Below are 57,671 nucleotides of genomic sequence, written 5' to 3'. Positions count from 1 at the left end.
GCGCTGTCCGGCAAATCCGTGTAAATTTCGATCCGTGCGGGTGAAATCGACAAGAGCGGCGCAATGGTTGTTGAATCAATATACACCGGATGATTGGAAAGCAGCCTGCGGTCTATCAGTTCATCGATTTCGACTTTGCTGATTTCCTCGAACCGCTCATTGTAAAATTTGCTGTACTCCCCGAAACACAGCTTGATCGTTTCTTTTTTCGGTACTTTTTGTTTCAAGTAATCGCGCAAATTTTGAATGAAAACCTGATAATCCTGCTCCATTTTATACTCATCAATCGCAGTGCCGATAAAACGTTCTAAACGGTCAAAATACGATTTTAAGCGGAATGTCATAAACGAGTCGAGCGACAATGCGCCGGGCTTACGGAACAGAGGCCGGACAGCTGAAGAGATGACTTCTGGTTCATTCATTTCCCCAACCAGATCTGTCAATTCCCGTCTTTCCCCGTTCAGCATCTCAATGACAATTTCGAGGATACGGTTTTGTTCTTCTTCCTCTTTAAAATAATATAAATTCTCCAGTTTGTCGCGGATCCACTCGTTTCTTTTTTTCTTCACAATAAAATCAATGACGGCCTGCTGCAGTTCCAATTTACCGTAAGCTGCACCCAGACAGAAATTTTTCTGGTTTTGCAGCCAGACATCCTGAATGTGCAACGATTCCCCTTGTTTTTTTTCTAAGTATTTTTTTACCCAAAAAGCGTCTTCCATATCTTTAAAAATCAATTCCAAATTCCAGCCCCCCTTAATGCGGAAAATACCTCTTTCTGGAAAACAAAATAGAATATAATGTCCGGGAATGCTTTTATCCTATTTATATGGGGGACTTGGACCATTTAGACTAAAAAAAGAGAAGGCACGGCCCCTCTTTTTTTACTGCAGGCGCGGTTTTCAGGCTCTCTGGTTCGGCCCTTCAATCTGAACAGGCGCCGTCAGGTATTTAATGCGTTCCATAATTCTTGCGGCCTTTAATTTTTCCTCTTCACCGCGCTGGGTGTAAGAAAGATGGTATTGCAGTTCATCATAATTAAAATTCGAAGTGAAGAAGGTGGGGAGGTCTTCCTGCATTCTATATTGGAGGATTGGGCCAAGCACTTCATCCCTCGTCCAGCTTGACATCGTTTCAGCGCCAATGTCATCCAGCATCAAAACCGGAACAGATTTAACAGCCTCAAGTTTTTGGCCTGTTGAGTGGTCACTCAGAGACTCCTTCATTTCCCGGAAAAACTCGGGTATATACACGATCATGGATGAAACCTGCTTCATATCGGCAAGCTGATTGGCAATCGCCCCAAGCAGATAGGATTTCCCGACGCCAAATTTTCCGTACAAATATAAACCCTTCATCTTTTTACCGGGCTCGTATTCGCGGACAAACCGGTCAGCCAGCTCAAAGGCAATCATACGGCCGCTATGTTCCAGCGAAAAATCACCGAAAGAGGCCTGCAGAATGCTTTTTGGCATATGCATGCTTTGAATGAATTTGCTTGTTTTGTTTCTTTCATCTTCAAGGATTTTTTTGCGGCATCTTTTATAACGGACTTCAATATTTCCCTGGTGCAGCACCAGTTCCGGCACATATCCTTTCATCATGTTTACGCACTGGGACAAGCTTTCACAGTGGTCGCAATTTTTCTCCTGTGAAAGATATTCATAAAGTTTCATCCAGCTTTTCTCAATCATGTCTTTTGTGATTTCTCCGCGGTGATTGTCAAGAAAGCGCTGAATATCGGGATGCGCGATAATTTCCTGCTTCATCTCTTCGTACCGATGCCGGAACGAAGGGTTGGATGAAAGCTTTCTTAATGTCTCGTTTATATTTTCCATTGCCTTCACCCTTTCTTATATTGCTCACGGATCTGTTCGAGCCGTTTTCTTTTCTCTTCCAGCGATTCCCCGTTTTCTAATGTTGCGGCCGCTGCTTCTGTACCCTTATTTTTTTGTTCTTCCTGTTCAAACCATTCCGGCAGTTTTTCAGTACGAATCGGTTTCCGCCTCGTGTTGCGGCTGTTTTCTTTATTATTCACCCATTGCTTGTACTGGTGGTCTTCCTGAATGGCAAAATCCATGGCTTCTTTTACTGTTTTCAACTTTTTTCTTGCCCAGTGGGAAGCCACTTTTTCCAAATACTTTTTGGATAATTTCATATCTGTTTTAATCAGCACATACTGGATCAGTACATTGGTGACTCCCGGCGTCAACTTTTGGGCAAACATAACGTCTTCAATCGCCTGCAGATCACCCTTGGCCGGTTCACTGCCGCCGGAAATATCCACCAGCACCTGTCTTGGGGATGTATTTTCCAAATACTGGATCAGCTGTTCTTCCTGTGTCTTGCCTTCTGGCTGAGGCCCGGATTTGTAAATGGCAGGCTGAAGGCGGTCAACCAGTTGTGGAAGTTCTTCATGGTGTTCAATCTGGTACCAGTCACGCGCAATTTTTCGCAGCTCGTCCACCGGTATTTCCTGGTCAGGCGTTAGCGCGCTCAGTACAATCTTTTTCATTTCCAATTCATCAATATCGTAAAGAAACGACAATTTCACGATTGCTTCCTTCACTTCAGTCGTGATGGCGCGCTGCGGGATAATAAATTCGCGCAGTCCCGCATAAAGAATGTCAAAATTAAAATGGGGATTCTCTATTTTAATGAGCGGAGCAGAGTCTTTTCCAATATAACGGCTGCCCTCATCCAGCTGGCTGAGCTGCTGCGCTTCCTGATCGTCCAGAACCTCCTGGCTGACTTTTGCGGCATACACATCCTGAAAAGAACGGGTAATCTCATGATACTCGCTCAATTCAACCGCTTTATCTGAAAAGAAATTTTTCAGTCTTAGAAAATGGGTTCTGCCCAATTGGCGGTACAAAAAGACGTTTAATAAGCCGTCTTTAAAAAATACTTCCGGTGCTAAAGGCGGCTGCAGTTCATATATAAACGTCCGGACATCTTCATTGTTTTTTTTCATATAGGTTTTCAAAAGCCCGATGCCTTCCAGCTTTAAACGGGCTTCATAAATATCCGGCAAATTCATCGATAAAAAGTTCATTAAGTGATAATGGTTCCAGTCATCCGACCACAGCCGGTTCACTTCCACTTCATTCCACAGTGTCATGTACAAACTGTAACACTGCGGGCCGATAAGCGGCTGGTACAAAAGCGAGATGACTTTCTGGTCATAGTCCTGCAGCATGCCGTTTATCGACACCTGATAACGATCGGCCGGCTGTACTTCATTCCATATCCGTTTCATAGCGGCACTCCGTTTATGAATTCTTGTTGAGTAATTCCTTTAATTCGTCTAAAAAAACATTTAAATCCTTGAATTGGCGGTAGACAGACGCAAAGCGGACATATGCCACTTCATCGACTTTGGAAAGCCTGTCCATGACCATTTCCCCGATCAAGCTTGATTTTACTTCCGAATATCCCTGGCTGCGGATCTCTTTTTCAATATTCATGGAGATCTTCTCCAGTTCATCCAGGGAAACCGGGCGTTTTTCGCAGGCTTTAATCAGCCCGCGCAAAATTTTATCGCGGTTGAATTCTTCTCTGATTCCTTCTTTTTTCACAACAATCAGCGGCGTTTCTTCCACTTTTTCAAACGTTGTAAAGCGGAATGAGCAGGCTTCGCATTCCCGCCTTCTTCTTATGGAACGCCCCTCATCAACGGGCCGGGAATCAATGACACGTGTATTATTGTTTTGGCACGACGGACATTTCATAATGATAACACTCCGTTCACAAATACATTCTTACCTACATCATATAAAAAAGCGCGGAAATAAACAACTGTAAGCTATTAGCAAATGAATCCACATGAAAAGACGATATGTATTCAAACAAAAGACATTCGCCTAAAGGCTGTGTGGGAATTCATCACGGTTTGAAAACCCTTGTTTCCTTCCCTCGAATCAAAAAAACCCCTGTTTACCCAAACCGTTGAGGCTGCACCAGGCAACCTGTTTCACGGTTTAAATAGACAGGGGTTTTAAGATACAAGCGTTAGGCAATATTCATTTTCTCGGATTGTTGCGCAATTTTGCCAGCTACCAGCCTGGCAAGATCGACAACACGGCAGGAGTAGCCCCATTCATTATCGTACCATGCCAATACCTTCACTTTATTCCCATTCATTACAATCGTCGATAAGCCGTCGACAATCGCGGAATGCGGATTGGTGTTAAAGTCGGATGAGACGAGCGGTTCTGTCGTATAATCTACTATTCCGTGCATTGATCCTTTTGCTGCGGACTGGAATGCCTGATTCACTTCTTCAGCCGTTACGTCCTTCTTTAAATCGGCAACCAAGTCGACCAGTGAGACGTTCGGTGTCGGGACCCGGAGCGCCATGCCGTGCAGCCTGCCTTTCAGCTGCGGCAGCACAAGGCCAAGCGCTTTGGCTGCACCGGTTGTTGTTGGAATAATGGACTGCCCGCATGCGCGTGCACGGCGCAAGTCTTTATGCGGATTGTCAATATTTTTCTGGTCGTTCGTATACGAGTGCACCGTCGTCATCAGCCCGTTCAGGATGCCGAATTGTTCGTCCAGTACTTTGGCAACCGGCGCCAGGCAGTTGGTCGTACAGGATGCATTGGAAATGATGTCATGCCTTTCAATGTCTAAAACGTTTTCATTTACACCCATGACAATCGTAACATCTTCATTTTTCCCGGGCGCTGTCAGCAACACTTTTTTTGCACCGGCCTGCAGATGGAGCGCCGCTTTTTCACGGGCATTAAATTTTCCGGTGGCTTCGATGACCAAATCAATCCCCATTTCCTTCCATGGCAGCTTGAGCGGATCCCGTTCAGCAACCAGCCGGATGCGCTTTTTGTTTACAAATAATGTATCGCCTTCGCCGCGGATCTCCCCGCTAAATGCCCCGTGAATCGTATCATATTTGATTAAATGTGCCAATGTTTCTGCCGGATAGCACGCATTCACCGCCACAATATTCAAACTGTCATCCATCATTGCCTTTCGAAAAACCATCCTGCCAATCCGACCGAATCCGTTAATCGCAATCTTCGTTTTCACCTTCGCACAACTCCTTCAAGTAATAAGTGACATACTTGCCAGCTGTTATTCTAGAAATAGTATATCATATTTCAATGTTTATGTAGTGTTTATTCAACTAATTTCTTTGATTTTTTCATACTAAAAAACCATGATGCAAAGATCATGGTTTAAGGGATCAATTTCCACTGTTCAATGATGTTTTCGAGCTGGCGTTTTGTCATGGCAAGGCTGCCGTTGTTGTCAATGACAGCATCCGCGAGCGCAAGTTTTTCTTTTAACGGCATTTGTGAAGCGATCCGCATAGAGGCTTCGCTTTCATTAAAACCGCTGCGGTTCATTAACCTTTCTAATTGCAATTTTTCATCTGCATACACTAAGATCGTCCGTTCAACCATATAGGTGAGACCGCCCTCGAATAAAAGCGGGATGTCCAAAATGACAGTGTTTTTTCCAGCGGCAACAGCCCGCTCTATTTCGCGCGCCATCCATACCCTTACTTCCGGATGGACAATCCCGTTTAATTGCAGGCGCAGCTTTTGATTACTAAAAATAAGTGCTCCCAGTTTCTTGCGGTCAATGGACCCACTTGCAAGCAAAATCCCCGTACCGAACGTTTCGACTATTTGTTTATAGGCTTGTTCGCCGGGTTCTACCACTTTGCGGGACGCGACATCCGCGTCTACAATGGTGAACCCTTTTTCCTTCAGCATATTGGAAACGGTGCTTTTCCCGCTTGCGATTCCGCCTGTTAATCCAATTCGTTGTGCCATACAAAATTTCCCCGTTTTATGAAATTTTTTCCTGCCGCTTTTGCCGATGTGCTTCTTAATGTGATTTCTTCTGTTTCTGGCAGTGCGGACAGTAATGGGTGCCCCTGCCCGCTGTCACGTTTTTTTCAATGATCGTTCCGCATTTGCGGCAGGGCTCGCCATTTCTGCCGTAGACATAAAGCTCAAGCTGGAACATCCCGGCCTGCCCCTGTGAATTCACATAGGACCGGATCGTGCTGCCACCTTTTTCAACAGCTTCGCGCAGCGTTCCGGCAATTTCTCCGTGGAGAAGGTGTACCTCTTTTTTTGTTAACGAGTTTGCTTTTCTTGCCGGATAGATGCCTGACCTGAAAAGCGCCTCATCCACATAAATATTGCCAAGCCCGGTAACAACCGTTTGATCGAGCAAAACAGCTTTTATATTCCGCTGCGTTTTTTTCAGTTTTGCGGATAAATAGGTTTCGTTAAAAGCTTTAGAGAATGGCTCGGGCCCGAGATGTGAAAGCGGGAGGGAATGCATTTCCTCCCCTTTGGAAAATAAATGCATCGTTCCGAATTTGCGGACATCCTTATATCTTAAGTCTGTTCCATCCGTAAAATGGAAAATGACATGGGTATGCTTCTCAACCGGTTCATCCTGCCCGTAAACCCGGTAACGGCCCTCCATGCGCAAATGCGACACGAGGGCATAACTGTCTGTGTAAAAAATGAGAAACTTGCCGCGCCTTGCAATCGACCGGATTGTCTGGCCGGTCAAAGCGTCCTGGAATTGTTCCGTAATCTCAGGTTTTTTTATGATTTTCGGCCAAAAGACATCCACCTTTGCAATCGTTTTGGATATTACAAGCTGTTCCAGTGTTCTGCGGACGGTTTCTACTTCCGGCAATTCCGGCATGTTTCATTCCTCTTTCCTCATGCTGTTTCCTGTATGTCCCTTTACTTTGCATCAAACCAAGTCGGCCCGTAAGAAGAATCGACTTTAAGCGGGACGTTCAGTTCCAGAGCGTGCTCCATTACGTCTGGAACGATTTCTTGCAATACATCAATTTCTTCCGGCGGCGCTTCAAAAATCAGCTCATCATGGACCTGCAGCAGCATCCGGGTACGCAGGTTTTCCTTTTTCAGCCGTTTTGCCATATCGATCATTGCTTTTTTGATAATATCGGCGGCGCTGCCCTGGATCGGTGTATTCATCGCCGTTCTTTCCGCAAAGCTGCGCAAGTTGAAATTCCGGCTTGAGATTTCCGGAATATAACGCCGCCTTTTTAACAGCGTTGACACATAGCCTTTCTGCTTTGCTTCGCGGACAATTTCATCCATATATTCCTTTACGCGCGGATAGCTCTCGAAATAGCGGTCAATAAATTTGCCGGCTTCTTTGCGGGTGATCCCAAGGTTCTGGGACAGGCCGTAATCGCTGATGCCGTATACAATTCCGAAGTTGACCGCTTTGGCCTGCCTGCGCATATTTGAAGTGACTTCCTCCGCCTTGACATGAAAAACTTCCATTGCGGTTTTTGTATGGATATCCATATCTCCCTGAAACGCTTCAATTAGTTTTTCATCACCGGAAATATGGGCCAAAACCCGCAGTTCTACCTGGGAATAGTCAGATGAAAAAATCACCCAGTCTTTTTCGGACGGAATAAACGCCTGCCGGATTTTGCGGCCTTCTTCCAGGCGGATCGGAATATTTTGCAGGTTCGGATCGGTAGAACTGAGGCGCCCGGTCTGGGTCAATGCCTGATTGAACCGCGTATGCACTTTCCCGTCTGCCTGCACGACCTTCAACAGTCCTTCAATATAAGTCGATTGCAGTTTCCCCAATTGACGGTAGTGGAGGATTTCTTTTACGATGTCATGGGCAGGTTCCAGTTTTTCCAATACATCCGCCGACGTGGAATAACCCGTTTTCGTTTTTTTGATCACCGGAAGCCCGAGTTTTTCGAAAAGAATGACCCCCAGCTGTTTCGGTGAATTGATGTTAAACGTCTCTCCCGCAAGCTCGAATATCTTTTCTTCAATTACATGGAGCTGCTGTTTGAATTCTTCCCCCATTTGTTTTAAGCGGTCAATGTCAACCTTAATGCCGGTTGACTCCATTTCGGCTAAAATCAGAGCCAGCGGCAGTTCCAGGTCGTTGAATAAAGCAAGCTGTTCATTCTCCTTCAATGCTTTTGTGCAAGTTTCTTCGAGGATGTCAATTCCTTCTGCCTTGCGGGTGATATGCTCCGCGTATACGGTTTCCTCCGGCAGTTTCCGTTTTACCCCTTTGCCGTACACCGTTTCATCGGACGGCACATTTTGATAACCGTGCTTGTTGGCAACTGAAGCAAAATCCTCCACTGTATCGGACGGGTTTAACAGGTAGGAGACAAGCAGCAGGTCAAAATCCACGCCCCGCAGTTCAAGCCCGTGCCGCTTTAATGCGACAATGGAACGTTTCGCGTCATACACATGTTTTATTTTTTCTTCGTCTTCCAGCCATTGTTTAAAAGCTTCCGAACCCAGTGCCGCTTCAGCCTTCAGAAAGAAGAGCCCGTTTTTGTTTTTCAGCCCAAAGCCGACAATATTGCCGGTATGGTAATTTTCTTCCAGCATTTCAATGTAGAATGAGGAAACATTTGCAAAGATGTCCGGCGTGATTTTTTCCACAACCGTAAACGGAATGGATTCCATTTCGGCCTGCACTTCTGTTTTTTCCGCACCCATTTTTTCAAGCATGGATTTAAATCCTAATTCTTTAAAAAGCGCCTTTTGCTGATCAGGATGGGGGGCACCGTATACCGCATCTTGCAACGAGACCGTCAGCGGGATGTCGCGGTTGATCGTCGCCAGTTTTTTGCTCATCAGCGCCTGGTCTTTATATGTTTCAAGCTTTTCCTGTAACTTTTGGCCGCTGATCTCATCAATATGGCCCAGCAGCTCCTCTAATACCGGAAACTGCTTCAAAAGCTTGATGGCGGTTTTTTCGCCAATGCCCGGCACGCCCGGGATATTGTCGGATTTATCGCCCATCAGCCCTTTCATATCAATGATCTGCTTCGGCTCAAGCCCGTATTTTTCCTGGAGGTGTTCCGGTGTGTAAGCTTCCATATCGGTGATGCCTTTGCGTGTAATCATCACAGTCGTGTTTGGCGAAACAAGCTGGGTCATATCTTTATCACCCGAGATAATCTTCACGTTATAACCCTCTACTTCCGCCATTTTCGACATCGTCCCGATAATATCGTCCGCTTCATAGTTTTCCAGTTCATAACGTTTGATCCCGTACGCATCGAGCAATTCGCGGAGAAGTGGGAATTGTTCGGAAAGCTCAGGCGGCGTTTTTTGCCGGGTTCCTTTGTATTCTTTAAACGTTTCATGGCGGAATGTCGTTTTGCCTGCATCAAAGGCAACCAGAATATGGGTCGGCTTTTCTTCCTCCAATATTTTTGAAAGCATCATCGTAAAGCCGTACACCGCATTCGTATGGATGCCCTTGTCGTTATTTAAAAGCGGCAAAGCAAAAAATGCCCTGTACGCAATACTGTTTCCATCAATTAAAATGAGTTTTTTCAAAGCAAAAACCTCCTGAAAGAATGGCGCATATCCGTTGATATCCTTTTTCCATTTTAGCATGTTCAGGTGGAAAGGGAAAACAGCAGCGTTCTTCTGCCTGCTGCTTGATCATGAAACGATTATATGTATTCAAACAAAAGACGTTCGCCTAAAGGCGATGCGGGAATTCATCACGGGTTTGAAAACCCGTGTTTCCTTCCCAGAATCAAAAACCCCCAGGCAGCCGCACAGGTTGCCTGGGGGTTCGCTTTCATAAAATTAAACCAATACCTTCATGACATTGCGGACAGAATCCGCGGATTTATCCAAAGCAGCTTTTTCATCAGCGGTAAGGTCAAGCTGGATGACTTTTTCAAGGCCATTGCCGCCTAAAATCGCAGGGACGCCGAGATAGATGCCGTGATAGCCGTATTCGCCTTCAAGATAGGCAACTGCCGGTAAAACACGGCGCTGGTCTTTGACAACAGCTTCGGCCATTTTAACAAGCGCTGCTGCCGGCGCATAATAGGCGCTGCCATTTCCTAACAGGTTGACAATTTCGCCGCCGCCTTTTCTTGTCCGTTCTACGATTGCATCAAGGCGTTCCTTTGGCATTAAATTTTCCAAAGGAATGCCGCCTGCATAGGAATAGCGGACAAGCGGAACCATATCATCCCCATGGCCGCCAAGCACAAAGCCTGTGATGTCTTTTACGGATAAATTCAGTTCCTGCGCGGCAAACGCACGGAATCTTGCGGTATCAAGCACGCCTGATTGGCCGATGACACGGTTTTTCGGAAGTCCCGATTCTTTATAAACCGTGTATGTCATCGCGTCAACCGGGTTTGTCAGAACGATGATCAAGGGGTTTGGCGAGTATTTTACCACTTCATGTGTGACATGCTTCATCACCTTTTGGTTCGTTTGCACAAGGTCATCGCGGCTCATCCCCGGTTTACGGGCAATGCCGGCTGTGATTACAACCACATCGGAATCTTTCGTGTCTTCATAATTGGAGGTGCCAGTGATATTTGCATCAAAACCCTGAACCGGTGAAGCTTCCAGCATATCCAAAGCTTTTCCTTTCACCGGTTTTTCCATCGGCGGAATGTCAACAAGCACAACATCGCCAAGTTCTTTTTGGGCCAGTAAAAAAGCAGTCGTTGCACCTGTGAATCCGCCGCCGATGACTGATATTTTTTTTCGCTTCATCATAAGACCCCCCTTGTCTATTCAGTATGCAAACCGGCTGTCCTTTATCACTGCCGATTTTCAACTAAATATATATCCCATCCGCCGTTTCGTGCCGGGCGCTTATTACTCCGCCATATTTTTAATCAATTCATCCCCGAATTGCGAGCATTTCACTTCTGTAGCCCCATCCATTAAACGTGCAAAGTCATAAGTGACGACTTTTGAAGCAATCGTTTTTTCCATCGACTGGACAATTAATTTAGCCGCTTCATTCCAGCCCAGATGTTCCAGCATCAATACGCCTGACAAAATGACGGATGAAGGGTTGACCTTATCCAGGCCCGCATATTTCGGAGCAGTGCCGTGGGTGGCTTCAAAAATCGCATGGCCGGTTTCATAGTTGATGTTGGCTCCCGGCGCAATGCCGATTCCGCCGACCTGTGCGGCCAAAGCATCGGAAATATAGTCGCCGTTTAAGTTCATGGTCGCAACCACATCAAATTCGCGCGGGCGCGTTAAAATCTGCTGCAGGAAGATATCGGCAATGGAGTCTTTCACAATGATCTTTCCGGCTGCTTCCGCTTCTTTTTGAGCCTGATTTGCCGCTTGGACCCCTTGGGATTCCTTAATGCGGTCGTATTCGGCCCATGTAAATACTTTATCTCCAAATTCTTTTTCCGCCAGTTCATAGCCCCAGTTTTTGAACGCGCCTTCCGTATATTTCATAATGTTACCTTTATGTACAAGCGTAACAGATTTGCGCCCTTCTTTCAGGCAATAGTTAATCGCGGCGCGCACCAGGCGTTTTGTACCTTCTTCCGATACCGGCTTGATGCCAATCCCGGACGTTTCCGGAAAACGGATTTTTTTAACGCCCAATTCATTTTGCAGAAAATCAATGACTTTCTTCACTTCTGGTGTGCCTTCCTGATACTCAATGCCGGCATAAATATCTTCCGTATTCTCGCGGAAAATCACCATATTTGTGTCCTGTGGGCGTTTCACAGGTGAAGGGACACCGTCAAAATAGCGGACCGGGCGCAGGCATACAAATAAGTCCAATTCCTGGCGCAGTGCAACATTCAAGGAACGGATCCCGCCGCCGACAGGTGTGGTTAACGGCCCCTTAATCGCAATTAAATATTCACGGATCGCGTCCAGTGTTTCGGCAGGGAGCCATTCACCGGTTTTGTTAAAAGCCTTTTCACCGGCATATACTTCTTTCCATTCGATCTTTTTTTCCCCTTTGTAGGCTTTTTCCACTGCTGCATCCAGCACACGCTGTGCAGCCGCCCAAATGTCAGGGCCGGTTCCGTCGCCCTCGATAAAAGGGATGATCGGGTTGTTTGGTGTTTTTAATTTGCCGTTTTCAACTGTAATTTTCTCTCCTTGCGCCATAAATACATCTCCTCCAGTTTCAAAATCATCATTTTCTTCTTTGGTTGTTTTAAATGGGTAAAGGAAATGAACCGGCTGCCGCAGGCTTTCCTGCCAACCATTTTTTTAGCCCGCGGCCGGTTCCATTGCATTTCCGGCAGCCGCACGTTTATGAAAAGCCTCCCATCCCCTTTGAGCACTTTTTCAAAAATTCACGGTTCCGGCAAAATAGGTGGCGTTTGATGGCGGGCAGAATACATTAACGTTTTTCAATCGGAATGTATTTCTGCATGCCTGGGCCGACATATTCCGCACGCGGGCGGATGATCCGGTTATTCGAATACTGTTCCAAAATATGGGCCAGCCATCCGGAAACACGGCTGACGGCGAAGATCGGCGTAAATAAATCATGATCGATGCCGAGGCTGTGGTAAACGGAAGCTGAATAAAAATCGACGTTTGCCGGAATGCCTTTTTCGCTTGTGACGATCTGTTCAATTTTAACAGATATATCATAGTATTGCGGCTGGCCGGTTAATTTTGTCAGCTTTTCGGACATTACCTTCAAGTGTTTCGCACGCGGGTCGCCTTTCCGGTAAACCCTGTGGCCAAAGCCCATAATTTTTTCTTTGTTCATGAATTTTTCCTGCAAGTAATCTTCCACTCTATCAACCGAGCCGATTTCTGTCAGCATTTTCATGACCTGTTCGTTTGCTCCGCCGTGCAGCGGCCCTTTTAATGCGCCGATTGCTGCGGTAACGCCGGAATAAATGTCTGAAAGTGTTGCGACACAAACGCGGGCAGTAAAAGTGGACGCATTTAATTCATGGTCCGCGTGCAGAACGAGTGCTTTATTGAATGCTTCCACTTCAATGGCTTCCGGTTCCTTCCCCTTTAACATATACAGGAAATTTTCGGCTATGCCAAGATCTTTTCTTGGCGCAACAGGTTCAAGCCCTTTTCTGACCCTCGCAAAAGCGGCTACAATTGCCGGAATTTTAGCCTGGAGGCGGACAGCTTTCCGCAGGTTTGCTTCACGACTCATCAGGTCTGCTTCATCGTCATACATTGCCAGCGCTGAGACCGCAGTCCTTAATGCAGCCATGGGATGCACTTTTTTAATCGGATACGTTTTAAAACTGTCCAGCACTTCTTTTGGCAGTTCCATATGATCTGCCAGCTGTTGTTTCAACTCATCCAGTTCAACCTGATTTGGCAATTTTTGATGCCATAATAAATAGATCACTTCTTCGAAACTCGCATTTTCCGCCAGATCATCAATGCTGTAGCCGACATATGTAAGCGTATCATCAATGATGGAACTGATTTTAGTATCCCCGGCTACTACCCCTTCAAGACCACGTGTTGCTGTCATTCTTATCTCTCCTTCTCCCACTGGTTTGGTTTTCCCCATCTTAAACGTTGATAAGTTGAATATGGGCTATATCTTGTTTAAACCAAAGATATAATCGGACAGTCCGAAATATATCATTAGAACAGTGCAAGCGATCACATATTTTATTATAATATAATATTTATTTTTGTCTATTTTTTGACGTGAATGTTCTCGCTTACATAACATATTATAAACAAATTTCAAAAACTTTTGTACAAAAAACAGACAAAAATAGTTAGATCTTTTCTACTCCCAGTATAGCGCTTACAGATCCTGTTTTACAATTTATTTGATTGCACAGCTTTAAACAAATGAAACTGCCGGGGGTTTTTGATATCCTGAAAAATAAATTACCCGCGGGATTTGCTTTCCCGCGGGTACCAACCTAAATTCCGTGTGATGCCCATTCCACGATTTTCATCGCCATATAAGCAATTCCGGCTCCGATCAAAGGCCCGACTGCCACGCCTTTAAATAAGGACACAGCCAAAATCGTCCCGAGCACAAGCGCCGTTGTAATTTCCGGATCGCTTGCAAGCAGGGTGATGCCGTTTTTCGCCAAAAGCGCCACAATAATCCCGGAGGCCAGCGCAATCCAGGCGTATGGGGATTTCAATGACGAGTATAAATCTTTATACCCAATCTGCCCGGTTGCAATCGGCACAAGCACGGCGATTGTAATAATGGTAACGCCCCAGTTAATGCCTTTAGACTGGATTGCGGAAAAAACTTTCGTATCGAAACCGGCTAACTTGATAAGCAGCAAAACGATGACGGATACCATTAAGGACTGGTTTTTTGCAATCGCGCCAATTGCCAGCAGCATCAATAAAAATATGTAGGGCTGGTACATTTATATCACCTTCTTTTCTTTAAAACATACAGGCCGGGATTTTGCAATCGAAAAAACAGCCGGAGATCCCTTGTGTGTTATTTTCCGAATATTTGGCAATGATAGAGAAGGCAGTTCTTTTCAGAAAACTGCCTTCTTTTTCTTTGTTTTCTGCATCCCACCGTGTAAAATAATAACATAATATTTTTTCCCATTAGGAGGGTCATGATTGAATTCAATTTACATAAACCGGGCACTTCGGGCACTGTTTGTCGCATTCTGCATCATAATTGGCTATTTCACGGTTTATTTGCTCATAAAGTATGCCTATCCCTTTTTAATTGCGTTATTCATTGCGCTTCTCATCAATCCGTTTGTGAACTTCCTGGAAAGAAAGGTACGGCTGCCGCGGGCCCTTGCCGTTATTATATCCATTGTTTTGATTATTGGTGCGTTTGTCGGCCTGATTACTTTGCTTGTAGCAGAAATTGTATCCGGCGCCAATTATTTAGCGGATGTTTTACCGGAGCATGTCCAGACGCTTGTTAATTATTCCGAGTCGCTGGTTACAGCCCAGGTGCTGCCTTTCTATGAGCATTTATCAAGCCTTTTTAAAAATCTCGATGCCGGGCAGCAGGATACGATTGTACAGAATATCCAGTCTGCCGGCCAGAAAATTGCTTCCACCGCGGGAGATTTTCTGTCTGGTTTATTTACAAAACTCCCTGCCCTTGTTTCGTGGATTCCCAATGCGGCAACGGTCTTAATTTTTGCCCTGCTTTCGACTTTTTTTATCAGCAAAGACTGGTACGGCCTTACCAGCAGAGGCAAGAAGCTGCTTCCGAAAACAGCAAGAAAAAGCAGTTCCGCTGTTTTTTCCGACTTAAGAAGCGCCCTCTTCGGATTTATCCGTGCTGAATTAACACTTATCTCCATGACATTGGTGATTGTGTTGATCGGGCTTCTCATTTTAAGGGTGGACTATGCCATTACCATTGCCCTTGTGTGCGGGATTGTCGATATCCTGCCTTATTTAGGCACCGGGCTTGTTTTCGTGCCGTGGGTTGTCTACGAATTCATCTCAGGGGACATCCCGCTTGCAATCGGATTAAGTGTCCTTTATCTTGTTGTCGTTGTCCAGCGCCAGGTAATGGAACCAAAAATTTTATCTTCCAGCATCGGCCTGGATCCGCTGGCAACATTGATCGCGCTGTTTGTCGGCTATAAAACGGTTGGATTTTTAGGCCTTATTCTCGGGCCGATTACACTCGTCTTGCTCACAACACTGATCCGCACCCATATTTTCCAAGACATTTGGGACTACATTATGGTCAAGAAACCGTTAAAATAGCGAAATTGGAGGGCGCGCCCATTAGCTCAGTTGACCCGAGCCGATAGCGCCCGCAGCTGGACATTGAAAGGCGGAGGCGACTGTTCATCGGCGTACGGATTTCATGGACCGCGACTGAGATATAGGAAACACGGCGAGGAACGAGCCGATGTTGACTTATCGCAGGGAGGGGGCCTGGAAATCCGCTAGCCGATAGGAGCCGCAGCTGGACATTGAAAGGCGGAGGGCGCTCGCCCATCGGCGACCGGCAACTGAGCCGGCACCAATGAAGTCCGCCTTTTTGACTTCAGGGGGCCGGAACAGTTGACCTGAGCCGATAGCGCCCGCAGCTGGACAAAAAACGCAGGGCCTGAAAACAGGCTCTGCGTTTTTTGTCGTGCTGTAATCCGTTTTTCCGGTTCTTACAGTATCGAAGCACGTCCATTATAAATGGCACCGTGTGCTGCATCAACTGTAATTTCCTGGCCATCTTTTAACAAGGTTGTGGCATTTTCCATCCCTACAATCACAGGCACGCCAATATTTATACCGACTACAGCAGCATGGCTTGTCAAACCGCCTTCTTCTGTAATCAATGCTGCACATTTTTCAATGGCCGGCATCATTTCTTTTGCTGTGCTTTTGGTTACCAAAATGCAGCCTTCTTCAGCTTTTGCAATTGCTTCTTGCGCATTATTGGCCACGACTACTTTACCAAAAGCAGACTTTCTGCCGATGCCTTGCCCTTTTGCCAAAACATCGCCGATTAAATGAACTTTCATTAAGTTGGTAGTACCTTTTCCGCCAACAGGAACACCAGCAGTGATGATCACAAGATCGCCATGTTCAACAATTCCGGATTTCAGGCTTTCGTCGACCGCAATGGCCAGCATTTCATCCGTATTGTTTGCTTGTGCACTCAATTGAGGGTAAACGCCGGATACCACTGTTAAGCTGCGTTGTACTTTATCATCGGAAGAAACGGCAATAACCGGTGCAGCCGGACGGTATTTCGAAATCATCCGTGCCGTATAGCCGCTTGCTGTCGGCGCAATGATCGCATTGACATCAAGATTCAAAGCGGTATGGGCAACGGATTGGCAGATCGCATCTGTCATATTATGGTCTGTGCTCTTGCTTTGTTTGTTTAAAATATCATGGTGATTAATCGCTTTTTCAACGTGGACTGCAATATTGTACATCGTCTTAACCGCTTCAGCAGGATATTTCCCGGCAGCCGTCTCACCTGAAAGCATGATGGCATCTGTTCCATCAAAAATGGCGTTTGCTACGTCACTTGCTTCTGCACGTGTCGGGCGCGGGTTGCGCTGCATGGAATCAAGCATTTGCGTAGCTGTAATAACCGGTTTGCCTAACACATTACATTTTCTGATCATTTCTTTTTGCACAAGCGGCACGGCTTCAGTCGGGATTTCCACGCCCAAGTCGCCGCGGGCAACCATTAAGCCGTCTGAAACTGCCAGGATTTCATCAAGATTGTCTACGCCTTCCTGGTTTTCAATCTTAGGGAAAATTTTCACATGCAAGGCGTTATTTTCTTCAAGCAATTGGCGGATTTCCAGGACGTCTGAAGGGCGGCGTACAAAGGATGCGGCGATAAAATCAATGCCTTGTTCGAGCCCGAACAGGATGTCGTTCACGTCTTTTTCTGTAATACCCGGAAGGTTTACAGCAACGCCCGGAATGTTAACACCCTTTTTGTTTTTCAAAACGCCGCGGTTTAACACTTTTGTATGAACTTCTCCGTTTTCTTTGTCAATAGATGTAACTTCAAGTTCAATTAAACCATCATCAAGCAAAATTTTAGAGCCGACATGTACATCATCAATCAGCCCTTCATAAGTGACCGAAAATTTTTCAGTTGTGCCCAGCACTTCTGACATGGAAATGGTTGGGGTCATGCCTTCAACTAATTCAAAACCGCCGTTTTCCATATCATGGGTACGAATTTCAGGGCCCTTTGTATCAAGAAGCAAACCGACCGTTTTATTTTGTTTTGCGGCAGCCTCGCGGATGTTTTTGATTCTTGCAAGGTGTTCTTCATGGCTTCCGTGTGAGAAATTCAAGCGGCACACGTCCATTCCGTTAGCCATTAATCTTTCAAGCATCTCAACACTTTCACTAGCTGGTCCAATTGTACAAACGATTTTCGTCTTTTTCATCGTAATTCCTCCTAATCAGCCTTAAATAGACAATTCCTTTGATAACTGGTACATCAGTTTATTAATTTTATGCGGCAGGCCAAGGATTTCCATAATATCGTGGTCAACAATTTGATTATTTTCGATGCCGACCGCTCTGCCTCCTTTGCCTTCCAGCAACAGTTCAACAGCTCTTGCGCCAAGGCGGCTGGCCAGTACGCGGTCAGTTGCAGTTGGCGAACCGCCGCGCTGGATATGCCCTAATACAGATACACGGGTATCACCCATATGACCGTTTTTCTTCAGTTCCTCTGCAAACTGATTCCCGCTCATCACGCCTTCTGCCACAATAATAATGCTGTGCCGTTTGCCGCGCTCTTTGCCTTGTTGCAGGCGGTCAACAACATCTTTCATATCAAATTTTTCTTCAGGGATGATGATTGATTCGGCACCACCGGCCAGCCCTGACCATAGGGCAATATCCCCGGCATTTCTCCCCATTACTTCAATGATAAAAGTACGTTCGTGAGAAGATGCTGTGTCACGGATTTTATCGATTGCATCCAAAACTGTGTTCAGCGCCGTATCAAACCCGATTGTAAAGTCAGTACCGGCAATATCATTGTCAATCGTTCCCGGAACACCAATGCAATTAAAGCCTTGTTCAGTTAGTTTCTTTGCTCCTTGATAAGAACCGTCACCGCCGATAACAACCAGTGCTTCAATACCGTGGTCAACCAGCTGCTGGATGCCTTTCTTCTGGCCTTCCGGGGTTTTGAATTCTTCGCTTCTTGCGGATTGCAGAACGGTGCCGCCGCGTTGCAAAATATCCCCAACGGTCCTTGCTTCCAGTTTTTCAATATTTCCATGAATTAATCCATTATAACCCTGGTTAATTCCATAAACCTCTAAGCCATGGTAGATCCCTTTGCGGACAATTGCACGCACAGCTGCATTCATGCCTGGTGCATCACCGCCACTCGTTAAAACGCCTATTCGTTTCATGTTTTTCACCTCTGGTTATGTAATCTAAATGGCAGCTGACGGTACCTTATTATATGGATCAGTTATATATTATCGCCAAGTCTGCCTTCGAATATATCTAAAATACCACTTTAAATTCAGGTTCTCAATCAATAATCAAAAAGTAAAAATTTTTAAAATGTGAGTTCTTGAACAATCTGTGTCGAAATATTATGAACACGTTTCCAACCTCATGGCTTTTTCCATTATTCTAAATAAGCGCGCTTTTTTCCATGACGATTTGCTTTTCCCCGTTCACATTTCCCTTAAACCTAAAACGTAAAATTTGGGTCTTTTTTCCATATGCCCGCAAAAGATAAGCAACCGGTGAAGCCATACCGGTTGCCGCTCATATTTTCTCACAGCTGCGGGCGGACAAACTGTTCTGAAGCAGAAAAAACTCCAATTTTACGGTATTTTTCATACCGTTTACCGGTCAATTCCTCAGCGGAAAAAGCCAGTAATTGTTTCAGGGATGCCTCCAGTACAGGCCTCATCAGTTCAGCCTGGGCCGGAATATCTTTATGGGCTCCCCCCCTCACTTCAGGAATCAGTTCATCAATAATCCCGAGCTGTTTTAGTTCCGGTGCAGTCATTTTCATGGTGTCGACTGCCCGTTTCGCTTTGGATGCGTCTTTCCACAACAATGCAGCGGCCGATTCAGGGGAAATGACTGAAAACCATGAATTTTCCAGCACATGGATATGATCGCCGACACCGATCCCGAGTGCGCCGCCGCTTGCGCCTTCTCCGATAATGAAGCAGACGATTGGAACAGATAGCCCGGACATTTCAAAGAGATTGCGTGCAATGGATTCGGCAATGCCGCGCTCTTCTGCGGCTTTACCCGGATAGGCGCCTTTTGTATCGATAAAACTGATAATCGGGCGCTTAAATTTATCAGCCTGTTTCATCAAACGCAGCGCCTTCCGGTAACCTTCAGGATGGGGCATTCCGAAGTTGCGGCGGATATTTTCTTTCGTATCTTTTCCGCGCTGCTGCCCGATAATTGTGACAGGCAAGCCCTTAAACTTGGCAATCCCCCCGACAATTGCCTCATCGTCCCCGTAAACACGGTCCCCGTGCAGCTCAATAAAATCGGTAAAAAGATATTGAATATAGTCCAATGTTGTCGGGCGCTCCGGAAAACGGGCAATTTGGATGCGATCCCACGGCCCCATATTTTCGTAAGTTTCCTGTTCGAGCTTTGCAAGCCTGATTTCCAGTTTTTCAATTTCACTGGACAAATCGACATCCGACTGTTTTGTAAATTCTCTCAGCTCTGCAATTTTCCGTTTTAATTCATTCAACGGTTTTTCAAACTCAAGTTCATTTACCATTGCCATTCACCTGCACCTGCTTGTTGATGAATCCCGAGAATTTTCCCCAATGTTTCCTTTAAATCGCGGCGGTCAACGACAGCATCGAGCTGGCCGTGTTTCAGCAGAAATTCAGCCGTTTGGAAATCTTCGGGGAGTTCTTCGCGGATCGTTTGTTCAATGATACGGCGGCCGGCAAATCCAATCAAAGCCCCCGGTTCCGCCAAATTAAAATCGCCTAAAGATGCAAAACTGGCCGTAACCCCGCCGGTTGTCGGATGGGTCATGACAGAAATCGTCAAACCGCCGTGGCTGCTGAAACGTTCCAGTGCAGCGCTTGTTTTTGCCATCTGCATTAAAGAGTAAATTCCTTCCTGCATTCTTGCGCCGCCTGAAGCGGTAAAAATAATAAATGGTACATGGAGCCGGTTCGCTTCTTCAATGGCACGGGTGATTTTTTCGCCGACGACAGAGCCCATGCTTCCCATCCGGAATTTGGCATCCATGACAGCCAAAATAATGGGCTGTGCAAGCAAATCGCCTTTTCCCGTCAAAACCGCTTCGTTTAAATTGGTCTTTTCCCGGTCCTTTTCCAACTTTTCCAGATAGCCCGGAAATTCAAGCGGGTTTTTCGAAATCAGGTTCCTGTCGAATTCCTCAAAGGTTCCCTCATCAATTAAACTCTCAACCCGTTCATAAGCTGTCATTTGATAATGATAGCCGCAGTTCAAGCACACTTTTGAATTTTTTTGCAGTTCTTTTGTATACATAATTTTACCGCATTGCGGGCATTTGGACATGATTCCTTCAGGGACATCCTGCCTTGTTTTGTCCGAAGGGATAGTCGCATACTTTCTCTTTTTCGGTTTTGAAAAAAAATCTTTCAGCAAAGATTACCCCTCCTTTTTATGGCTTTAAACGTAAAAGCAAGACCTTGCTGCATGCCTGCCTGGATATAGTGGAACTTCCATCAGCAGGGTGCCCATCCCCCGCTGATAAGAAGAGGGACAAAGGCTAAGATCTCATTTTTATGGTTTTTTTACGAATGTCTTCGGGATCTACCTGAATGCGTGCAACACCTGTTTCCATTGCAGCTTTTGCAACAGCTGCCGCAACAGCAGGCGCAACCCGGGGGTCAAACGGGCGCGGGATCACATAATCCGCATTCAATTCATGATCTCCGATTAATCCGGCAATGGCATGGACCGCAGCCTGTTTCATTTTTTCATTAATATGCGTGGCCCGGACATCAAGCGCACCTCTGAAAATGCCGGGAAATGCCAATACGTTGTTTACCTGGTTCGGAAAATCAGAGCGTCCCGTCCCGATCACTTTTGCGCCGGCTGCCTTTGCTTCATCCGGCATAATCTCAGGGTTCGGGTTGGCCATGGCAAAAATAATCGGATCATGGCTCATGGATTCTACCATCGCTTTCGTCAGCGCACCTTCAACAGAAACGCCGATAAAAACGTCCGCATCTTTAATGACATCCGCCAATGCACCTGCTTTTTTATCCCGGTTTGTGTATTTGGCGACTTCCGATTTGACTATGTTCATGCCATACGGCCGGTCTTCGTATATCGCGCCTTTTGAATCGCACATGATGATATCCCGCACGCCAAAATGGTAAAGCAGTTTAATAATGGCCATACCGGCGGCACCTGCTCCACTTGCCACGACTTTAATTTCTGACATCTTTTTCCCGGCAATTTTCAAAGCATTTACTAAGCCGGCAACTGTCACAATTGCCGTTCCGTGCTGGTCATCATGGAAAACAGGAATATTCATCTCTTTTTTCAGCTTCTCTTCAATGACAAAACAATTCGGCGCTGCGATATCCTCTAAATTGACGCCGCCGAAAGTTGGCTCAAAACGCTTAACGGTTTCAACAATTTCATCTACATCCGTGGTATTCAGGCAAATAGGGAATGCATCCACACCGGCAAAACTTTTGAAAAGGATCGCTTTCCCCTCCATAACCGGGAGTGCGGCTTCAGGTCCGATATTTCCGAGCCCCAGCACAGCTGTCCCATCCGTTACCACTGCAACCATATTGCCCTTCATGGTATATTCATACACCGACTCCGGTTTGTCGTAAATCATCTTACAAGGCTCGGCGACACCGGGCGAATAGGCCAGACTTAAGTCATGCGCATTTTTGACGGTTACTTTTGATTTAGATTCCAATTTTCCTTTGTGTACGCGGTGCATATGTAATGCTTCTTCACGCAAAGACATGAACCTCACTCCCATTTCTAACAGCGCCCTTTTTCGCGCCTGTGCTTTTCAATTTTATAATTGATCACTTAACTTAGAATGGTGTCCGCAACAGGGAAATACGCCCTGTGCGCTCTGGGTGTCTTTTGCTTTTTGAATGTCTAATTAACAATATAACATATTTGTCCGGCTGGGAAAAACTATTTTAAAATGACAGCGTCCCCGCCCAGAAGAACTTTCAGCTTCCTTAAACAGGTTTCATTTGGATCAACCCAGTCTTTTTCGGACAGTTGGAAGGTTTTATGTTCGCCTTCATAGTAAAGGACAACAGGAACCCGGCCGCTGAAATCGTTCAATGTCCGTTTCACTTCCAAAAGCAAGTCCTTTCGGTGCGGGCGTGCCGGTATTTTTAAAAACAAAGTCCCGGCAGGATCCGATGCCGGCTGATAGTCATCCGCGGTGCCCATATGCTGCACAATCATTTGGATTTTTCCGTTTCTGTTTTCAATCTTTCCCTTTACGATCACCACGCGGTCTTTCTGGCATAGCGGACTATATTTTTTAAATACATCAGGAAAAACTACACCTTCCAAATCGCCTGTTTCATCGCTTAGCTGTACAAAAGCCATCTGGTCCCCTTTTTTGGTTCGAATCGTTTTGGCATCCGTAATATAAGCGCCGCATAAAACCTTCCCCATTCCCGGCTGGAGCCGGGAAATCGGCATGACATCGGCCTGATTCCAGGCCTGCCGGTATGAACCGGCGGGGTGCCCGGATAAATATAAGCCCAGGAACTGCTTTTCATACAACAATTTATCCATCAGAGAGATCGGCTCGGTTTCTACATAATTGGGCTCAATCTGGAACGATTCCTCATCCAGAAATAAATCTCCCTGGCCTTCCTGCGGCTTCATAATTTCCGCGTGCTCAAGCGCGATATCAATGCTGGCCAGCAGCGTCGCCCGGTCTTTCCCAAACTCATCCAGGGCACCGGCAAATGTGAAAGCTTCCAAAATCTTGCGGTTCAAACCCTGAACACGCAGAACGAGATCGAACAAGCTGGTAAACGGCCGGGATTTGCGGACACGCAATAATTCTTTGATTGATGCAAACCCAATGCCTTTGATGGCGGCCAGACTGTAGCGGATCGCCCCTTTCTCGACGGAAAACGGATAATAGCTGTGCTGGACGGATGGCGGCAGAATTTTGATCCCCATCTGCTGCGCTTCACGGATGTACTGGGCGATTTTATCCTCATTGCCGATCACGGATGTCAGCAGGCTTGCCATGAAATAAAGCGGATAATGGGCTTTTAAATACCCGAGCTGGCAGGCAATCATACTATATGCTACGGCATGGCTGCGGTTAAACCCGTAATTGGCAAAGCGGACGATTAAATCATAAATATGATTCGCCGTTTTTTCTTCATATCCTTTTTTTTGTGCGCCATTTATAAAATGTTGGCGTTCTTCATCCAAAACAGATTTTTTCTTTTTGCTGACGGCCCTTCTCAGCAGGTCTGCTTCGCCAAGCGAAAAGCCGGCCATTTGTGAAGCAATCTGCATGATTTGTTCCTGATAAACAATCACGCCGTATGTTTTTTCAAGAATCGGCTTCAAATCTTCATGCGGATAAACGACCGGTTGTTTTCCATGTTTCCGTTCAATATAAAGCGGGATATTGTCCATCGGGCCCGGCCTGTACAGGGCATTCACCGCTACAATATCTTCCAGCTCCGTCGGTTTCAGCCGCTGCAGTACTTTCCGCATGCCGTCAGACTCAAGCTGGAAAACACCGGTTGTACTGCCCTTACTCAGCAATTTAAAAGTTTTGGCATCATCCAGCGGAATTTCCTGCAAACGGATTTTCTTGCCCGTTCCTTTTTCGATGCTTATTAGGATATGTTCTAAAATCGTTAAGTTTCGCAAGCCGAGAAAATCCATCTTTAAAAGCCCGATTTCTTCCAAATGGTTCATCGGATACTGGGTCAGGTAAACGCCGTCATGACCTGTTTGTATCGGAATCAGATCGGCAAGCGGTTCGCCGCTGATCACAACCCCGGCAGCATGTGTGGAGGCGTGGCGCGGCAGCCCTTCCAACAGCAGCGCCGTTTCAAAAATTGTTTTGTTGCGCCCGGATTCATGGACAAACCCGCGTAAAGCTGCAGAGGTTTCGTACGCTTTTTGCAAGGTAATGCCAAGCTGCGAAGGAACTGATCTTGACAATTGCTCGAGCTCTTTTGTACTGAAACCTGAAATTCTGGCAATATCACGTAATGCGGCCTTCGCAGCAAATGTACCAAATGTAATGATCTGTGCGACATGGCGGTCCCCATATTTCCGGGCAACGTACTGGATCATTTCATCCCTGCGGTGGTCCGGAAAATCGGAATCAATGTCCGGCATTGTAATTCTTTCCGGATTTAAAAACCGTTCAAACAATAGGCCGTGCACAAGCGGATCAACTTCAGTAATTCCCAGTACATATGCGACGAGCGATCCTGCCGCCGACCCGCGCCCCGGCCCGGTCAGTATTCCGTGTTCCCTTGCGTATTTCATAAAATCCCAGACAATCAGAAAATAATCGCTGAACTGCATTTCTTTAATGATGCCCAGTTCATATTGAAGCCGTTCATTATATTGGCGCGGCGCCTGCGGAACACGGTTTTCCAAGCCTTTATGGCATAAAGATTCCAGCATCTCATCTGCAGACTGCCCGTTTTCTACCGGAAATTTTGGAAGCAGCCGGCGGTTCATTTCAATTTCAACATTGCAGCTGGCGGCAATCCTTTCCGTATTTTTTACAGCTTCCGGATGATCAGCGAAAAGCTGTTCCATTTCTTCCTGTGCCTTAAAATAATACTCATTGCTTAAAAACCGCGGGCGGGATTCATCATCCAGCTTCACCCCCGCCTTTATGGCAAGCAGGCACTCATGTGCAAACGCATCTTCCTGTTTTAAATATTGGACATGGTTCGCGGCAACCAAAGGCACATCCAGTTTATCAGACAACTGAATGATTTTTTGGGCAATCGATTGTTCTTTTTCAGTTTGGTGGTTTTGTAAAGACAAATAGAAAGAATCTTTTTCAAAAATTTCTTTGAAAAGCGCGGCGATTTCTTCTGCCTTGCCGGTATCCCCCTGCATGAGCGCCTGTTCAACTTCCCCCTCAAGCCCGGGGGTAAAAGCGAACAGGCCTTTGCTGTATGCGCGCAGCCATTTCATGAAAATGCCCGGGTTTGGCCGGGTCTGGACCGCGCTGGAGATTTTCAGAAGGTTATGGTACCCTTCCCTGTTTTTTGAAAGCAATACGAGAGGATAGGCTTTTTCCGGTTCAAATTCACTTACGGCATCCACGGTTAAGCCGATGATCGGTTTGATGCCGTTCTGCCTGCATGTTTTATAAAAGGAAATGGCTCCGTACATCACATTCCGGTCTGTGATCGCCAGTGTGTCATAATGAAGCGTTTTGGCATATTCCACCCACTTTGGGATCGAAATGGTGCTGGCCAGCAGGCTGTAGGCTGTAGACACTTGCAAATGAACAAAGCCCATAGATTTTCACCGCCTTTATAGGATCATGATTTTCCCGGTCAGCTCCCCGGGCTGGCGAACTTTGTACATGCTTCTTATTATACATGTTTTCTTACACTGCGAAAAAGAAAATACGTTCGATTTCATAAGGGAGGATATTGTCCCATATATTTAAACATATCCGATAATGGCTGGAGATGGTAAGGTTGAATGAGGGGTTTTTTCCTGCATTTTTTAATAGTTATTTTATCGCATTCGGCGTTATGATCGGGGGAACATTGATCGGCGGGCTGGCATCATTCATTACCGGGGAGCCGCTTTTGACGGAAATCTCCAGAATTGCCAGGGGTCTCAGAATTTGGGCAATCATTGCTGCAATCGGAGGAACTTTCGATACCGTCTATAGTTTTGAAAAAGGATTTTTGGAAAGTGAAACAATGGCGCTTTTCAAACAGTTATTATTGATACTGTCTGCAATGGGCGGTGCGAAAACCGCCGCGCTCATTATTTCATGGATTACACAGGAGAATGTCCTATGAGAATCCCCCCGCTTTACCGGAAACCAAGCTGGCAGCGGTTTTTGGCCGGCGCAGTTGTTGGCGGGTGCATCAGCTGGCTGATTTTTCTTTTTATGTTTGGAACGATGCAGGAAAGGCAGGCCAAACTTTTGGAAAAACAGGAAAAAGCCATCCAGGATTTGCAGCGCGAAAAAGCAATCTGGCAGGAAGATTATAAAAAACTGAACCGCAAAAACGAAAAACTGCTGACGATTCAAAAAATTAATGTTGAAATCAGTAACTATGAAAAATATGATATTCAGGATTCACAGAGCATTTTTGAAGCCGAGGAAGAAATCAAGCATGACCTCAGCCCGCTGATCGCAAAAAATTTAAAAACTGCCTATTTAAATAAAGACTTAATTGTCCGGATGCTGGAAAAAGAAAACATAAAAATCAACCACCGGCGTTATACCTTCAAAGTCCAGGACATCCTGTTCTACTCCACCATCCATATTCATCTCTCCCTGAAACTTGCGGATTAGCAAACAAGCGGATGGCGCTTGACCGGCAGCAGCGCCCTCCGCTTGTTCAATGATTTGCGCATACGTGAATCAAGTCCCGCTTTACAGCTTCTACTATATCCCATGAATATACCGTAGCCCCGGCTGCAAGCGGGTGGCCGCCGCCGTTATACTTGCGGGCAATCTCATTGATAACTGGCCCTTTAGAACGGAAACGGAGCCTGATCTGGTCCGTTTCTTCAATAAAGAAGCACCAGGCAACCAGGCCTTTAATATCCCCCAATGTGCTGACAAGCTGGGATGCATCATGCGGAGAGACGCCATATTGTGCGATCAGCTCCCTTTTTAAGACCACAACGGCCGCACCGCTGCTATCGATCTCCAGGTTTTGGTAAATATATCCTTGCAGTTTCACGACATTTGGTTCCACTTCATATAAGTGATGATAGAGTTCCGTGCGGTCGAAGGCATAATGGATCAATTCCCCGGCATACTCAAATGTTTTCCTGCTGGTACTCGGATAAAGAAAACGCCCTGTGTCCCCCACGATGCCGGCATATAACAGACGTGCGGCTTCATCTGTCATGCAAAGTCCCTTATCTTTTCCAAATAAGTAAAACGCATAAACCATTTCGCTGACCGATGACGCCGTTTCATCGACCCACTGAAGATCACCGTAAGCGTCATGGTTCGGATGATGATCGATTTTGATCAGCTTGCTGCCAAGCTGGAAGCGTTGATCGCTAACACGCTCGCGGTTGGCCGTATCACAAACAATCACCAGTGCATTCCGGTACGTTTCATCCGCGATTGTATCCATATCGTTCAAAAACGCGAGACTCGGTTCGGTTTCCCCGACAGTAAAGATGCTTTTTTCGGGGAAAGACGCTTTTAATATTTCGGCAAGCCCGCCCTGTGACCCGTAAGCATCCGGATCGGGACGCACATGGCGGTGAATCACAATCGTCTCAAATTGTTGTATCGTATCCAGAATTTCCGCTTTCATAAGCACCCTCTTTTCCTGCCCGTTTTTATCATCATTGCATCCCGCATCACGCAGCCTGGATCACATGGGCTGCTATCTCTCGATCACTTGGGACATGAGCAGGGCTTTGCCGACGAGGTTGCCCTGGTTAAAGACTTCGACGTCGATTTTGGCAAATTTTCTTCCGGAGTCGAGAATTCTTGGGACGACCTGAATGATGCTTTCTAATTGAACGGGTTTAATAAAATAAATTGTAATGCTTTCTATAATCATATCGCCTTTTTTTTGCGCGCGCAGATAACGGTTGGCCACTTCATAAACCAAAGTGGTGAATACCCCGTACGAAATCGTGCCCAATGGGTTGGTCATTTGCGGTGTGACTTCAAACTGGTAATCTTCTTCATCAGGAGATTTTGCAGACGTTGCTTCAAGCTGCGTTGTAATAATATTGTCGATCGTTTCCCCAACTTGCGGCTGCCTTTGGGTCATCTGCAATTCTTTTAAAACGTCCTGGCGGCTGACAATTCCCTTTAGCCGGTTAAAATCATCGACAACAGGCAGAATTTCAATTCCTTCCCAAATCATCATGTGGGCAACAGAGGTTACGCTCGTTTTTTCGCCGACTGTAATCGGGTTTTTGGTCATGATTTTATCGATGCCCAGGTTGTTGTTATTTTCCATAATATCTTTTGATGTAATCATACCGACGACTTTCATGTTCCGGTCGACAACCGGAAAGCGGGAATGTTCTGTTTCCTTTTTCTTTTGATACCAATCCTGGACGGTATCTGTCGTAAATAAATAAGCCGTATCATGGACGGATGTCAGTATATCTTCCACGAGGATAATTTCTTTTTTAATCAGCTGGTCATAAACGGCACGGTTAATCATCGTTGCGACTGTAAATGTATCGTAGCTGGTGGAAATCACGGGCAAATCTTTCTCATCAGCGATTTTTTTTACGTACTCTTCCGTATCAAATCCCCCTGTAATCAATACAGCAGCACCTGAATTCAGTGCGAGCTCATGGGCATCGACACGGTTTCCGACAATGAGCAGGCTGCCCGCTTCCGTATATTTGGACATGGCTTCAAGCTTCATGGCGCCGATTACGAATTTCGTCAGCGTTTTATGCAGCCCTGATCTTCCGCCGAGCACCTGCCCGTCAATGATATTCACCACTTCCGAAAAAGTAAGCTTTTCAATATTCTCTTTTTTCTTCTGCTCAATCCGGATCGTGCCCACTCTTTCGATCGTGCTGACATAGCCTTTGTTTTCGGCATCTTTAATCGCGCGGTAAGCAGTTCCTTCGCTGACATTTAAAGCTTTGGCAATTTGCCGGACCGATATTTTTTCCCCAATCGGCAGCTGGTTAATGTATTGCAGGATTTGTTCATGCTTGGTCGCCAAACATCCCACCTTCTTTCCATAAAATTGCTTTTACGATATGTATGTACGGCCGGTTCCTTTTTTCGTGCGAATAGGAGCCAGGCGAAAGCGCATATATTTCTATTATAGATGGAAAACGGGCAGAATGGCAACGCGGCTCATTTTGCCCGCCCGAACCAAAATCCGGGAATGCCTTAAAAAACGGTTCCGGGGGCGTATTTGTCTATTCAACAAAGCCCCCTTTACGATTACAGTTCGATCGCATCGCCGGGTTTCATAATTTTACCATTCACACCATCGAGTGCATCAATGAATTTCTGCGGGTCCTGCTGTATCAGCGGAAATGTATTGTAGTGGATCGGCACAACCGTTTTCGCCTGCAGGAATTTTGCCGCAACGGCTGCATCTTCCGGCCCCATTGTGAAGTTATCGCCAATTGGCAGAAAAGCGAGGTCAATCGGGTGGCGTTCACCGATTAATTTCATATCGGAAAACAGCCCCGTATCGCCGGCATGGTAGATCGTTTTGCCTTCCGCCATCAAAAGCACCCCGGCCGGCATGCCAAGATACGTAATTTCCTGCTGGTTTTCGTCCACTATTGCGGACCCGTGAAAAGCCTGCGTTAATTTAACCCGGCCAAAATCAAATTGGCAGGAGCCTCCAATATGGAGCGGGTGTGTTTTTAATCCCTGCCAGTTTAAATAATGGGCAACTTCATTATTGGCAATGACAAGCGCATTCTTTTTTTTCGCCAATGCTTCCGTGTCCCCAATATGGTCACTGTGCCCGTGCGTTAAAATAATGACATCAGGGTGTTCGTCTTGCACTTTCAAATCTGTTTGCCCGTTTCCGGTAATAAACGGGTCAAATAAAATCGTCTTGCCATTCGTTTCCACCTTCACGATTGAATGGCCATGAAAAGAAACTTTCATTTTTCTCCACTCCTTTTTTTGTTAATAGGTTCCCTACCATTATATTCTTTTTTGGAAGGATAAATCCTGCTTCAAGCCTCGGAGTATAGAATCCGGTTCCTTTTTTTGGTATGCTGGTAGTAGTTTGATTTAGGAGATGAAAACATGAACCAGCGTTTGAACCAGATGACGGCTTGGCTGAAAAGCGAACATATTGATGCCGCCTTCATCACTTCCACCGATAACGTATTTTATTTAAGCGGCTTCCGAAGCGACCCCCATGAGCGTCTGCTCGGTATTGCCATTTTCCAGGAGAAAGAGCCATTTCTCGTATGCCCGGCCATGGAAAAGCATGATGCTAAAAATGCCGGCTGGGAATATGAGATTCTTGGTATCACGGACACCGATAACCCTTGGGATTTGTTAGAAAAGAAAGTACGCGGGCGCATCGGCAACGTACATACTTGGGCAATTGAAAAAGAACACCTGAATGTGGAACGCTACGAAGCGCTGTCACAGCGTTTCAGCGGTGCGAAATTTGTCGCTGCTGAAGAAAAACTGCACACCCTCCGCCTCATTAAAGACAAAAAAGAACGGGATATCTTAAGGGAAGCCGCGGCATTTGCCGATCTTGCGGTTGAAACGGGCGTCCGCGAAATCCAGGAAGGCAGGACAGAACTGGAAATCGTGGCAGCCATAGAACATGCCATGAAGCAAAAAGGCATTTCCGAAATGAGCTTTGCGACAACCGTGCTGGCCGGGGCTAAGGCGGCCTCTCCGCATGGCACACCCGGGCTTGATAAAATTGAAAAACGCTCCCTTGTCCTTTTTGATCTTGGCGTTGTCCACCAGGGCTACTGCTCCGATATTACACGCACGGTTGCTTTTGGTGACTTAGATGAGGAACAAATCCGTATCTATGAGACGGTTCTGCAGGCGGAAGAAACTGCTGTAAAAGCCGTAAAACCCGGCGTCCGGGCCAAAGATCTTGACCGGATAGCCCGTGATGTCATAACAAAAGCCGGCTATGGCGAATACTTTACGCACCGCCTCGGGCACGGGCTTGGCATCAGTATCCATGAATATCCGTCGATGACAAATACAAATGAGCTTATCCTGCAGGAAGGCATGGTCTTTACGATCGAACCGGGCATTTATGTGCCGGGGGTTGCCGGCGTCCGGATTGAAGATGATGTCTATGTGACAAAAGATGGTGTTGAAGTATTGACAAAATATCCAAAAGCATTGCAGCATGTATAAGATATGAGCAAAAAAGCGCACGGGCAGGTTCCGTGCGCTTTTTTGCTCAGCTAAACAGGATCATAAAACAGATTGATGCTTGAACAGGTTTTGCACCTCTGTATAAGGGAGATTGAGAGATTCGGCTACCCCTTTATACGTGAGGTTTCCTTCCAGCGTATTGATGCCCTTCAGGAGCGCCCCATTTTCAAGCGCGGCTGCTTGATAGCCTTTATTGGCAATTTCCAATGCATACGGGACAGTAACATTCGTCAGTGCAATGGTTGACGTCCTGGCAACAGCACCCGGTATATTGGCGACTGCATAATGGACGACATCATGCTTGATATAGACGGGATCATCATGCGTCGTTGCATGGTCAGTTGTTTCGAAAATACCGCCCTGGTCAATGGCGATGTCAACCACGACAGAACCGGGCTGCATCGCTTTTATCATTTCTTCTGTAACAAGCCTTGGCGTTTTGGCGCCCGGAATTAGGACGGCCCCGATTACAAGGTCGGCTTCTTTTACAGCCTCCGCAATATTGTAAGGATTGGAGATTAAGGTGGTGATGCGATTGCCGAAAATATCATCCAGCTGGCGCAGCCGGTCCGGATTCAATTCTACAACGGTTACGTCCGCCCCTAATCCTGCCGCTACTTTAGCGGCATTTGTGCCGGCAACCCCGCCGCCGATGATGGTGATTTTACCGCGTCTTACACCCGGAACCCCGGAAAGCAGGATGCCCTTCCCGCCGTTGTTTTTTTCCAGAAACTGTGCACCGATCTGCGGCGCCATTCTCCCGGCCACCTCGCTCATCGGCGTTAATAATGGCAAAGAGCGGTTTGCAAGCTGTACTGTTTCATAGGCAATGCCTGTAACGCCCTTTTTCAGCAGCTCCTGCGTAAGTTCCGGCGCTGCAGCCAGATGAAGATATGTAAATAAAATAAGCCCTTCCCTGAAATACTGGTATTCACTTTCAACAGGTTCTTTTACTTTCATGACCATTTCATAGGACCATGCCTCTTCAGCAGTCCCAACGATATGAGCACCGGCGCTCACATATTCGGCATCCGTAAATCCGGACGCAAGCCCTGCGTTTGTCTCAATAAAAACTTCATGGCCCGCTTTCGTTAAGGAGACCACACCGGCCGGGGTCATCGCGACACGGCTTTCATTGTTTTTAATTTCTTTCGGCACGCCAATATTCACGAAAATTCCTCCTGTCAATTTAGTGATGTCTGATGGCAACGTAACTTGTTAAGCTTTCCCCTTGCACTTTGAATCACATTATTGTAAGATAATATAACAAAGTTCTAGGAATATTCTTAACATCTATATTTTAGCAAATATTTAATGGATTTCCCATTGTTTTTTCAAAAAAATATTTTTCTCTTTCTTTATTTTCACACACAAATCTTGAAAAATTTAGTAAAATAGAGTTGGGTAAGATATGCAGTAAATATGGGAGATGAACAAAGATGGGATTAAGATATCATAATATCCTGATTGCAGTCGACGGTTCTAAAGAAGCTGATTGGGCATTTTTGAAAGCGATTGAAATTGCAAAACGGAACAACGCGGAATTATCTGTCGTCCATGTCGTGGATAACCGTTCGCTTGCGACGCTGACGCCAATTGATTCGACGCTTTACGACCAGAATCAAAAATTCGGGGATGAACTGCTGAGCAACTACAAAGACCGTGCTGAAAAAAACGGGGTGAAAGTCCAAACCATCATTCAACAAGGCTCTCCAAAAATTGCGATCACCAAAAATATTGCGCCCCGCATCAAAGCAGATTTGATTATTTGCGGTGCAACCGGTTTAAATGCTGTCGAACGCCTCTTAATCGGGAGCGTCTCCGAACATATTGTCCGTTCTTCTCCTTGTGACGTGCTGGTCATACGGACGCCAAAAGACGCAGAAGAAGAAAATTAAGACGCAAAAAGCCAGTCCGGGCAGGGCTGGTTTTTTTGTACTTGCACAAGGGGAAGTTTTTTAAACGCCCGATGATGAGCTTTCAATATATATATGGTTTTGATAAAAAAAGCAGCCAACCGATTCAAAACAAGTTGCTGCTGTGTTTGTTGCTGAATGACAGATTAATGTTGCTTGCATAGCGATGATAAGCGGACGACATCGCGTGCAATCATAAGTTCTTCATTCGTTGGGATAACCAGTACTTTTACCGGTGAATGCGGATAATTGACAAACGCTTCTGTCCCGCGGATCTGATTTAAGGTCGGGTCCCAGTAAATCCCCATGAATTCAAGGCCGGTCAAAATTCTTGCGCGAATGGAATCGCTGTTTTCCCCAATGCCGGCTGTGAAAATAATCGCGTCCACACCTGCCATTTTGGCGGCATAAGATCCGATATATTTGTGGATCTTGCTGGCGAAAACTTCCAGTGCCAATTCTGCACGCGCGTTATGTTCCAGTTCGGATGCGACCTGGATATCGCGCAAATCACTGGATATCCCCGAGATTCCCAGTAATCCGGAATCCTTATTCAGCACTTCCAATACTTCCTCCGCTGTTTTCCCTGTTTTTTCCATGATATACGGGATTAAAGCAGGATCGATGTTTCCGGAACGAGTCCCCATCGTTAAACCGGCCAGCGGCGTAAAGCCCATCGATGTGTCGATCGATTTTCCTCCCTCAATTGCCGCAATACTTGCCCCGCTCCCAAGGTGGCAGGAGATCAGCCGCAGCTGTTCAAGCGGCCTTCCGAGCATATCTGCCGCACGCATCGCCACATATTTGTGCGATGTTCCGTGGAACCCGTATTTACGAATGCGGTATTTTTCATAATATTCGTACGGAAGACTATATAAAAACGAACTGGGCGGCATCGTTTGATGGAAAGCGGTATCAAAGACCGCAACCTGAATGATATTGGGCAGCACTGTGCGGAATGCTTTGATCCCCGTTGCATTCGCCCGGTTATGGAGCGGCGCCAGCTCAGCTAAATCTTCTATTTGCCCGAGCACATGATCATCAATCACAACCGAATCGCTAAAAATTTCACCGCCGTGCACGACACGGTGCCCGACACCCTCAATTTCATTTAAAGACTGTATGATGCCTTTTTCAGTTAACTTTTTTAATAAAAATTGAACGGCAATTTCATGATTGGGTATATCAGTGATTTCTTTTATTCTTTCCCCGTTTACTGAAATTGAAAATAGCGCATCTTTTAAACCGATTCTTTCAATAAGGCCTTTCGTAATAACGCTTTCATTTGGCATATCGAACAATTGGAACTTTAAAGAAGAGCTCCCCGCATTAATTGCCATTACTTTAGCCATTACACGTCATCCCTTCAATAGAACATTAGATGAAAAATTCCATGCTGTCTATTAATTTAGTACAATACCTTTTCAATTTCTCATTTAACCATTCTATCCGGCTTTTTGCAACCATTTTTTTAATTTGAGTGCGTTTTCCAGGCAAAGTCCCACTATTCAGATTGTTTTTTACAGAAATTTTATATTTTTGTAAAATGTTACGATTTTATGAAGTTTCCCCTTTGTTAATACCATTTACAGATTGAAATGCAAATCCGGCTGCAACAGGCGCCTTTAAAAAAGGCTCCCAGCCGGATTTGGGATGAACCGAATCTTTCCGGTTTCTATTCGTTGCGGTCCGTTTCAATATTCTCCCTGCACCAGGCATCTATTTTCAGCATGACGCTTTGAACGGCCTGTTGGTTGGACAACGATGGCAGCGAGGCCAGCAAAACTTGTTCCGGCGCTTGGATGCCTTCTGATTTTTTCTGAAGGACTAAGATGCTTTTTGCAGATTGCTCGTTTTTAAACAACGTAAGCGGCAATTGCAGAATCGCCTGGATAATCGCTTCTTCTTTTAAAAATTGATGAAGCTTGGGCGCTTCCTTCGATTCAAACAGATGATTCGGGATCAGGAAGAAAAGATAGCCGCCCGGCCTCGTGTACCTTAGGCTTTGTTCTATAAACAAATGATGGGCATATGAATGTCCCTCATCCGCCTTCAGTTGGTATGCCTTTGCGCCGGCATCATTCGGATAATAGCCGACGGGCAAATCACAAACCACGATGTCAACGGGGTCAATAAATAAGCGGGTAAGTGAATCCTGTGTAAACAGCTCAATGTCGTGGCAGAGCAGGTTCGCACCGGTGTATGCGAGCCGGATCAGGATATCATCAACATCTGCGCCGTATGCCGTGATCTCTTTTTCATCCAGCTGGTTTAAAATGGTTGTCAGCAGATTTCCGGTGCCGACCGCAGGATCTAAGATAGATAAAGCCCGGCGTCCTGAGGTAAATTTGGCAATAAAGTAGCCCATAAACAGCCCGATCGTATCCGGCGTCATCTGGTGGTTGGCCTGGACGTTTTCTTTCATCCCTTTTAAAATCGCAAGCTGATAGGCTTTGCGGATTTCTTCGCGGCTATATTTGTCCAGGTCTACTTTTCCAGAGAGCTGATCAAGCTGTTTTTCATCCGGTTCGCTGATTCCGTTTTGAACCACCCGGCTGTTGAATAAGTTTTCACCGGCCATCGCAACGGCTTCCAGGTATGTAACGGAAAGGCTCTTTTGTAAAATTTGTGCTGATTCATTAAAATACGTATAAAGTGACGCAATAGGAGATTCGCTCATCCATTCTCCTCCTCATTTCTTTTGATCCATATAAAATCCCCGACAGGGTATCGGGGATCCTTGTTTAACGTGCTTTTTTTGCTGCTTCCAGTGCTTTTTCATAGTCGGGGTGGTTTGTGCCCTCACTTACGTATTCAACGTATGTAACGGTGCCGCTTGAGTCAAGGACAAAAACGGAACGGGCAAGCAGGCGCAATTCTTTCATTACGGCCCCGTAAGCTTTTCCGAATGATAAGTCGCGGTGGTCGGAAAGAACTTGTACATGTTCCAGTCCGGATGCAGTACACCATCTTTTTTGCGCGAAAGGCAGGTCGCACGAAATCGTTAATACTTTTACTTCTTTACCCAATTTTGCCGCCTCTTCATTAAATCGGCGGGTCTGCGCATCACATACGCTTGTATCAATTGAAGGAACGGCACTGATGATCCGCACGCTTCCTTTTGTATCATCCAGTGTGACCTCTGAAAGATCATTATCCAGTACAGTAAATTGCGGCGCTTTATCGCCAACCTTTACTTCGTTTCCTAACAGTGTGACCGGATTTCCTTTAAATGTAACTGAAGCCATAAAAAATCCCTCCCAAATGTTTATAATCTGTTTTCTGCTTATCGCAACAGAAAACAGACAGATCTCCTCTATTCATCATACTGGACTCCGTACAAAATATCCAATTAAAAACTCGCCGCAATGGCGAGTTTTTAAAAATCAAAATCCTGCTTTTGCTGGTTCGCCGGCTGGGATTGCGCGTTTTGGCCACCTGATTTCCCGCCGCTTTGTTTGAGCATGCCCTGGATTTTTTCCACGACACCGGGTGCGACATCCAGTATTTTTTCGATCAGATGTGTATTTTGGTCAAGATGGAGCATTTTAATGCCTTTTGGACTGACAACTAAAAAAGCAATCGGGGTAATCGACACGCCCCCGCCGCTGCCGCCGCCAAAAGGAAGATTGGCTGATTGCGAATCGCTGCCGCCGGAACCGCCTTTTGCATTAAACTGGCTGCCGCCTGCCGCAAAACCAAATCCGACTTTGGATACGGTCAAAATGACGCTTCCATCCGGGGTTTCAACGGGGTCACCGATGATCGTATTCACATCAATCATTTCTTTTAAGTTTTCCATTGCTGCTGTCATGAGGCCTTCAATCGGATGTGAACCCATTTTTGTTTCCTCCTATAATCGTCTTTACGGCGCGGGAACAACTAGGCTTGCTGATCGGAAATCGGCTCCGGATCAATGGAAACTTTGCCGCCCCGCCAATATTTAAGGATTTTAAATCCAGTCAGGATAGCTTTCCCGATTTGAAATTTAAACATGCATGTTAAATGCGTTTGTGAAAACGGCTTTTGGAAAACCGGCGTAACCGAAATCAGCGGTTCTTCTCCAACCCGCAGACAGCTTGTAATCAAGTTTAAGATTCCGCCCTTTGCCGCCCATATGCCGCCTGCAGCAATGCCGGTCCAGGCTGCATCATGCATCCCGATTACCGTATGCCATTCAAACTTTTTCAAGAGGATGCTGTTGATAAATTTTCCTGTGATGGTTTTCAAGCCAACCACATGTTCAACCACTTTTTTAATATCCTTTACGCGCTGTTCCACCACATCCGCTGTAATTTTTCTTTCATCCCTATCATTTTTCGTTACATGCATGAATTCGATTCCCGGTTTTTCCGTTTCGGCTTTGATAGCCGGAATCCGGACAGTATGCTTGATGATGCGCCATAAACGGATCTGAATGGTAAGCCTGTCATCATCCTGCTGGTGTACATATTCCAATACCACGACGAGTGAAGAAAAATAAAGCAGCAGAATGATTGCTGTGATGCTCGCTAAAATGAAAACAAACCATATCATGTCTATCATCAGCCTTTCAGCTACCCATTATCGCCAACAGGCAAAAAAATAAACCTGCTTACGAAGCAGGTTCGGGATTCGGATTCGTATAAACCGGCTGCTGCGGGCGTTCAATAATCACCGCAGTGTCGGCAAACAGGTCATGTATGCCTTGTTTTTTTGGTGTGAAAGCAACCACGATATATAAAAGCATGAGTGTTGCTGAGAGATAGCGCCCGATCCATTCCCGGAATAAAATGGTACTCCATGTCAGCTGCCGGCCCGGGTGAACAGGTACAACCTTCAGCCCGAACACCATTTTCCCCAGCGTCTGACTGAAATATTTCGTCATCAGAATGAAATACAGGTAAAAAACAGCAGCTGATAAAATTGAAATCGGGGAAAACATGCTGTCATCCGCCAAAGACAGCTTTAACAGCCGGAAAACAGGATGCAGAATCAGCCAGTTCACACTCTGAATAATGAGCAGGTCAAGCAGATACGCCCAAAAACGCATCCAAAACCCGGCAAAAGGATATGCCGCCAAATGCGATGTACGATTTTCCTTTAAATTGGTTTCCGCCGGGCCAAGGCCTGTTCCCGCATCCGGAAACGCCGGCCGTTGTCCGCGATTATCATTCGGATTCACTATTGCTTCCCCCTATTCTTCCCCTGCATACAGATACATCAGGCGCGGCGCGTTGGATTGTGCCAGTAACTGCAGCAGTCCGGTTGCTTCCGCTTCTTTCCCCATTGCTTTTTGCACAGATGCCGCAAGCAGTGATTCCAATCCACCGCCGGATTCGTACTCCACGACTTTTGCATGCTTGATATGAAGATCCTTTTTCATTTGCCCGATCACATGATCCAGATAACCATAATGGTCAATCAGATGCAGTTGTAGTGCCTGCCGCCCATCATAGACGCGTCCGTCCGCTATTTTGCGCACTTCACTTTCCGGTATGCCGCGCCCTTTCGAAATGACATTGACAAAGCCTTCATAAGAGTGGTTGACCATTTTCTGGAGCATGTCTTTTTCGCTCTTTGTCATGTCACGGTACGGGCTCATAATGTCTTTATACTCGCCGCTTTTGATTACAGGAAAATCGATTCCCAAATTTTTTGCCAGCTTCCCGTAATTCACACTTTCCATGATGACACCAAGCGATCCTGTGAGCGTTTCCGGGCTGGCATAAATTTTATCTGCCGGCGTTGAAATATAGTACGCCCCCGATGCGCAGGTCGCCCCCATTGAAACATAAATCGGCTTTTTCGTTTGTTCTTTGATCTCTTCCAGACGGTGATGGATTTCGGCCGATTCGGCAACACCCCCGCCCGGAGAATTGATATGTAAAACAATGCCTTTTATCTGATCATCATGTCTGGCCTGATCCAGCTGTTTAAGGAAACTTTCATGATTGTATTCGCCGCTGTCGAGGATCGATGCGGATGCTCCGGTATCCTGTATCGTGCCTTCCACATTTAAGACAGCAATTTTCTTTGCATTATTACCATTCTGCAGGGTCTTTTCCGATATATCCTGTTCTGAAGAATCAAACGTGTCTTCAAACATTTTTGAAAAATTGGTTGTGGCCGCTATGCTTGCAAAATTTACCACAATCGACACAGCAAATAATCCCCCTGCAATGGCAAGCGCCACCCATCTCTTTTTGTTCATGTCCCGGCTTCATCCTTCCAAATTCTGTTGTATGGAAAATGGTGTTGAAAAAAGCAATCACCCTTTTAACGATTTAATTTTATTTTAATCGAACGGCCGGCACTTTTAAAGGAAAAAAAGCCTGCGCATTGTTTTTAAGAAAACAATGCGCAGGCCGTGCTTTAAGCTTGATTCAATTCCCGCTGCCGCAATTCAACCCGGCGGATTTTTCCGGATGTTGTTTTCGGCAGCTCTTTCATAAATTCAATCGCCCGCGGATATTTATATGGCGCGGTAAGCTGCTTGACATGGTTTTGCAATTCCTTTACGAGTCCAGGCATATCTTTGCTAATGCCCTCTTTCAGTACAACAAAAGCTTTGACAATATTGCCGCGGATTTCATGCGGGCTTGCCACCACGGCACATTCTTTCACATACGGGTGTTTAATCAGGGCATCCTCGACTTCAAACGGCCCGATTGTGTAGCCGGAAGAAATAATAATATCATCCCGCCTGCCTTCAAACCAGTAATAGCCGTCTTCGTCCTTTTTCGCGCGGTCACCCGTAATATAATAATCGCCGCGGTATTGCCGGGCTGTACGTTCAGGTTCTTTGTAATAATATTTAAACAGGGCCGGTGTATCTTTGTGCACCGCTATATCGCCGACTTCGCCCACCTTGCACGGTTTACCGTCTTCGTCGATGATTTCCACCTGATTTCCCGGGAAGGGTTTGCCCATTGAGCCCGGACGCAGTTCCATATCAGCAGAGATACCGACCAGTAATGTATTTTCCGTTTGGCCGTAACCATCGCGGATTTTAATGCCAAAATGATTTTTAAAAACATCAATGACTTCGCGGTTCAGCGGTTCGCCGGCAGATACAGCGCTGCGCAAATTTTGCAGGTGGTATCGGGATAGATCTTCCACTTTTGCCATCAAACGGTATTCTGTGGGCGTACAGCAAAGCACATTCACTTTGTATTCGTCCAACAGCGATAAATACTTTTCCGGATCAAAACGGCCATTATATACAAAGCCGGTTGCGCCTGAACCGAGTACGCAAAGGAGCGGGCTCCACACCCATTTTTGCCAGCCGGGCGCCGCCGTTGCCCAAACCCGGTCATTTTCTTTAATGGCCAGCCAGTTCGGGGCAGCTGTACGCAAATGTGCATACCCCCAGCCGTGTGAATGCACAACCCCTTTAGGATTTCCGGTTGTGCCCGATGTATAGGATAAAAAGGCCAGATCATCTCTTAATGTGCGGGCCGTTGCCAATTCTTCAGACGCATTTTCCTTTGCTTTGTCTAAAAATATCCAGCCATCTTCAGGCTTTCCGATCACAAATTTTTTCAAGTTTTCAATGCCTTCTACATTTTTAAATTGCTGTACCGTCGTGAAGTGGGAAACAACCCCTTTCACATCCCCTACCTGTATGCGGTATTCAAGGTCTTTTGTCCGCAGCATTTCCGAGCTTGGCAAAATCACAATGCCGGCTTTTAGTGCGCCAAGATACACTTCATACGCTTCAACAATCCGCGGTACGATGACAAGAATAATATCACCTTTTTTCAAACCGGTCGCCTTCAAAACATTTCCTGTTTTATTCGCATTTTTCATTAACTGCTGGTAAGTGACTTCTGTATGTATCCCTTCCCGATTTTCCCAAATAAGGGCAACCTTTTTGGGATCATATGCAAACTTTTCGACTTCATTTGTAATATTATAGACTTCCGGTGCAATCAGGTCTTCGCGACGCAAACAAATCGCCTCCCTAAGTAATTAGTACCTCACTATTATACCTGATAATAAAGATTTTTGATACAATTTTGGCTTATAGATTTCGCCGTTTCATTTTCCCTGCCTAGTATGCCCGCTTTTTTCGTAATGTTTACGGGACCCGGCTTTAAAATGGCACGCGAAAAAGCGGGCCGTTTAGAGCCCGCTTTTTTTATATCCATGTTTATTTAATTATCGTGAAGTTCCGTTTAATTGTTGTTCAGCCATCGATACGAGGCGTTTTGTAATTTCACCGCCGACAGAACCATTCGCGCGGGAAGTTGTATCAGCCCCAAGATTTACACCAAATTCCTGGGCGATTTCGATTTTCATTTGGTCAAGTGCTTGTTCAGCTCCGTTTACGAGCAATTGGTTGCTATTGCTGGTTGCCATGTGTTTTCACCTCCTTGTGAGTATAGAATGTGCACAAACACATGGCAACATGCAGAGATTATACTGGTGCGGCTGCCAGTTAATGGATTCATCCCTATAGCAAGTCCGAAAACCCGTCTTCAGCCGCCGGTTGGTTCGGCGCAACAAAGACACTTTCCACCTTTTCAAGCGCTTCTTCAATCAGTGCTTCAAAATCGATTTGCTTTTCATAAAGCCGGGCCAGTTCCAGCTTTGGCCGTGTCTTTGGCGCGGGCGGCGTAAAGATCGTGCAGCAGTCCTCATACGGCAGGCTGGAAATATCGTAGGTGTCAATTTTTTGTGCAATATCAATGATTTCCAGCTTGTCCATTGAAATCAGCGGACGCAATACCGGCGCTGTTGTCACATCATTAATGGCGACCATGCTTTCCAAAGTTTGGCTGGCGACCTGCCCGAGGCTCTCCCCGGTAACAATTGCAAGCCCATTATGTTTCCTGCGTATTCTGTCCGTTATTTCCAGCATCATTCTTCTTTGGACCGTCATCGAATAACCTTCCGGGACTTCCTTATGAATGGTTTCCTGGATTTTTGTAAAGGGTACAATATGGACTTTTACAGAACCGCTGTAGGCCGAAATTTTTTCAGCCAGATCAAGCGCCTTTTGCCGGGCGCGCGGGCTCGTAAATGGCGGGCTGTGAAAATGGACGGCTTCCACTTTCACGCCGCGCTTCATTGTCAAATAACCGGCGACCGGGCTGTCAATCCCTCCGGAAAGCATCAGCATCGCTTTTCCTGATGCCCCGACAGGAAGCCCGCCTGCGCCTTTTATAATCCCTGTTGACAAATAGATGCCTTCTTTGCGGACATCTATGCGCAGGTCGATATCCGGATGTTTGACATCCACTTGAATCGTTTCAATGTTCTCCAAAATATAGCCGCCGATGATCCGGTTTAAATCATTGGTATCATATTCAAAGCTTTTATCGCCGCGGCGGGTTGTCACTTTAAACGTTTTTCCGTTTTGATAACAATCTTTGACCAGTTCCAAACCGGCCTGCTTGATTTCCCCGATGTCTTTTTTAACGCGGACAGCCAGGCTGAATGACTGAATACCGAAGATTTTTTTTAAAGCTGCTACAACCGGTTCGCTTTCAGTACCGTTCAATAGCACATACATGCGGTCGTAAAGTGCTTCAACCTTGATGCCGCGGTAAGGTTTCAGTGCTTTTTTAATATTATCTTTTAAATGCCTGATGAAAAACTGGCGGTTGCGCCCTTTTGTTGAGAGCTCGCCGTAACGAATTAAAATGCGATCGTATTTCATGTATTTCTCCCCAACACTTGTTGTAATTTTTGGATGGTGCGTTCTAATATACGAATAAACTGTTCAGCTTCTTCCAACGTATTTTCATACGAGAGGCTGATCCTGACTGCGCCTTCTGCTTCTGCCTCTGTTACCCCCATGGCAAGCAATGTACGGCTCAGTTCCTTTGTTTTTGAAGAGCAGGCGCTTGTCGTCGAAATATAAATGTCTTCTTGTTCGAGCGCATGCACAAGGACCTCGCCGCGGATGCCGCGGACAGAAAAATTGAGAATATGCGGTGCAGATAAACCGGGATCCGTATGAACCGAAACATCTGCGAGCGCTGAAAGTTTTTCAAATAGTTGATTGCGGACCACCGCCAATGCCCCGGCCTCCTGCGTATATTTTTGATGGATCAGCCGTAATGCTTTTGCCGCCGCCACAATGCCGCCTGTATTCTCTGTGCCGCTGCGCATCAGGCCTTCCTGATGGCCGCCTGTCAAAAGCGGCGATATTTTCACATTCTCACGCTTAAACAGGATGCCGGTTCCCTTTAAGCCATGAAATTTATGTGCAGAAATGGTACAGAGATCAACGCCTGCCTGATGCAAATCAAGCGGGACTTTTCCGCAGCCCTGGACATCATCAACATGGAACAAAATTTTCGGATAGGCTTTCAGCAGCTCACCGATTTCTTCCACCGGCTGGATGGCGCCGGCTTCATTATTCACATGCATCACGGATACTAAAATGGTTTCGGCCGTGATCGCTGCTTTTAAGTCATTTATGTTTATACGCCCGGTATGGTCCACAGGCAAGTAAGTCACATTGAACCCGGACTCCTCAAGCTGGCGGCATGATTCATAAACAGATGCATGTTCGATGCTTGTCGTAATGATATGCCGTCCCCTTGAGCGGTATTGCAGAGCCGTTCCTTTGATGGCCGTATTATTGCCTTCCGTGCCGCCTGAAGTAAAGAAAATTTCACCCGGTTTAACCCCGAGAATGCCGGCGATCTGCAGTCTCGCCTGCGAAATCAGTTTTTCCGCCCGCGCCCCCAGCCGGTGCAGAGAAGAAGGATTCGCAAAGAAATTTTCCGATGCCTTCACAAATGCATCCAAAACTTCCGGATAAGGCTTTGTTGTTGCACTATTATCAAAATAAATCATGTTAACACCTTCAAATTTAATATAAATAAAGTGCTGTATTCAAACATACATCCTATCATAAATATGAAAAACCGAAAAGTGGCAAAAAAAACAAGCGGCGGCTAAAGCCTTGCGCTTTCCGTCACTTGCATCAAAAATCCAACGTTTCCGGGGCCGGATCACAAAGGTTCTTCTGATTTTACCATCGTTTCTATTTTTTTAATCGCTCCCGGTTCGACCGATTCCACCGTTGTGGCTGCTTCTTCCAGTGCAGCATGATAATCATAGCTGCGAAAGGCATGCTCTGCCCGCTGCAGGCCGTCCGCCACTTTTTTATATCTCCTCCGGTAGCGGTTGCCGTATTGGATGATCCGTTCTGCAAGCATAACACTTTCCACCAGTTCCTTTGTGTGATCTTGCAGATGTCCGGTAATTTCTGCGGCATGGTCTAAATGCCGGCCCGCGGTTTCCATGTTTAAAGGTTTTGCATTTAAACTATCCATCGTCTCCCGGATGGCTTCCTGCGCCTCTTTGAACAATTCCTTATACGTCTCGGGCAGGCCCGGTATATTGCTGAGTTTTACCATACGGCGGATATCCTGGATTTGCCGTTTTAAACCGGCAATTTTTTCACGGGCATCGATCTCATCTTTGCGGAGGCTTTGAAGGTATTCGGTAAATGTCTCCTGATCTTCACGCAATTTTTTGATCTGCGCTTCTATTTCTTTTAATTGGTCGCTCAGTACGGAGTAAATCGACTGGTTTTCCGGTATTTTGGCTTCCAGCAGTGTAAAACGCTTGGCAAGTTTCTCAATCTGTTTCTCCAGTTCATTGGGTACATCCATATTTTCCTGAAGCAGCTGGTAGCTTTGGCGGATCTCGTCTGTTTCCTGCTGCATGCGGTCATTTTTCGCGCTGATCTCTTCCAGTGCTTGTTTTACTTTTTGGGTATTGTGCAGCACATAATTTTTAGCATAGGCTTCTTTTTCCAAAATATCATAGATCGTATCCATTTTATCTTTTAATTCCTGAATGCCTGCTTCCACATCCGTTGTATCAGCTGCATCAAGGCGCTCGCGGCAGAATTGCAGCTTGTCCTTCATTTCCTTGGCTTCTTTGCCGAATTGGAGATGGTCAAGGACAAACCCCTGCGCTGTCATTTCCTGATAGCCTTCTTCCAATTCAGCAAGCTGGGCAGGCAGCAGTGATCCGGTTTCCGTTAGTAAGTTCGGGATTTTTGCTGATTTTTCCGCCAGCGCATTCACCTGTGTTTTTAATTCGTCTGCCATTTTCCCGGCTTCAAGATAGTTTCCTTCCTGTGTCATTTGCTCATACTGCCCAAAGCCTGCTGCCAGAGCATCTGCTGTTGAATCCAGCTTTTTAATGGCTTTTCCGTATGTATGGCGGTGTGTCAGCAGTTGCTTTTTAATCCCTTTAAAAACTTTTGCCAATTCTTCAATTTCCAAACGGCTTTGTTTTTCCCCGTCCACCAGCTCGTTCAGTTCGGAAATAATCGTGTTCACTTTTGTTTCGGCATCATTGAGGATGGTTTCTGTCCGGGCTTGCAGCGCTTTTGCTTGTCTAAAGCGGTATTTATCGGTATACGCTTCAATTTCAAAAAGTTTCTCCTCAACCGCAGGCAGATCATCATTTAAGAGATCTTCCCAATTTTTGCGCCAGCGCTCAAATAATTCTTCCGCTTCACCGGTCATGTTCAATTGTTTGACTTTCCCCAGTTCTTCAATCACAGGGCGGTTCATGATGTCAATTTTCCAAGCCTCCAGCCTGTCAATTTCCCGGTAAAACTGTTTTCTTATTACAAAACCGCATATCAATAAAATGAGTAATAGTACGATCACACCAATGATGCCATACATCATAAGCTATAAAGCCTCCCGTTCTTTCAACAATAAATCTACCTTTTTTACATTATGTAAGTGTTTTTCCGGCAGCTGTACGGATGGACACTGCCGGCACGATTTTCCAAATAAAAAAACGATTATTCGTCTTCTATGATACCATGTTACGACAATATTTGACTATTAAATTCGCGTTTTTTCCCATGAAATTACTGCACTTTCCATCTGAACCGGAAAATGGCAGATGCCACTTGAATACAGCCCAAAACGCCGGGCACTGTTTCATCCTGTTTCATGAACAAAAAAAAATAGCCCCTTTGACTATGCTTTTTTCAGCAACAGGGGCGGTGCGGACGGCATTTGTTTGACACTGTCAAGCCAGTCTGCAATGGTATGGGCATACTTGTCCGCAAAATAGGGCTCTTCCGGCTGCATTCCCCATACTTCACGCAAATACTGGCTGTTTAAGTAAGGCATCGCCAGCATACTCCGCAACTGGATCATCAGAAAATTGGCAGCGCGGTGATGGGGCTGGAACTGAAGCCCCTCCATTACGAGCTTTTTCAATAAATACCGCTCTTTCATTAAGTAAGTTGAGGTGATTTCACGGACAATTTGCGAATCAATTGTGATTTCCCGCCAGACAAATCTGGCCAAAAGATGATGATCGCTTTGAAAATGAAGGGCATTGTAAACCGCTCGTTTTAAGCGTTCATCCGCTGTTTCTGAAGCAGGCCCCTCTTCTTCCAGACATGCCAGATACGGCTCGAAAAAACGCACAAAGCAGGCTTCCAAAAGCCCTTGTTTGCCATGAAAGTAATAGGAGATATTTGCGGAATTGACTTTAGCGGCCCCGGCGATGGCTCGTATGGTTGTGCCGTGATAACCGTACGTATGGAACAAAGAGATGGCTGTATCCAATATCTTTTCTTTTACCGTCATTTCGGTTTTCTTCATGTCTCCACCCCGCTTTTTGTGTTTTGCTTGCCGATTTTGTATTTTTGTGTTAAAAATATTCTATTATTAGCATACAATGTTTTCGGGCGTTTTTCTAAAAAAGTTCTCGACAAAAAACTTTGCAGCCGTTGCTTGTGATTAAAAATATTGTTGAAGTTAGGATGATGGGCATGTTTCATGTTGATACATATCGAGGAACGAAGAAAGAAAATTATCAATTGGCCACCAAACAATTGCAGGCGCTGATGGAAGGCGAACCAAACAAAATTGCAAATTTAAGCAATGCTTCGGCGCTTTTAAACCAGCTTTTGGACAGGATCAACTGGGTCGGTTTTTACTTAGAAGAAGGAAACGAATTGGTGCTCGGTCCTTTCCAGGGTCTTCCGGCTTGCGTGAGAATTCCGTTTGGCAAAGGCGTGTGCGGGACTGCCTGGAAAGAGAATAAAGTATTGCGTATTGCAAATGTTAACGAATTTCCCGGCCATATCGCCTGTGACACGGCTTCACAATCGGAAATCGTCGTCCCGTTGGTTAAAAACGGCAGTGTATTCGGGGTACTCGATATTGACAGTCCGGAGCAGAACCGTTTTGATGAAGAAGATGAAGCGGGCCTGACTGCATTCGCCGCAGTTCTTGCCGAAAATTTATAATAAAAAAACCCTTGCGCTAAAAACGTGGCAAGGGTTTTTTTTACGGGCGGTTGTTGGTGGTGATGACTTGGTTTTTCCCCCGGTTCTTAGCATGGTAAAGGCTGACGTCTGCGCGTTTGAAAAGGGATTCCACGGTTTCATTCATTTCTTTATTCCAGTAAGAAACCCCGCATGAAATGGTGATCGGCGGCGTTGTGTTTTTTTCAACAGCGGCAAGCAGCCTTTTGGCTACTTGCTCGCCTGTCTCAAGTGAAACACCCGGCAAATAAATTGCCATTTCTTCCCCGCCCCATCTTGCCCCTACATCCGTAGAGCGGATATTTTCTTTTATAAGCCGGGCCACCTGGATTAAAATTTCATCCCCGGTTTGGTGGCCGTACGTATCATTGACCTTTTTGAAATTGTCAATGTCCAGTAAAATAAGCGTCCCCTGTTCATCTTCGCCGATGGATGCTTCCATCCTGCTGTTCAAGTAATTTTTGGCAAACAGTTGTGTAAGCTGGTCTGTAATCACCATTTTTTCAAGTTTTTCACGAAGCATGGAGTTGGTCAGTGCCATCGCAGACTGATAGATCAAAGATTGAAAAAGTTTGAACACATCGAATGAAAAATGATAGGGTTCCTCATGAAGGACAACGCAAAAACCTTTCAAGGCATCTTCCTGGATCATCGGCACAGCCATCAGTGAAGCAAAACGAAACTGCTGTTTTGGGCAGCGCTCGTTTAAATTGCTGATAAATAAAGACTCTTTCGCATTTAAAAAAGACTGATGGACAAAATCGATATAACTGGCCCCTTCCTCTTTTTCAAATACCTGGCTGCTGCCGTCCAGAAGGTGAAATTCCCCCTCTTGAATCATAATAAATCCAATGGCACTGACATCAAATGCGTTCGAAATTTCCGATGTCAGGAACTGGGCGGTTTCTTTTAAATTGGTGCTTGTATTCAGCCGCCGGGAAATTGAATTCATAAGGCGCAGCTTTTCAATTGACTGTACCGACTGCTGATACAGTTTTGCATTTTCCAAAGCACTGCCCGCTGTGTTTGCCAGCTGACGGATAAATTCAACATCATGCCGGTTAAATTCATCATTTGCAAACGCAATCACCTGCAGCACGCCATACACCCCTTGTTTTCCCCGCAACGGTGCATACAACAGGGTTTGGTTTGAACGCCGCAATGTTGCCATTTGAATTTGGCCATTCACATAGGATTCAAGCGCCATATCGTCAATCGCGTCATATTGAAGCGACTTAATCGGCAGATCCACTTGATGGGGAACATCATCGGACAGCATTAATGTATACTCAAAAACCGGATACACCCTTTGCAGCGTATAAATGGTTTCTGACAAAATCGTATCTGTATCCATGGAAGAATGGAATTTCTCAGTTACATGGAAGAGCTCAATATACTGTTTTCTGTCGTTTTCAACCACTGCCAGCCGGTATTTCAACTGCAAAAACTTTCTGCTTTCAAGAACAAAGGTATGGAGATCTGTATGGATGAGCGAGTCATAAATATGATCTGGAATGGAAAGAAAAAGACATCCGTCTTCCATTTCCTGATCAGGAATGAAAAAAGCAATATTAAATTTAGAAAAATACGGATCCGTTTGCAGCGTGGCCTGGTCAACGACAGGAAACCCCTGCATGAATGACTTTACTTTTTTGGATGGCAGCTTGTTTTTGACAGGGTGTTGAAATGGATTATAGAAACTGCTGATTTTATAGAATTTCGTATTCTCCATGTCCTGCTTATAAAACAATATCATTTCAGCATGCAAACAATCGGATACGACGGACATCCAGTCATCCATATTGCTATTGGCCCTGATTTTCATCAAATCAAATAAACGAGATTTGTAATATAGGATCAAATGGCTTTCTTTCTTTTTCATATCCTGATCACCCTGCTTTGATATGTAAACGTACTCAACATTTATTTCCCGGCATTCATGCACTGAAAATAAAGCAAATATGTGCACTGCGCGCGTAACGTTACCTGCATTAAATTAATCCCATTATATTACAATAGTACTATAATTGTACAGTCTATCTAGCTGAAATGTCCTATATACAGGCTGTCTATTAGCAGCCCGGCTGGACAAAGTTTAAAGAATGCCTGCTTCCAGCCGAATTTTTATTGACTTTTATGCGAATAAACCCTATAATCATCTTTGTGTAAAATAATGCAGCCTTTATGGGCGGCTTTATGTCTGCATTTTGTTCCTGTCATGTTTGATATGGTGTATCGTGTAACCCTCTGCTGCTGGGGCGATGGTACATGAAAACAAAATGCCCATAATGAATCGCTCATTATCTGTTTTTATTTTACAACAAAATAAAAACTAAGGAGGAGTCTTTAATGGCTCGCTATACTGGTCCAAGTTGGAAACTATCCCGCCGTCTTGGGATTTCATTAAGCGGTACGGGCAAAGAATTGGAAAAACGTCCTTATGCACCTGGACAACACGGCCCGAACCAACGCAGAAAATTATCTGAATACGGTCTTCAATTACAGGAAAAACAAAAGCTTCGCCATATGTATGGTTTGAACGAACGCCAATTCCACAATACATTTGTGAAAGCCGGCAAAATGCAAGGGAAAAATGGTGAAAACTTTATGTTGCTGCTGGAATCGCGCCTTGACAACCTTGTGTACCGCCTTGGTTTGGCCCGCACACGCCGCCAGGCACGCCAGCTCGTTAACCACGGCCATATTCTTGTTGACGGCAAACGCGTAGACATTCCGTCATACCGCGTAACACCCGGGCAAACGATCGGCGTCCGTGAAAAATCCCGCAATCTGGATGTGATCAAAGAAGCGATCGAAACAACAAACTTTGTTCCTGACTACGTTTCTTTCGATGCAGACAAGCTTGAAGGAGCGTTCACACGTTTGCCTGAACGCTCTGAACTGCCGGCTGAAATTAACGAATCCTTAATCGTTGAGTTCTACTCAAGGTAATGTAAAGCCGGGTTTTATAAGCGTGTTAAAAGCCCCCGGGGACTTGATCAAGTCCCCGGGGGCTTTTTGACTTTTGCACATTACGAACTCTTCGTGCTGCTTTTCCTTTTGCTTTTCCACAGCATCCATAATGAAAATGCGAGGGCGCCGGTCAGGATCGGCTCTTTTTTCAGCTGATTGTCTTTCGTATAGAAAGCGTCCTTTACAACCAGATTGATATTTTGCGGACGCTCAGCCAGACGCCGCATATAATAGCCGAACCAGTCATTGCCAAATGGCATATAAGTGGTAAAATGATAGCCCGCTTTTGCCAATTCATACTGCATCTCCTGGCGAAAACCATACAACATCTGAAATTCAAATTTATCATGCGGAATATGGTTTTTTTGAATAAAATCCTTTAGTTCATTGATAATATGGTGGTCATGGGTCGCAATCGAAGTATAGGCATTTCCGAGCAGCCGCTTTTTTGCGAGTTTCAGATAGTTTTGATCAATTTCGCTTTTCGATTGGTACGCAACTTCCTCACTTTCTTTGTAGGCACCTTTTACAATCCTGATCCGCACATCCTCCAGCTGATCCAGCACCTCCCCGGCACACCGCAAATATGCCTGGATGACCGTACCGACATTCCTGTATTCTTCCAGCAGGATTTTCAAAACATCTAGGGTTGCCTGAAAATGTGCATAATCTTCCATATCGATGTTTACAAATATATTAAACTCTTCCGCTTGGTTCAGAATCTCTTTCATGTTTTGAATACATAGTTTGCGGTTGATATCGAGCCCCAATTGTGTCAGCTTCACCGAAACATGGCAGTCCAGCTCTTCTTTATGAATCTGGTTTAACATTTTCAGGATCTTCTGCTTTGACGCTTCGGCTTCCGAGCGGTCAGATACAAATTCCCCAAGATTGTCGACCGTACAGCTGATCCCTTTGGCATTCATTTCTTTAATCGTGCGTGTCACACTGGCAATATCCGTTCCTGCCACAAATTTATCGGCGCCAAGGCGGAACCCCCATTTTTGCGCGTTTTTATTTAAGCATTTATTGTTCGATAGCCCGATAAAAAAGTCTCTTGTCAAATTCGCCATTTGCCCATCTTCTCCTTCAAGCCAAAAAGTTTTTTCTATCAACAGTGTGGACAGCTAACTAATCAAAGTAAATTAAAACCTTTCCGAAACGGATTTTGCCTCCATAAACAGTTTCAAATAATCCGGGCCGCCTGCTTTTGAATCAGTGCCGGACATTTTAAATCCGCCAAAAGGCTGGTATCCGACAACCGCTGCCGTACAGCCCCGGTTGATATAGAGGTTTCCGACCTGAAATTCATATCTTGCGCGCTCAATATGTGCCCTGTTATTCGAAATGATGGCGCCTGTTAAGCCGTAATCCGTATTGTTGGCAATCTCCAGCAGTTCGTCAAAATTTGCAGCTTTTGCAAACGCAACGACCGGGCCGAAAATTTCTTCCTGCATGATGCGGGCTTTCGGGTCAACATCTTTAAAAATAGCCGGGTGTACAAAAAAACCTTTCGAATCGTCTGCTTCTCCGCCGTACACCAGCTTTCCTTCACTTTTGCCGATCTCCAGATAACGGGTAATCTTATCAAATTGTTTCTGGTTGATGACAGCTCCCATGTATACATTGCCTTCTGATGGGTCGCCGATCGACAGTTCTTTGGTGCGCGCAACCGCTTTTTCCAGTACTTCTTCATAAACGGCTTCATGCACAATGGCTCTCGAACAGGCAGAACATTTCTGGCCTGAAAAACCGAATGCAGAATTCACGATTGCATCTGCCGCTAAATCCAGATCGGCATCCTGATCGACAATAATCGTATCCTTGCCGCCCATTTCAGCGACTACCCGTTTCAAGAACCGCTGGCCGTCCTGCACCTTGGCAGCCCGTTCATAAATCCGTATGCCTGTTGCCCTTGAACCGGTAAAATTAATCCAATGTGCATCCTTATGATCGACGAGGTAGTCGCCGATTTCCGCAGGATCCCCCGGTACAAACTGGAGCACTCCTTTTGGCAGCCCGGCTTCTTCCAATATCTCAACGAGCTTATAGGCAATGACCGGCGTGTACTCAGATGGCTTTAACAGTACCGGATTTCCGGCCACAATCGGCGCTGCGGCAGTTCCGCAGACAATGGCAAACGCAAAATTCCACGGTGGAATCGTCACACCCGGCCCCATCGGCTGGTAAATGAACGTATTATGCTCATTCGCGCGCTGTTTCATTTCCTGTCCTTTTGCTAATGCAAGCATCTGCCGGCCGTAATACTCCAAAAAGTCAATGCCTTCCGCCGTATCCCCATCTGCCTGGTCCCATGGCTTTCCGGCATCGTAAACAAGCCAGGCCGACAGTTCATGCTTGCGCCTGCGCGCGATCGCAGCCGCTTTGAAGAGGACATTTGCCCGTGCTTCCGGTGCTACTCTTCCCCATATTTTAAACGCATCATTTGCTGCCTCAAAAGCCTGGTCAATCTGCTGCTTTGAAGCTTTCGACACTTTTCCGACCACCTGTTCTTTATTTCCGGGGTTTACAGAGATAAGCTGGTCTTTCGTGAAAATTTTTTCCCCGTTGATCACCAGCGGATAGTCCCTGCCTAATTCCGCATGCACTTTTTCAAGCGCCGCTTCAAATGCTCTTCTGTTTTCAGGAATGTTAAAATCTGTTAATAGTTCATGTTCGAATGGTAATACCAAGTTGGAAACCTCCTTCAATTTTAGGAAAGCAGTTTTGTTCTATACAATATGGAATGCAAAAAGCATGCCAACTTTATAGCTGCAAAAAAAGGCTGATTTCACGGTTCACACCATAACTATCATAAAATCAGGCTATCAATTGAGTGTTTATTATATTTACACAATTGTAAATTAAGTGTAAAATTGATTTACAATCGTTCACACGATCAGGGGGTGGAGAAGATGGGAAATGATGAATTTTATTTGCAAGCCGTTTTATCTGCGGAAGATGATGCCATTACAATTATCAACGAAAAAAAGGAAGTCATATTCTGGAACGAGGCTGCAGTCCGTACCTACAATATCGAAAAAAAGGAAATCTTACATAAAAAAATTACCGATTTTTTTAAGGATGACCATTTAATGGTTTTAAAAGTGCTGCAAACGAAGGAACATGTGGAGAATCAGTATCACCGCCCGCGCGCTGACAAACATGTCGTGGTTAACGCAATGCCGATTTTCAATGAACATCAGGAAATAATTGGAGCGGTTTCGGTTGAAAGGGATATCTCCCAAATTGTGAAGTTGAACGATCATCTTGTTTCTACCTCAATTGAACTGAATGAATTAAGGCAGAAAGTTTATACCAGTTATGAAGAAACGCCGTTTTCAAAATTGAAAGGAAAAAGCCGTGTGCTTCAGGAAACGATACGGATCGCTGCCAAAGCGGCAAAAACGGATGCCCTTACATTAATTCTCGGGGAAAGCGGTACAGGTAAAGAAATTTGCGCCCGCGCCATCCATGAAGCAAGCGTACGGAAAAACGGCCCGTTTATTCCGGTAAACTGCGGCTCGATTCCAAGCGCTTTATTTGAAAGCGAACTGTTCGGTTATGAAGCCGGCACTTTTACAGGCGCGGAAAAAAAAGGAAAGGGCGGAAAGATTGAAGAGGCTGACGGCGGTACCTTGTTTCTCGATGAAATTGGTGAACTGCCGCTCGACATGCAGGTAAAGCTGCTCAGGGTTTTGCAGGAAAACGTCATCTACCGGATTGGAGATGCCACCGGGAGGAAAGTCAATGTCCGGTTTATTGCCGCCACCAACCAGAACCTTCAGAAAATGATGGAAGAGAAGAGATTCAGGTCGGATCTCTACTACCGCTTAAATGTCATCCAAATTACGATGCCCCCGCTCAGAAAACGGATTGAAGATATCCCGATTCTGGCCGGCTTTTTCTTAAAACAATTTGCTATCCAGTATAAAGTACCTGAACCGGAGCTTTTATCTGATGCGGTTTCATTCCTGCTCCAATACCGGTGGCCCGGCAATGTCCGCGAACTCCGGAATTTAATGGAACGAATCGTGATCCTGTCTGAAAAACAGGTGATTCATAAAGAAGCACTGCTCCAATTTTTTCAAAATCCGGCAGCCATTAACAATACGGCTGTACATCCGGCCCCTCACTCCTTGCCGGAAGAAAAGAAACATATCGAGAAACAGCTGATTGAAAAAATATTAAAGGAAGTAAACGGGAACAAATCCGCGGCTGCCAGAAAATTGGGGATCTCCAGAGTTACCTTATATCAAAAACTGAAAAAGTATGGTGCAGATCAAGTTTAATACCTGCTGCCTGCTATCACGGCCAAACAAAGCGATTGTCCATTACCTGTTCAATATACTCGTTTTCACCCTGATCATAGGATTGGCTTCACCGCTTGTAAAGAAAGGCACCTTAAAAAACAGCAGGAAGCCACGGCCGCCTGCTGCTATTTTTTAGAACCTGATTAAATAATATTTCTTCTTGCCCCTTCTGATCACGGTAAATTGCCCGCCGATTTTATCTGTTTCCTGCACCGTGTAATGGGTGTCTGTCACGCGGCCGCCATTCACATATACGGCGCCGTTTTGGATATCCTCCCGTGCCTGCCGTTTTGACGGTGAAATTTTCGCGGCCACCAGCAGTTCCACTAAATTCTTCTGTTCTTCGTTTTCTATTGTGAAGGATGGCACATCTTTAAAGCCTTGTTTGATTTCTTCAACGGTTAGATTTTTGACATCTCCGCTAAATAGCGCTTCCGTAATTTTCAATGCCTGCTGCAGGGCTTCTTCACCATGGATCAGCCTTGTCATTTCAGCTGCGAGCGCTTTTTGCGCCTTCCTGAGATGCGGTTCGTTTGCAACGGATTGTGCCAGCTCTTCAATCTCTTCTTTTGATAAAAATGTGAAGTATTTCAAGTATTTCACGACATCAAGATCGGCTGTGTTTACCCAGAATTGGTAAAATTCATATGGCGACGTTTTTTCCGGATTGAGCCAGACTGCGCCGCTTTCAGTTTTCCCGAATTTCGTGCCGTCCGCTTTTGTCACAAGCGGAATCGTTAATCCGAATGCTTTTTCCCCCTCCGGCTCCATTTTCCGGATTAATTCAAGGCCGCTCGTAATATTGCCCCACTGGTCGCTGCCGCCGATTTGCAGCCGGCAGTGATATTTTCCGTACAGGTTTAAAAAGTCAACGGCCTGCAGAATCGTATACGTGAATTCGGTAAAGGAAATGCCGGTTTCAAGCCGTGATGCGATCGTATCTTTGGCAAGCATGTAGTTGATGCCGATATGTTTCCCATAGTCGCGCAGGAATGTCACCACATCCATTGAACCGTGCCAGTCATAGTTATTGACCATGACGGCGCCATTTTCGCCTTCAAAATCAAAAAAGCGTTCCAACTGTTTTTTCAGGCCTTCGCCATTTTGTTTGACATTTTCAATTGTCAACAGCTTTCTTTCTTCTTTTTTACCGCTTGGGTCGCCGATCATACCGGTCGCACCGCCAAGCACAACAATCGGTCGATGGCCGGCCTGCTGGAAACGGCGCAGTGTTAAATAGGGCAGAAGGTGCCCGATATGCATGCTGTCGCCGGTCGGATCGATCCCGCAGTACAGCGTGATGTTTTCATTTTTTAGCAGGTCTGCCAGCCCTTCTTCATCGGTCTGCTGGTAAATGATCCCCCGCCATTTTAAATCCTCCAATAAATCCACTTAGAAACACTCCTTTTATGTAAAATAAAATCGCCCCTCCGTCAAAGACGAAGGGACGATTGTGACCGCGTTACCACCCAACTTGAGAATTGCTTCTCCACTCACTTTGTATAACGGTTCAGATCCGTCTGCCATCCAAAAATTGCACGGCAAAAGCTCCGGGGTGTAATTCGCCTTCCTGTTTGTACCGGTTTGCACCAACCACCGGCTCTCTTCCAATCAAAAGCAGGAGACTACTGGGTCCTTTCAACGCTTCCTTATCAAATTGTGAAGTTAATCCATTTTTATCATAAGTATGGCGGAATGTCAACCGGGCTAAACGAGAACCATATTTTTAAATTTTATTTGGAGTGAAAGCCACATGAAGAATTGATAAACAATAACAAAAGTTAAAGATTGTATTATATTTTTTATTTTCCCCTCTGACTTAAAATTTTATGTATGTGTAAAATTTTACTCGGAGGTTAATAAGTGGAAAAAAATGGGAAGACGCTCTATCATTTAAATGTACGCTAGCACGCGAATACATTTAGAAAGAGGTCTTCCCATGGGAAATATTATATCAAAAATTGTGGAGTTATTAAAGGGTACAGACAGTCTTATCGAATTTGAGGAACAGTCCAAAATTTTTATGCAACAGACCTTTACGCAGTTGGTTGGGGACGTATTTGTGAAATTAGACAAGATCATCAAACAACAGAAATTGGATGAAGGTTGGGAGTACTGCCGGAGTGATGACAGAAGCGTTCAGTTTCTGTTTGGAAACGTGGCTTTTAAACGTTCATTGATGCATGACAAGAAAGGGGCTCCACACTATGTACTGGATGAATGGCTGGGGATGGAACCGAATCAGCGTTACAGCCCATTAGTGGAATTGAAGGTGGCGGAGCTGGCCAGTGAAAGTACCTATCAAAAAGCAGCTGATATTTTGAAGGAGTGGACAGCAGTGAGCCTTTCCCGTACAACTGTGGGGAAAATGGTGAAACGCGTGGGGGAAGCCCAGGCGGATGATGACCAGGCATTTGTAGAAGAGCTTGAAGAGGCTGCTTCACTGCCGGAGGGAAAGAAAGTGGATTACCTGTTTGCCGAAGCTGACGGCGTATTCGTCCGGGGGCTGAAGAAGAAACAGAGTATGGAAGTCCACCATGCCATTCTCTATGAGGGGTGGGAAATCAATGGCAAAAGGGTTTCCCTGCGCCAGCCTAAAGTGATGATGACAACCAAACCAATTCAGACATTCTGGGATGAGGTCCAAGCCACAGCTGCCAACACATATTCCCTCGAAAAAGCCCGTGTCATTACCAACAGTGATGGAGGGCCGGGGTACACACCTGAACGGTTTCAAACGGCATTCTCACAGTCAGAATTTCCGACACTCAATCAGCTGGATGCTTACCATGTCGCACAGGCCGTTGTCAGGACATTTGGGGGTGGGAAGAGCGAAGTAAAGGAACAGATTAGAAAGGCGATAAAAACGCATGATTTGGGCCAATTCACGCTGTATTTGGACAC

General features: G+C 45.6%; 48 protein-coding genes and 1 other annotated feature (1 of these 49 running past the window's edge). Of the genes, 9 read left to right on the top strand and 39 right to left on the bottom strand.

All coding sequences use genetic code 11. From position 1 onward, the window contains the following. From C232_RS0106535 to C232_RS0106475, 12 genes are all read right to left on the bottom strand, one after another. Window positions 1–743: the 5' portion of a putative sporulation protein YtxC gene (locus tag C232_RS0106535; RefSeq protein WP_018662553.1), read on the bottom strand. It extends 106 nt beyond the left edge of the window; 743 of the gene's 849 nt are visible here — the first part of the coding sequence; its start codon is at window positions 741–743; its stop codon lies beyond the left edge, outside the window. Window positions 744–902: 159 nt separating this feature from the next. Beyond that, window positions 903–1,838 carry a primosomal protein DnaI gene (gene dnaI, locus C232_RS0106530; RefSeq protein ID WP_018662551.1) on the bottom strand — a complete coding sequence of 312 codons (936 nt, stop codon included), beginning with the start codon at window positions 1,836–1,838 and terminating at the stop codon, window positions 903–905. A gap of 5 nt (window positions 1,839–1,843) precedes the next feature. After that, complete coding sequence (locus C232_RS0106525) at window positions 1,844–3,259, bottom strand: replication initiation and membrane attachment family protein (protein WP_018662548.1); 1,416 nt, start codon at window positions 3,257–3,259, stop codon at window positions 1,844–1,846. A gap of 13 nt (window positions 3,260–3,272) precedes the next feature. Further along, window positions 3,273–3,731, bottom strand: a complete 459-nt coding sequence (gene nrdR / locus C232_RS0106520; protein WP_018662545.1) for a transcriptional regulator NrdR — start codon at window positions 3,729–3,731, stop codon at window positions 3,273–3,275. A 280-nt stretch (window positions 3,732–4,011) separates the two neighbouring features. Next, entirely contained in the window at window positions 4,012–5,046 is a 1,035-nt protein-coding gene (locus tag C232_RS0106515) for a glyceraldehyde-3-phosphate dehydrogenase (protein WP_018662543.1), read from the bottom strand. Window positions 5,047–5,195: 149 nt separating this feature from the next. Further along, window positions 5,196–5,798: a dephospho-CoA kinase gene (coaE, locus tag C232_RS0106510; RefSeq protein ID WP_018662541.1), complete on the bottom strand. Its 603-nt coding sequence runs from the start codon at window positions 5,796–5,798 to the stop codon at window positions 5,196–5,198. Window positions 5,799–5,853: 55 nt separating this feature from the next. Next, a complete protein-coding gene (gene mutM / locus C232_RS0106505; RefSeq protein ID WP_018662540.1) occupies window positions 5,854–6,693 on the bottom strand; it encodes a DNA-formamidopyrimidine glycosylase in 840 nt (279 codons plus the stop codon). Window positions 6,694–6,734: 41 nt separating this feature from the next. Then, entirely contained in the window at window positions 6,735–9,359 is a 2,625-nt protein-coding gene (gene polA, locus C232_RS0106500; protein WP_018662538.1) for a DNA polymerase I, read from the bottom strand. 258 nt (window positions 9,360–9,617) lie between these two features. Continuing rightward, window positions 9,618–10,553 (bottom strand): malate dehydrogenase, encoded by a 936-nt coding sequence (mdh, locus tag C232_RS0106495; RefSeq protein WP_040399990.1) that lies wholly within the window; start codon window positions 10,551–10,553, stop codon window positions 9,618–9,620. Between the two features lie 102 nt (window positions 10,554–10,655). Next, a complete protein-coding gene (gene icd / locus C232_RS0106490; protein ID WP_018662534.1) occupies window positions 10,656–11,930 on the bottom strand; it encodes an NADP-dependent isocitrate dehydrogenase in 1,275 nt (424 codons plus the stop codon). Window positions 11,931–12,168: 238 nt separating this feature from the next. After that, window positions 12,169–13,284, bottom strand: coding sequence for a citrate synthase (citZ, locus tag C232_RS0106480; RefSeq protein WP_018662530.1), 1,116 nt, complete (start codon window positions 13,282–13,284; stop codon window positions 12,169–12,171). A 406-nt stretch (window positions 13,285–13,690) separates the two neighbouring features. Then, the gene (locus C232_RS0106475) at window positions 13,691–14,158 is read right to left on the bottom strand and encodes a DUF441 domain-containing protein (protein WP_018662528.1); all 468 of its coding nucleotides are present in this window, start codon (window positions 14,156–14,158) and stop codon (window positions 13,691–13,693) included. 208 nt (window positions 14,159–14,366) lie between these two features. On the opposite strand from C232_RS0106475, the gene ytvI reads away from it, so the two are divergent. Further along, window positions 14,367–15,488: a sporulation integral membrane protein YtvI gene (gene ytvI, locus C232_RS0106470; protein WP_018662526.1), complete on the top strand. Its 1,122-nt coding sequence runs from the start codon at window positions 14,367–14,369 to the stop codon at window positions 15,486–15,488. Window positions 15,489–15,889: 401 nt separating this feature from the next. Here the strand turns inward: ytvI and pyk are convergent, their stop codons facing one another. From pyk to dnaE, 6 genes are all read right to left on the bottom strand, one after another. After that, window positions 15,890–17,650 (bottom strand): pyruvate kinase, encoded by a 1,761-nt coding sequence (gene pyk / locus C232_RS0106465; protein ID WP_018662524.1) that lies wholly within the window; start codon window positions 17,648–17,650, stop codon window positions 15,890–15,892. A gap of 21 nt (window positions 17,651–17,671) precedes the next feature. Then, window positions 17,672–18,634 (bottom strand): 6-phosphofructokinase, encoded by a 963-nt coding sequence (gene pfkA / locus C232_RS0106460; RefSeq protein ID WP_018662522.1) that lies wholly within the window; start codon window positions 18,632–18,634, stop codon window positions 17,672–17,674. Window positions 18,635–19,011: 377 nt separating this feature from the next. Next, the gene (accA, locus tag C232_RS0106450; protein WP_026314502.1) at window positions 19,012–19,992 is read right to left on the bottom strand and encodes an acetyl-CoA carboxylase carboxyl transferase subunit alpha; all 981 of its coding nucleotides are present in this window, start codon (window positions 19,990–19,992) and stop codon (window positions 19,012–19,014) included. Further along, a complete protein-coding gene (gene accD, locus C232_RS0106445) occupies window positions 19,986–20,861 on the bottom strand; it encodes an acetyl-CoA carboxylase, carboxyltransferase subunit beta (RefSeq protein ID WP_018662516.1) in 876 nt (291 codons plus the stop codon). The genes accA and accD overlap by 7 nt, the downstream gene beginning before the upstream one ends. A 124-nt stretch (window positions 20,862–20,985) precedes the next feature. Further along, the gene (gene ystJ, locus C232_RS0106440; protein ID WP_018662514.1) at window positions 20,986–22,209 is read right to left on the bottom strand and encodes an NADP-dependent malic enzyme; all 1,224 of its coding nucleotides are present in this window, start codon (window positions 22,207–22,209) and stop codon (window positions 20,986–20,988) included. Between the two features lie 179 nt (window positions 22,210–22,388). After that, window positions 22,389–25,742, bottom strand: a complete 3,354-nt coding sequence (gene dnaE / locus C232_RS0106435) for a DNA polymerase III subunit alpha (protein WP_018662512.1) — start codon at window positions 25,740–25,742, stop codon at window positions 22,389–22,391. Between the two features lie 185 nt (window positions 25,743–25,927). Here dnaE and ytrH point away from each other — a divergent pair, with 185 nt between their 5' ends. Both ytrH and ytrI read left to right on the top strand, forming a co-directional pair. Then, window positions 25,928–26,260 (top strand): sporulation membrane protein YtrH, encoded by a 333-nt coding sequence (gene ytrH / locus C232_RS0106430; RefSeq protein WP_018662510.1) that lies wholly within the window; start codon window positions 25,928–25,930, stop codon window positions 26,258–26,260. Next, window positions 26,257–26,763: a sporulation membrane protein YtrI gene (gene ytrI, locus C232_RS0106425; RefSeq protein WP_018662508.1), complete on the top strand. Its 507-nt coding sequence runs from the start codon at window positions 26,257–26,259 to the stop codon at window positions 26,761–26,763. Before ytrH ends, ytrI begins: the two co-directional genes overlap by 4 nt. A 46-nt stretch (window positions 26,764–26,809) precedes the next feature. Here the strand turns inward: ytrI and C232_RS0106420 are convergent, their stop codons facing one another. The 3 genes from C232_RS0106420 to C232_RS0106410 form a co-directional block, all read right to left on the bottom strand. Next, complete coding sequence (locus C232_RS0106420; protein ID WP_018662506.1) at window positions 26,810–27,748, bottom strand: DHH family phosphoesterase; 939 nt, start codon at window positions 27,746–27,748, stop codon at window positions 26,810–26,812. Window positions 27,749–27,820: 72 nt separating this feature from the next. Beyond that, window positions 27,821–29,137 carry a DRTGG domain-containing protein gene (locus tag C232_RS0106415; RefSeq protein WP_018662504.1) on the bottom strand — a complete coding sequence of 439 codons (1,317 nt, stop codon included), beginning with the start codon at window positions 29,135–29,137 and terminating at the stop codon, window positions 27,821–27,823. A gap of 227 nt (window positions 29,138–29,364) precedes the next feature. Further along, window positions 29,365–30,048 carry a metal-dependent hydrolase gene (locus C232_RS0106410; RefSeq protein WP_018662502.1) on the bottom strand — a complete coding sequence of 228 codons (684 nt, stop codon included), beginning with the start codon at window positions 30,046–30,048 and terminating at the stop codon, window positions 29,365–29,367. A 144-nt stretch (window positions 30,049–30,192) separates the two neighbouring features. On the opposite strand from C232_RS0106410, the gene C232_RS0106405 reads away from it, so the two are divergent. Beyond that, entirely contained in the window at window positions 30,193–31,287 is a 1,095-nt protein-coding gene (locus tag C232_RS0106405) for a M24 family metallopeptidase (RefSeq protein WP_018662500.1), read from the top strand. 60 nt (window positions 31,288–31,347) lie between these two features. Here the strand turns inward: C232_RS0106405 and ald are convergent, their stop codons facing one another. Next, window positions 31,348–32,478, bottom strand: coding sequence for an alanine dehydrogenase (gene ald, locus C232_RS0106400; protein ID WP_018662498.1), 1,131 nt, complete (start codon window positions 32,476–32,478; stop codon window positions 31,348–31,350). Between the two features lie 269 nt (window positions 32,479–32,747). Here ald and C232_RS0106395 point away from each other — a divergent pair, with 269 nt between their 5' ends. Beyond that, window positions 32,748–33,206, top strand: a complete 459-nt coding sequence (locus tag C232_RS0106395; RefSeq protein WP_018662494.1) for a universal stress protein — start codon at window positions 32,748–32,750, stop codon at window positions 33,204–33,206. A gap of 164 nt (window positions 33,207–33,370) precedes the next feature. On the opposite strand, the gene C232_RS0106385 is transcribed toward C232_RS0106395, so the two are convergent. The 13 genes from C232_RS0106385 to refZ form a co-directional block, all read right to left on the bottom strand. Continuing rightward, window positions 33,371–34,576: an acetate kinase gene (locus tag C232_RS0106385; RefSeq protein ID WP_018662490.1), complete on the bottom strand. Its 1,206-nt coding sequence runs from the start codon at window positions 34,574–34,576 to the stop codon at window positions 33,371–33,373. A gap of 323 nt (window positions 34,577–34,899) precedes the next feature. Then, window positions 34,900–35,904 (bottom strand): class I SAM-dependent methyltransferase, encoded by a 1,005-nt coding sequence (locus C232_RS0106375; protein WP_018662486.1) that lies wholly within the window; start codon window positions 35,902–35,904, stop codon window positions 34,900–34,902. 64 nt (window positions 35,905–35,968) lie between these two features. Further along, a complete protein-coding gene (tpx, locus tag C232_RS0106370) occupies window positions 35,969–36,472 on the bottom strand; it encodes a thiol peroxidase (protein ID WP_018662485.1) in 504 nt (167 codons plus the stop codon). Window positions 36,473–36,603: 131 nt separating this feature from the next. Continuing rightward, complete coding sequence (gene ytfJ / locus C232_RS0106365; protein WP_018662483.1) at window positions 36,604–37,065, bottom strand: GerW family sporulation protein; 462 nt, start codon at window positions 37,063–37,065, stop codon at window positions 36,604–36,606. Between the two features lie 41 nt (window positions 37,066–37,106). After that, on the bottom strand, window positions 37,107–37,760 hold the full coding sequence (locus C232_RS0106360; protein ID WP_018662481.1) for a DUF2953 domain-containing protein: 654 nt from the start codon (window positions 37,758–37,760) through the stop codon (window positions 37,107–37,109). Between the two features lie 58 nt (window positions 37,761–37,818). Further along, window positions 37,819–38,286 (bottom strand): RDD family protein, encoded by a 468-nt coding sequence (locus tag C232_RS0106355; RefSeq protein ID WP_235801524.1) that lies wholly within the window; start codon window positions 38,284–38,286, stop codon window positions 37,819–37,821. 114 nt (window positions 38,287–38,400) lie between these two features. Further along, window positions 38,401–39,417: a signal peptide peptidase SppA gene (gene sppA / locus C232_RS0106350; RefSeq protein ID WP_018662477.1), complete on the bottom strand. Its 1,017-nt coding sequence runs from the start codon at window positions 39,415–39,417 to the stop codon at window positions 38,401–38,403. Between the two features lie 161 nt (window positions 39,418–39,578). Then, on the bottom strand, window positions 39,579–41,156 hold the full coding sequence (gene mbcS / locus C232_RS0106345) for an acyl-CoA synthetase MbcS (RefSeq protein WP_018662475.1): 1,578 nt from the start codon (window positions 41,154–41,156) through the stop codon (window positions 39,579–39,581). Between the two features lie 210 nt (window positions 41,157–41,366). Beyond that, complete coding sequence (locus tag C232_RS0106340; protein WP_018662473.1) at window positions 41,367–41,567, bottom strand: alpha/beta-type small acid-soluble spore protein; 201 nt, start codon at window positions 41,565–41,567, stop codon at window positions 41,367–41,369. Between the two features lie 94 nt (window positions 41,568–41,661). Further along, window positions 41,662–42,870: a tRNA uracil 4-sulfurtransferase ThiI gene (gene thiI / locus C232_RS0106335; RefSeq protein WP_018662471.1), complete on the bottom strand. Its 1,209-nt coding sequence runs from the start codon at window positions 42,868–42,870 to the stop codon at window positions 41,662–41,664. Continuing rightward, entirely contained in the window at window positions 42,867–44,018 is a 1,152-nt protein-coding gene (locus C232_RS0106330) for a cysteine desulfurase family protein (RefSeq protein ID WP_018662469.1), read from the bottom strand. Before C232_RS0106330 ends, thiI begins: the two co-directional genes overlap by 4 nt. A gap of 158 nt (window positions 44,019–44,176) precedes the next feature. Continuing rightward, window positions 44,177–45,877 (bottom strand): septation ring formation regulator EzrA, encoded by a 1,701-nt coding sequence (gene ezrA, locus C232_RS0106325; RefSeq protein ID WP_018662467.1) that lies wholly within the window; start codon window positions 45,875–45,877, stop codon window positions 44,177–44,179. Window positions 45,878–46,177: 300 nt separating this feature from the next. After that, window positions 46,178–46,813, bottom strand: a complete 636-nt coding sequence (gene refZ, locus C232_RS0106315) for a forespore capture DNA-binding protein RefZ (protein ID WP_018662462.1) — start codon at window positions 46,811–46,813, stop codon at window positions 46,178–46,180. Window positions 46,814–46,983: 170 nt separating this feature from the next. Here refZ and C232_RS0106310 point away from each other — a divergent pair, with 170 nt between their 5' ends. Then, window positions 46,984–47,463: a GAF domain-containing protein gene (locus tag C232_RS0106310; RefSeq protein ID WP_018662460.1), complete on the top strand. Its 480-nt coding sequence runs from the start codon at window positions 46,984–46,986 to the stop codon at window positions 47,461–47,463. 40 nt (window positions 47,464–47,503) lie between these two features. Here the strand turns inward: C232_RS0106310 and C232_RS0106305 are convergent, their stop codons facing one another. Next, the gene (locus tag C232_RS0106305) at window positions 47,504–49,363 is read right to left on the bottom strand and encodes a sensor domain-containing diguanylate cyclase (protein ID WP_018662458.1); all 1,860 of its coding nucleotides are present in this window, start codon (window positions 49,361–49,363) and stop codon (window positions 47,504–47,506) included. A 467-nt stretch (window positions 49,364–49,830) separates the two neighbouring features. Here C232_RS0106305 and rpsD point away from each other — a divergent pair, with 467 nt between their 5' ends. Then, entirely contained in the window at window positions 49,831–50,433 is a 603-nt protein-coding gene (rpsD, locus tag C232_RS0106300) for a 30S ribosomal protein S4 (RefSeq protein WP_018662456.1), read from the top strand. 80 nt (window positions 50,434–50,513) lie between these two features. On the opposite strand, the gene C232_RS0106295 is transcribed toward rpsD, so the two are convergent. After that, complete coding sequence (locus C232_RS0106295) at window positions 50,514–51,527, bottom strand: proline dehydrogenase family protein (RefSeq protein WP_018662455.1); 1,014 nt, start codon at window positions 51,525–51,527, stop codon at window positions 50,514–50,516. A 72-nt stretch (window positions 51,528–51,599) separates the two neighbouring features. Next, on the bottom strand, window positions 51,600–53,147 hold the full coding sequence (gene pruA / locus C232_RS0106290) for an L-glutamate gamma-semialdehyde dehydrogenase (RefSeq protein ID WP_018662453.1): 1,548 nt from the start codon (window positions 53,145–53,147) through the stop codon (window positions 51,600–51,602). 222 nt (window positions 53,148–53,369) lie between these two features. Here pruA and C232_RS18445 point away from each other — a divergent pair, with 222 nt between their 5' ends. Continuing rightward, window positions 53,370–54,746, top strand: a complete 1,377-nt coding sequence (locus C232_RS18445) for a sigma-54 interaction domain-containing protein (RefSeq protein WP_018662451.1) — start codon at window positions 53,370–53,372, stop codon at window positions 54,744–54,746. A 153-nt stretch (window positions 54,747–54,899) separates the two neighbouring features. Here the strand turns inward: C232_RS18445 and tyrS are convergent, their stop codons facing one another. Further along, the gene (gene tyrS, locus C232_RS0106280) at window positions 54,900–56,159 is read right to left on the bottom strand and encodes a tyrosine--tRNA ligase (protein ID WP_018662449.1); all 1,260 of its coding nucleotides are present in this window, start codon (window positions 56,157–56,159) and stop codon (window positions 54,900–54,902) included. A 48-nt stretch (window positions 56,160–56,207) separates the two neighbouring features. After that, window positions 56,208–56,418: a binding site (T-box leader), on the bottom strand. A gap of 288 nt (window positions 56,419–56,706) precedes the next feature. On the opposite strand from tyrS, the gene C232_RS0106270 reads away from it, so the two are divergent. Further along, on the top strand, window positions 56,707–57,671 hold a 965-nt coding region (locus tag C232_RS0106270), incomplete at its 3' end, for an ISLre2 family transposase (protein ID WP_018662447.1).

This window comes from Heyndrickxia acidiproducens DSM 23148 (assembly GCF_000374345.1).
In the GTDB taxonomy this organism is placed as follows: domain Bacteria; phylum Bacillota; class Bacilli; order Bacillales; family Bacillaceae_C; genus Weizmannia; species Weizmannia acidiproducens.
This window is presented reverse-complemented; position numbering and strand designations above follow the sequence as displayed.

Excerpts from the sequence above, each read along its gene's own strand:
- C232_RS0106410 (WP_018662502.1), bottom strand. The coding sequence starts at position 30,048 with ATGAAAGTTTCTTTTCATGGCCATTCAATCGTGAAGGTGGAAACGAAT.
- accA (WP_026314502.1), bottom strand. The coding sequence starts at position 19,992 with ATGGTAAATGAACTTGAGTTTGAAAAACCGTTGAATGAATTAAAACGG.
- dnaI (WP_018662551.1), bottom strand. The coding sequence starts at position 1,838 with ATGGAAAATATAAACGAGACATTAAGAAAGCTTTCATCCAACCCTTCG.
- C232_RS0106525 (WP_018662548.1), bottom strand. The coding sequence starts at position 3,259 with ATGAAACGGATATGGAATGAAGTACAGCCGGCCGATCGTTATCAGGTG.
- rpsD (WP_018662456.1), top strand. The coding sequence starts at position 49,831 with ATGGCTCGCTATACTGGTCCAAGTTGGAAACTATCCCGCCGTCTTGGG.
- icd (WP_018662534.1), bottom strand. The coding sequence starts at position 11,930 with ATGGCGCAAGGAGAGAAAATTACAGTTGAAAACGGCAAATTAAAAACA.
- ezrA (WP_018662467.1), bottom strand. The coding sequence starts at position 45,877 with ATGATGTATGGCATCATTGGTGTGATCGTACTATTACTCATTTTATTG.
- ytfJ (WP_018662483.1), bottom strand. The coding sequence starts at position 37,065 with ATGGGTTCACATCCGATTGAAGGCCTCATGACAGCAGCAATGGAAAAC.
- C232_RS0106340 (WP_018662473.1), bottom strand. The coding sequence starts at position 41,567 with ATGGCAACCAGCAATAGCAACCAATTGCTCGTAAACGGAGCTGAACAA.
- C232_RS0106420 (WP_018662506.1), bottom strand. The coding sequence starts at position 27,748 with ATGAAAGCGGAAATTCTGGATACGATACAACAATTTGAGACGATTGTG.
- C232_RS18445 (WP_018662451.1), top strand. The coding sequence starts at position 53,370 with ATGGGAAATGATGAATTTTATTTGCAAGCCGTTTTATCTGCGGAAGAT.
- C232_RS0106475 (WP_018662528.1), bottom strand. The coding sequence starts at position 14,158 with ATGTACCAGCCCTACATATTTTTATTGATGCTGCTGGCAATTGGCGCG.
- dnaE (WP_018662512.1), bottom strand. The coding sequence starts at position 25,742 with ATGGGCTTTGTTCATTTGCAAGTGTCTACAGCCTACAGCCTGCTGGCC.
- C232_RS0106395 (WP_018662494.1), top strand. The coding sequence starts at position 32,748 with ATGGGATTAAGATATCATAATATCCTGATTGCAGTCGACGGTTCTAAA.
- coaE (WP_018662541.1), bottom strand. The coding sequence starts at position 5,798 with ATGGCACAACGAATTGGATTAACAGGCGGAATCGCAAGCGGGAAAAGC.
- mutM (WP_018662540.1), bottom strand. The coding sequence starts at position 6,693 with ATGCCGGAATTGCCGGAAGTAGAAACCGTCCGCAGAACACTGGAACAG.
- C232_RS0106385 (WP_018662490.1), bottom strand. The coding sequence starts at position 34,576 with ATGGCTAAAGTAATGGCAATTAATGCGGGGAGCTCTTCTTTAAAGTTC.
- C232_RS0106375 (WP_018662486.1), bottom strand. The coding sequence starts at position 35,904 with ATGAGCGAATCTCCTATTGCGTCACTTTATACGTATTTTAATGAATCA.
- C232_RS0106360 (WP_018662481.1), bottom strand. The coding sequence starts at position 37,760 with ATGATATGGTTTGTTTTCATTTTAGCGAGCATCACAGCAATCATTCTG.
- refZ (WP_018662462.1), bottom strand. The coding sequence starts at position 46,813 with ATGAAGAAAACCGAAATGACGGTAAAAGAAAAGATATTGGATACAGCC.
- pyk (WP_018662524.1), bottom strand. The coding sequence starts at position 17,650 with ATGAAAAAGACGAAAATCGTTTGTACAATTGGACCAGCTAGTGAAAGT.
- ystJ (WP_018662514.1), bottom strand. The coding sequence starts at position 22,209 with ATGTCTTTGCGTGAAGAAGCATTACATATGCACCGCGTACACAAAGGA.
- C232_RS0106405 (WP_018662500.1), top strand. The coding sequence starts at position 30,193 with ATGAACCAGCGTTTGAACCAGATGACGGCTTGGCTGAAAAGCGAACAT.
- C232_RS0106310 (WP_018662460.1), top strand. The coding sequence starts at position 46,984 with ATGTTTCATGTTGATACATATCGAGGAACGAAGAAAGAAAATTATCAA.
- sppA (WP_018662477.1), bottom strand. The coding sequence starts at position 39,417 with ATGAACAAAAAGAGATGGGTGGCGCTTGCCATTGCAGGGGGATTATTT.
- mdh (WP_040399990.1), bottom strand. The coding sequence starts at position 10,553 with ATGATGAAGCGAAAAAAAATATCAGTCATCGGCGGCGGATTCACAGGT.
- thiI (WP_018662471.1), bottom strand. The coding sequence starts at position 42,870 with ATGAAATACGATCGCATTTTAATTCGTTACGGCGAGCTCTCAACAAAA.
- C232_RS0106295 (WP_018662455.1), bottom strand. The coding sequence starts at position 51,527 with ATGGCGAATTTGACAAGAGACTTTTTTATCGGGCTATCGAACAATAAA.
- C232_RS0106305 (WP_018662458.1), bottom strand. The coding sequence starts at position 49,363 with ATGAAAAAGAAAGAAAGCCATTTGATCCTATATTACAAATCTCGTTTA.
- tpx (WP_018662485.1), bottom strand. The coding sequence starts at position 36,472 with ATGGCTTCAGTTACATTTAAAGGAAATCCGGTCACACTGTTAGGAAAC.
- citZ (WP_018662530.1), bottom strand. The coding sequence starts at position 13,284 with ATGACAGCAACACGTGGTCTTGAAGGGGTAGTAGCCGGGGATACTAAA.
- nrdR (WP_018662545.1), bottom strand. The coding sequence starts at position 3,731 with ATGAAATGTCCGTCGTGCCAAAACAATAATACACGTGTCATTGATTCC.
- pfkA (WP_018662522.1), bottom strand. The coding sequence starts at position 18,634 with ATGAAACGAATAGGCGTTTTAACGAGTGGCGGTGATGCACCAGGCATG.
- ytrI (WP_018662508.1), top strand. The coding sequence starts at position 26,257 with ATGAGAATCCCCCCGCTTTACCGGAAACCAAGCTGGCAGCGGTTTTTG.
- C232_RS0106330 (WP_018662469.1), bottom strand. The coding sequence starts at position 44,018 with ATGATTTATTTTGATAATAGTGCAACAACAAAGCCTTATCCGGAAGTT.